This is a genomic window from Bacillus sp. SJZ110 (assembly GCF_006715455.1).
GTDB lineage: Bacteria > Bacillota > Bacilli > Bacillales > Bacillaceae > Bacillus > Bacillus subtilis.
Genome location: NZ_VFNF01000001.1, coordinates 403482 through 461152 on the forward strand (window position 1 = coordinate 403482; position 57671 = coordinate 461152).

The window sequence follows — 57671 nt, forward strand, 5'->3', positions numbered from 1 at the left end:
TATTTTAAGGCGTTGAAAAGGATTTGCTCAACAACAAAGGAAAGCCACTTTTGATCACTGGAAATCTGAACGGCATTTGGCGGCACATGTAATGTTGGAAAAAGGCGCCGCTTGATAAACTGACGTTTTTCCTGATTGATCAGTGAACGAACCATTTCTGCCAAATCAAAGGTTTGCGGTTTTACATCAAATGCAAATTCCTCCAGCCGAGCCGTTTGCAGCATCATATCAAGACCGTGGCGAAATCTCTCATTCTCATCCTCTAGCTCCTCTAAAAACGTCGGAAAAGAGGATGAGGTTCCGTTTTTTCCTTCCTGAATCATTAAGGATATGACGGATACCGGTGTTTTCATATGGTGGACCCATTGGTTGGTGAAGGTATAATGCTGTTTTTGCTGATTGATATATTGTGAGAGCCTGCTTTCGTATTGCTGCCCGAGTGCGTTGATCATTTTCGTCCAAAGCGCTTGCTCTCCTGTTCTTGGCTTTCGGGCTTTCAAAGACTGTCCGATGTCATTCGAAGAAGAGGCTTGTTCTGCAAGCTTTTTAACATATGTAAGAAAGGAAAATTGCCGAACATAATCAATAGCAAAACCTGCGGCTAAAAGAGTACCGGGCAAAATCCAGATGTACATCATATTTTCTTTGGAAGGTTCTGCGCCGCTCTCTACAATGCTTAAATACGCAATCAGCATGGCGGACCCTATCCCTAATAATGAAAATAGAATAATGGCTAAGCGGTCGGTGAGATAAGTCTTTAACACTCCGCTTCATCCTTCCGATTGACTTGAAATTGATAGCCTTGTCCTCTGATTGTGGAAATGCAATCTTTCAGTCCTGCATTCTCCAGTTTTCTCCGCAGCCGGTTGACATTGACCGTTAACGTATTGTCATCGACAAAATCAACGTCATCCCATAACGCCTCCAATAGTTCATCACGAGAGACAATTTTTTTATGCTCCCTCACAAAAATCGAGAGAAGCTGGAATTCTTTTTGGGAAAACAAAATCCGGACGCTGTTCCACTCCGCTTCATGTTGATCAGGATAAATCGATAGCCCGCCAAGCTCCACTATTCTTGATTCCTGCGGCAAAGAGGGCGAGTATTCACCATATGTGCGGCGCAGGACGCTTTTGATTTTGGCCATCACTACCTCTAGATGGAATGGCTTTGTGATATAATCATCGCCGCCATTTTCAATCGCCATTACCTGATTCAGCTCATCGGTCCGTGCCGATATAAAGATAATCGGCGCATTGGAAATGGTACGGATTTGCCTGCACCAATAAAACCCGTCAAAAAAAGGCAGGTTGATATCAAGCAGCACAAGATCAGGCTTCATTTCTGCAAATTCCAATTTTATATCATTCAGCTGTACAGCAATTTTCACTTCATATCCGTATTTTTGAAGATGACCGCCTAGCAAAGAAGCAATCCGCTCATCATCTTCCACAAGCAAAATCCGATACACGTTGATCCCCCTTATATGTACATCACGATGATTTTTCTAGAAGATTCCAAAATTATTATAGCATGTGCGGAATAGTAAATCGGTCTTTTTCTTTTCGTTATGATAGAATGATAAAGGTAAAAATTTCATAATAGGCAGGTGTCGTGATGAAGAAAATCATGCTGTTTCTGGCAATTACGTCAATTCTTTCAGCATGTCAGCCCAACTATACCGGGAAATACATAGAAATTGGGGATACACTAACTGACTATACCAAAGAGTGCTTTAAAGAGAATGAAATTCCTTATAAATATGAAAAGGGAAAACTGTATATCCCAGAAGACGCATTTGATACAGCAATCTACACTTGTTCATAAGAAAAAGCTTGCAGATAACCTGCAAGCTTTTCACGTTACAAAAAATGAGTATTTAATTTCTCTTCAAATTCTGAAGGGCCAATGTCACTTTTTTGAATGTCACTGCCGTTTTCATGAATCGTAAAATGGCGCTCTGACATGACCATCCTTCCGCTCGGTGTCAGCTTTGAGGCAAGCGGGGATTTGTTAAAAGGAGATTTTTCATGAGAGTGAATGATGTCCTTCATGTTATCTAAATCACCGAGATCACTCTCTTCAAGAGTAAAGGCGTACCCGATTTGCCAGCCTTCTCCCTTGTCCATCAGAAGAACATGGCTGCCCTTTTCTGTCTCTTCTTTTTTGATTCGGAATGACCCGACTGGTGACTGTACCGTTTCTCCGGAAAGCGGTATCGGCTGGAGCGCCAGGTTGATGCCGAAGCCGATATCAACGAGGTAATCGCCATTTTCCGCAGACAGCCATACAGCAGCATGCGTCCCTTCTAGTGCCCATCCCTCTTGATCGCCTGCATAAACCGTTCCTCGAATGAGCTTCACATGAAACCCAGCCTCACGCAAGACAAAATAAAGAAAACCATTTAAATCGTAGCATAGGCCGCCGTGCTGATCTTTGAGCAGACGTCGCCATAGCTCTTCTTTTGTGATCTTATAATTCTCTTTTGCAAGTACGGCACGGTTTTCGAATGGAAAACGGTATGCCATTGCTTTGAGAAAAAGGGGAAGATCGCCGAAGCTGACATGATCTTTCTCCCAGCCAATTTTCTGAAAGCAGTCTTTTAGAAAGTCACTCATTTTTATCACCTAAACTTCTTCTTGAACGTAAGCAGCCAGCTTCTCCAGCGCCTCTTGTTCATCTTCTCCCTGGGCAATCAAGGTAACCTCAGTGCCTGTGCTTACCGCAAGGCTCATCAGCCCCATGATGCTTTTGGCGTTTACTTTTTTCCCATCCTTCTCAAGAAACACATCTGACGTAAACCGGTTTGCTTCTTGTACAAACAAAGCAGCAGGACGTGCTTGCAGTCCTGTCTTTAATCGAACTTCCACTTTCTGTTGAACCATAAAATCTCCCCTTTTCTTTACGGTTATTTTAAAGTGACGGTTTGCCCTGTCCGCAGCTGTTCTGCGATTTCGTCAAGTTTTCTCAGCCTGTGATTGATCCCTGATTTGCTGATTTTCCCGCTTGCTACCATTTCCCCCAGCTCTTTCAGCGTCACTTCCTGATAATCAATCCGCAGCTGCGCAATTTCCCGAAGTTTTTCAGGCAGCGCCTCCAGGCCGATTCTTTCATCGATGTATTTAATATTTTCCACCTGTCTCAGCGATGCGCCGATTGTTTTGTTTAAGTTGGCTGTTTCACAATTGACGAGGCGGTTGACCGAATTTCTCATGTCCCGGACGATTCTGACATCCTCAAATCGCAGAAGCGAATTGTGAGCGCCAATTACGTTCAGAAACTCTGTAATCTTTTCAGCCTCTTTTAAATAGGTAATGTAGCCTTTTTTCCGTTCAAGCGTTTTGCTGTTTAACTGAAACTCATTTAACAGGTCACATAATGAATCGTTATGCTCCTTATAAAGAGAGAAGATTTCTAAATGATACGAGGAGGTTTCCGGGTTATTGACCGAACCTCCTGCCAAAAATGCTCCTCTCATATAAGAACGCTTGCAGCATCTCTTTTTGACCAGCTCTTTCGAAATACTTCGTTCAAACACAAAATTCTCCCCGAGTATTTTTAAATCCTCTAAGATCGCTTTTGCATTTTCTGAAAAACGCACAATATAGACGTTATTCTTTTTCAGCCGCATTTTCTTTCTGACCAGCAGCTCGACCGACACATCATATTGTTTTTTCAGCAATGTATAGATGCGGCGGGCAATCGCCGCGTTTTCGGTTTGAACATCGAGTACGAGATGGCGGTTTGTAAATGATAAAGCTCCATTCATCCGAATGAGTGCAGACAGCTCGGCATTAATGCAGCAGTCCTTCACTTCCAGATTCGTTAATTCTTTTTTTGTTTCTGATGCAAATGACATATAGCCACCTCATTTCAAGGCTTCATTCTTTCAGTAAATCAACAAGAAGAGAGGCCACTTTATGTGTATCGTGACGTATTACGTCATTTTTATACGTTACAATTTGATCTCTGATGACTTCAAGCCCCATCGCTTTCAGCTCTTCGATATCAAAATCAACAGGACGCGCCGATTCCATTTCGTACTTACGTTTTATTTCGTCGGGAATGTCTTCACTGTTCACTAATATCGTATCAATAAAACCGCAGCCCATATGCTGATTGAGGGCTTTCACATGATCAGCAGCGGTGTAATGGAGCGTTTCGCCGGGCTGAGTCATCACGTTGCAAATGTATACTTTTTTCGCCGGCGCCTTTATCACTTCTTCCCCGATTTTTGGGACGAGCAAATTGGGAAGAATGCTTGTATAGAGGCTTCCCGGGCCGATAATAATCAAATCCGCTTCCCTGATCACGTCTATTGTTTCCGGCAGCGGATCAATCTGTTCAGGCGTGAGAAAAACACGCTTAATGCGCTGTCCGTATTCTGGGATCGTTGACTCGCCTGAGACCACGCGGCCGTCTTCCATCTCAGCATGCAAAACAACACTGGCATTGGCAGCCGGCAAAACCTTTCCTCTTACATTCAGCACCTTGCTCATTTCAGTGACAGCGTGAAAAAAATCACCGGTTATATTTGTCATCGCTGCCAAAATCAAATTCCCGAGAGAATGGCCTGTTAAGTCATTCCCTTTATTGAAGCGGTGCTGAAAAAGATCTTCAACAAGCGGCTCCACATCGGATAAAGCGGCAAGCACATTTCTGATGTCTCCGGGAGGCGGAATTTTCAGTTCATTCCGCAGACGGCCAGAGCTTCCCCCATCATCGGCAACTGTTACAATGGCCGTGATGTCAACAGGTTTATGCTTTAAGCCCCGAAGCAATACAGAAAGACCTGTACCGCCGCCAAAGATTGCAATTTTCGGCTTATGTCCCATCTTATTTCCGGCTTCTCTTTTCAATGTCCCGGTGAGTAACATGAGTATAGTAATCCTTTTTGAAATAATCAGCTAAATTCTCGGCTAATGTCACAGAGCGGTGCTGGCCCCCTGTGCAGCCGATCGCAATGACAACCTGGCTTTTTCCTTCTCTTTTATAAGATGGAAGCATAAAGCTCAGCAGATCAATTAATTTCTCATTGAACTTTTGTGTTTCATTCCACTTCATGACGTAAGAGGAAACCTCTTTATCCTTGCCAGTCAGCGGCCGCATACTTTCGATATAGTACGGATTCGGCAAAAATCTGACATCAAAGACGAGATCTGCATCAATTGGAATACCGTATTTAAAACCAAATGACATGACATTCACGGTAAATGTCTCTCCTTGGTTTGTCGCAAAGTGCTTCACGATTTTTTCACGCAAATCACGCGGCTTCATGTCAGACGTATCGTAAATGATTTGAGAGCGGCCTTTTAATTCCTCAAGCAGCTCTCGTTCCAGCGCGATGCCTTCAAGCGGCAGGCCAGTCGCTGCCAGCGGATGCGAGCGTCTCGTCTCTTTATATCTTGTGACGAGAATGGAATCCTTCGCGTCCAGGAATAAAATTCGCGGTGTGATCCACGGATTTTCGGCCATTTCATCCAGCGCTTCAATCAGCCGGTCAAAAAATTCGCGACCGCGCAAATCCATCACGAGCGCAACTTTGCTCATTTTCGAATTTGATTCCTTCATCAGCTCTAAAAACTTCGGAAGCAATGAAGGCGGAAGATTATCGACGCAGAAATAGCCGAGATCTTCAAAGCTTTGGATCGCGACAGTTTTCCCCGCTCCCGACATTCCGGTTATAATGACAAGCTGAATATCATGTGATTCACTAACACTCATCTTTCTCCCCCCTGACTTGTCTTTCTATTTGATGTGCTGCGGGTCTAAACGATAACTGAGCAGCTCAAATTCCGGTGTATACGTAAATGTGCCGTGCAGCAGCCCTTGTCCCTTCATCATAAAATCAAGGATATGGCCGTCTCCAGGGGCCATAGGCAGGTTCTGAATGTCATTGACATCGTGCCACTGCAGTTTGCCTTCCTCTGATTCTGATACATTTTGTCCTGTATATGAATCAGCGACAAACGTAAACATCATCCACTCGGAGACAATGTGGTCACCGTCTTTAATAATAAAGGTAAAAACGCCTTTTAATTGAGGATTTATGATATAGATACCAGTCTCTTCTCTGTACTCTCTGATGACGGAGTCTCTGACTGATTCTCCGCTCTCCATCTTGCCTCCCGGCGCGACCCACCATCCGCGTCTCGGCTTTTGAAGCAGAAGAACTTTGTCATCCGTCTGAAGCACACAATTTGTCACTCTTTGCAAGTACGTCACCTAACCTTCGTCCTGTCATCGTCTCTTTATTATACCGCTTCAAGATGCCTCCCACAATGAAGAGACATTGACAATCTTTTCTTCTATTTTACAGCATATTCATTCCTTAATTCAGATGATTTTGCTGTAACTGGCATTCATCTTTTATTTATGGACAAAAAAAGGACACGGATAACTGGAGAATCCGTGCCAAAAAAGTGTATTCATTATAAAAAGGGGGTCAATTACTTTATTAATCATAACCGAAAAGCATTACACATGTGTTACAGCGGAATTAAAACCCAGTAACGTAATGTGAAACTCGTATGACAGCCCTTTTTATTTTAAAGTTTTCAGCGTTTCTTGGAGCTCTTCGACATAATGCTGTACGCTTTGTGCCGCAATACTTCCGTCTCCTGTAGCCGTTACGATTTGGCGCAGTGATTTTTCGCGGATGTCTCCGGCAGCGAAAATCCCTTCAACCTTCGTCTCCATGCGGTCGTTTGTTTCGATATAGCCTTCTTCATTCGTAATGCCCAGATTTTCAAACGGTTTAGACAGAGGAAGCATGCCAATGTAAATGAATACGCCGTCTGTTTTGAATTCACTTTCTTCACCGGTTACCGTATCGACAAGCGTTACGTTACCGACTTTGCCGTTTTCCTCATGAATTTCCTTCACGGTTTTGTTCCACAGGAAGTCAACTTTTTCATTATCAAATGCTCTCGCTTGAAGAATACTTTGAGCACGGAGTTTATCACGTCTGTGAACAATCGTTACTTTTGAAGCGAAACGAGTCAGATATACGCCTTCTTCAACCGCGGAATCTCCGCCGCCAACAACGACTAGTTCTTTGCCTTTAAAGAAAGCGCCGTCACATACTGCACAATAAGATACACCGCGTCCGCCCAATTCTTTTTCGCCAGGCACACCGATTTTTTTATATTCCGCACCAGCAGCAATGATGACAGCACGGGCTTTATATTCTTTTGAACCAGCTTTGACTACTTTGTACTCTTTGCCGTCAACGACTTCTTTAATATCGCCATAAGCGTATTCAGCGCCGAATTTTTTCGCGTGTTCAAACATTTTGTTAGAAAGCTCAGGCCCAAGGATACTTTCGAATCCAGGATAGTTTTCTACATCTTCCGTATTGGCCATTTGTCCGCCAGGAATTCCTCTTTCAATCATTAATGTCGATAAATTCGCTCTTGATGTGTATACAGCGGCCGTCATCCCAGCAGGGCCCGCGCCGATTATAATCACGTCATAAATTTTTTCTTCTGACACACTATTCACTCCTTAAACCATCTTTTCAAGTTTGGGCTCTTTCTTATAAGATAAGAATCCCCATCAAACGTATTCCTTACCCATATCCTATAAAATCTCATGGTGATACGCTATTTTTTTGCTCAACACGATTAAATGTATTCGAAAAGGGTATATGTTAATAAAGAAAGAGCCTTCTGTTTATAGAAGGCCCTTGTCATATTTATTATTGAACAACACGTCTTACAACGCCTTTAAATGCTTTTTTCCAGTAAGGATTGCTCATAGAGTCAACAGATACACCATGAGATGTATTGTCGTTTAGGAATGTACCGTTACCTAAGTAGATTCCTACGTGTCCATTCGTTTTATAAGTGTCAAAGAACACAAGGTCTCCGCGTTTCATTTCGGACGCGCTGACAGCTTGTCCTCTGCCAACTAACGTATCAGTTGTTGTTCCGCCGACAGGTCCAAGGTTAACACCTGCAGAAGCGTATGCCCAGCGTACGAATGATGAGCAGTCAAAAATACGGTTGTTGATATCAGACTGAGTGCGTCCGCCGCCAAACTTGTATGGAGATTGTCCTACAATGCTTGAACCAACGCTGATCGCGCCTTCAATTCCGCCGGAGTTGCTGATAACAGTGCCGCCTGAATTGCTGTTTGAGCCGCTGCTCTTCTTAGAAGATGAGCCGTTAGACGAGCTGTTTGATGAACCGTTAGAAGAATTGTCTGAAGAATCATCAGATGAGCTTGCTTTTGCTGATTCAGTTGTAGCCGTTTGGCTGTCATCTGTTTGTGTTTCATCAGATGCTTTTTGTGCTTCTTCCTGCTTTTTGATCAAAGCAGCCGCTGCTTCTTGTTCTTTTTTGATGCGTGCTTGTTCAGCTTCAGTATTTGCTTTTTGATTTGCAAGTTCAGACGCCTCTGATTTTAATTCAGAAATCGCTTTAGCCGTTTTCTTTTGGCTTGCTTTTGCTTCGTCGAAAAGCTTGTCTTTTTCATTAAGCTGTTTATCAAGGTCTTTTTGCATTGTTTCTAATTTAGCCAATGCAGCTTGAACTTCTTTCAGCTTGTCATTCAAATCCGCTTCAGAATCTTCGAGCTTCGCTTTATCCTGCTCTTGCTGTTTGATTAAATCTTTGTCTGCATCCACAATAGATGAAACCGCAGTCGCACGAGAGATAAAGTCACCAAAGCTTGTTGATCCTAGAAGAACATCTATGTATCCTTGAGATCCGCCGCTTTCCTGTAAAGAACGAACGCGTTTTTTCAGGATTTCATTGCGTTTTTCGATACGTGCTTCTGTTTCTTTAATCTCTTTTTTCAGTTTTTTGATTTCTTCTTTTGTTTTATCATTTTCTTCTTTTTTATCTTCGATCTTGTTACTTGTATCAAGCGCCTTAGCGTTAATGTCTTTCAGTTCTTTTTCAATCTTTGATTGATTTTCCTGAAGCTCAGTTAATTCTTTTTCCTTCGCTTCAATGCTGGAAGCAACCTCAGATTGCTTGCTTTCGATTTTTTGTTTCTTTTCATCTAATGTTTCCGCCGATGCAGTTTTACTTGTAAATGGGATCAAAAAACTGCTTGTCCCGATGACGGAAGCCAAACCAAGTGTAATTAAACTCTTTCTCACTTTTTATATCCTCCCTTTTACTGTGAACCTGTCCTCATTTGGAATCGTATTTTGAACATCAAGTTTCGTTCCTCATACTCTACGAGGAATGATGGTTGTTTATGGTTAATTATTCTGTGCATCTCTTATTCTGGTTGTATAGCGTTTATTTCACATCATATGTAAAAAACACTAATTCCTTATGTACGAGAATCATTATACCATCAAGTTTCGACAAATTAGCGATAAATTTTATTACATTTATGTTTCAAACAGATGTCAAGTCACACATCATTTGTCATTTTTCTTAAGCGTGTAAAAAAACTGTCGATATTATTTTCTTAATATAATCTATCAAACAAAAAAAGAGTCGATTAAATAAATCGACTCTTTAAAATTTACTATTCTAAAATATCATCAATATATTTCATATATTTCGTCAAAGTTGCCGGAGAGATGCCGAATCGGGCCGCTGTGTCTTTTTTCGTGTCTTGCTTGCCATGGGCTTCTTTCCAAATATAACAGATGGCTGCTGCCCAGCCTTTCTCATTTTTCAACGGAGCAGCTGCACGAATTTGCTGGATGACATGGAAAACCCAGCAGCTCATGACTTCTGTTTTCATCTCTTCTTTTTCAACTTGCTCTAATAGTTTGACCGTTTGATAGGCGAAAAGTGCATCCTCTGAAACGTCAGCAGCCGCAGAATTTCCATTCAGAAGCAGCTTTACAAAATGATTTTCAAAAGGAGCGGTGATTCTCTTTGAGCGTATCACCGCTTCAAGATGCTCTGTTTCTCCCTTTGTGCTGCTGATATAATAGGCTGCGAGACGCTGTTCCACAGATGAAGGAAGAGCTTCCCTCCGCTCAATCCAAGGCGCCGGGCGGTCTTCGCCGGGATATTGCGACTCGACTTTTCTCCAGATCGTCTCGGCAAAGTCGGTATGTCCCGTAAAATAAGCAGAGCATGAAAGCCAGTAAAAGAAGGTGTCGTCACCTTCAAAGCCGGTTTTATATAATGATTTGAGCCATTTATATCCGATCTCGTAGCGGCCGACAAGCGCCAAAGTAGCACCCAATTTATAACGCTGCTCCATTAGCATCGGATAGACATTGGAGAGCTGATCACTCAATTCCGCCACTTTTTCGTCTTCTCTTTCATAATAGTAGAAAACGAGAAGATTGCATAAGGCGTGAAGATTTCCTTCATTATGAGAAAGCACTTCATAAGCGGTTTGCTTCGCTTTTACCACGTTTCCTGAATAGAAATAGGCAAGCGCGAGATTGTTGTATGCTGACCAAAGCTCCGGATATTCAGCTGTGATTTCCTCAAGCGCCGCAACCGCTTCAGCAAGCTGGCCGCTTTCCAGCAATGACTTTGCCCGATCCTGTTTCACCAGCAGTTCATCCTGATCATACAACGAATCCTCAATGCCGTCGTCTCCTAAATCGAGCAAATCAAGCAGACTATCGTTTTCTTCGGCGAATTCACCATCCGGGTCCGCATCAGAATAAGCGGCCGCTTCTTTATAAGCTTCCTGGAAGAGCCCCAGATGGGCAAAGTTATTCGCTTTAAAGTAATGGCACTCCGGCATTTCGGCCTCCAGATTTGCCATGATATAGTCAAGAAGATCGTTCGACTCTTGATACTGGCCCATTTCCGAATAAATGACCGCAAGCTGTGAAAGCATCTCTGAATCCTCCGGCTCCAAATGAACCGCGCGCTGAATCAGTTTGCTTGCCCGTTTTAGATTGCGCTCTTTATACGCTTTCAAGCCTTTATGAAAAAAATATTGTCCATCTTGAAGCAGCTGGACAATTTGTGCGTGATTTTTATGTTCAGAAGTGTGTTTTCCCACAACTACCCTCCGTTTTATACAATATTACCGTCAGTAGTATACCATAAATCGTAAGCCCCTCAATAGTTCAAAAGGAAGGATTGGGAAAATCCCTCCTCTTTTTTATTGGCTGATTCGACCAAAATTTACCCAGCTTTGTTTTCTAAGTCCGCATTCATTTTCAGCTGCTGTTCAGCAAAATCCCGATAAAGACCATGGGAAGCCATTAACTCATGGTGTGTTCCACGACCGGTAATTTCCCCTTTTTCAACAAACAAAAGCTGGTCCGCATCTACAACGGTAGATAGGCGGTGAGCGATCACAATCGTTGTGCGGCCCTCCATCAGCACCTCAAGCGCCTGCTGAACTGATTTTTCAGATTGGCTGTCGAGACTTGAGGTCGCTTCATCGAGCATAAGAATGCTTGGGTTACGGAGAAGCGCTCTCGCAATTGCGATTCTCTGCCTTTGTCCGCCTGACAGCATAATGCCGCGTTCGCCTACTTCTGTATCAAACTGATTCGGCAGCTCCTTTATAAAATTGAGCGCATATGCCATCTCCGCGGCTTTTTCGATCTCAGCATCCGTCACATCTCGTTCTAACCCGTAGCAAATATTTTCTCTGATTGTCCCGGACATTAACGGGCTTTCCTGCGATACATACCCGATGTGCTCCCGCCACGATTCAAGCGAATAAGTATCAATCGGCTCGTCCCCCAGCCGAATGGCCCCTGCAGTCGGAGTATAAAAACGTTCAAGCAGCTTAAACAGCGTCGTTTTCCCCCCGCCGCTCGGACCGACAATCGCTGTGACTTTACCTGCTTCAATGACGGCGCTGACCTCTTTTAAGATCAGCTGATCAGGCTTATATCCAAAAGACACGCAATCAAGCTGGATAGGCAGATGTGCATTTTCAATTTGTTTTCCTGTCACTGTATCTTCCTCTTCCTCTGCTAAAATCTCAATCATTCGTTCTGTTGCACCGATTGATTTTTGCAGCTGTGTGAAAAACGTTGTAATCTGGCCCATCGGCATAATAATTTGAAATAAATATAAAATAAAAGCCACGAGCGCTCCGGCTGTGAGCTCGCCTGATGAGACCTGCATGCCGCCATATCCGATCACTGCGACAAGCGCTGCCATTAACACGAGTGAAATAAGCGGGCCGACAAGCGATTGAACCTTGGCTTCACGAACGCCAAGCTTAAATAATGAGGAAATCCCCATCTTCCCGCGCCCATATTCGACATCCTCCGCATTTGAAGCCTTAACAAGTCTAATTTCCGGGAGAATTTGATTCAGCAGTCCTGTAAAACGAGCCGTTTCATCTTGTGTTTCCCGTGAAATGGAGAACATTTTCCGTCCAATCGGCACCAAAATAAGAGCGGCCAGCGGAACAACCACTAACACAAGCAGTGTCAACTTCCAGTTCATAATAAACAAGATTGTCAATGATCCAATGACAGAAATGATGCCTGTAATAAATCCGCTGATATGGGTTGTAATCAATTCTTTGACCACCATCGTATCGTTCGTTACACGGCTGACTGTTTCTCCGGAAGCATTTGTATCAAAATAAGAGACAGGAAGCTTAATTAATTTCTTCCATAATAAATCCCGCAGCCCAGAGATGATTTTTTGTCCATTATAGTTAAGGGCATAGGTGGCATAAGCGCTTAAACCCGCCTGAACGAAAAACACCAGCGCGATCAACCCGATTTGCGTGCCTGACAGATTTGACATAGAAAAACCATCGACAAGCTGCTTTGTTAATAATGGAATGAGCAGGCTGACCAGTGTGGTTACAACACTGAGGGCAAGCGCAAAGGCGAGCTTTCCATAAGAAGGATTGGTCCGTCTTACTAAGGCAAAAAAGGGTTTCAATTTACTTTTAGATTTTTGTTTCTTGGTTGGCATATATTTTCCTCCTGTTTCAGCGTTCAGAAAGGTGAAAAGTCATAGCAAAAGGATGATTTTTACTCTTTCTCAATCATATCAATGGCGAGAGACTTTTTCAGTATATTTTTGCCGTGATGAAAATAAAAGATCTCCCACTCATTGTTTGAATAGGAGATTTTTTATGTTAGACATCTTTTACAGGCTTCTTTTTTCTATAAGTCAATGTTACATCCTGCTGTCGCAGGTCTTCAATTATCATTTTGTACCGATCAACTTTTGCGGTATGTTCCTCTTTTATCATCTGAAGGGCAGCTTTTCGTTTTTCGCTTTTCGACTTAAGTTCTTCTTTTATTTTTTTTACAATCAATCCTTTTTGTCCTTTGATTTCCTCTTTTAATGAAGACTCAAATTTCTTTGTCAGGCTGAGAAAGTCGTTGATCGGTTGATTGAGGGTGCCCGCTTTCCCCTTCATTTCATCTTGGGTAAGAAACATATAGGTTGTTGATACAATTTCTGTTTCACTTTCTGAAAATAAGGAAGTCACTCTTCATATTCCTCCTAAGGCTGAAAATCAAATAACTGAGAAATCATTTCTTCTTTTTCAAACAGCTTTTCAATACTCTCGCGGATATTTTTGATAAAATCTCTTTTTTCTGTTGTCTGTTTTTTTAATTCAGCAACAATTCCATCATTTGCAGGAAGCGCACCTGTGTGGAATGATTCATGAACAGAGATTTTCTCCAATTTATCGAATGTGTGGCTGAAACCAGCTGCAAGCCGGAATTGAAGATCGAAGGCATAATGCGAAGGGTTTTCTTCCATATGATGAATCGCCGTGGTGATCGCCTGTTTTTTATCTATGAAGTCTTCATCGATTTCCTGACTGTAAACCTTCTGGTACTTAGAAATCGCATCTTCCATATCTTCAACGATTTTCATACCGTTTTGATAGATTCTGACAGCGGATGAGAGATTGACTTGAATCGTTTCTCCCGAGCCGCTCTTCCCTGTAAAATAAATATCGGAGCCTTTATAGCTGAAGCCTTTTTCCTTTGACAAGGCGTTGAGCATTTGAACGATACTGTGGCCGTCGACGATAAGTTTTAGTGCGTCTTTTGTTTCTGTGTCGAGTGTTTCAAATGCATCTTTTAATTCATTAACACTGCCTATTAACTCACAGACATAATAAACAATTGCAACTACATTATTAGTAGAAAGTGCGTATTTTAACTGTTGATATTGAATTTCTATATCGCCTATCTTACTATTAACAATTTTTAACTGTTTTTTGATACTCTTCCTTTGCGCCTCATCAATATACCCATTCTCTTCAAGCTGATCCACAACTGTTCCGCTATTATTCAAGATAGTATGAAAGAATTTGATAAAAGCCGGCATTTTTTCCCCGATATTTTTAACCATTACCTGTATATCACCAAACCGGTCTTTCACTATTTTCCCTTTCGCCACATTTCCATCAGCACTAAATATACTGCCGACAAGCTCTGCATCTATCCCGGTCGAAGCCATGATAAATCCGTTTAGCCCGCCTTTTTTATATTCATCCGAATACTTTCGTAAAAAAGTTTGGATAGAACGGACTTCCTCATCAGGAATCTTATCTATAATACTTCTGATTCCTTTGACATCTGTATTTGTATCTTTCATCTTTACATTGCCAAATGTAATAAAATCGGCCTTTCCGCTGACACCATAGAGCGGGTCATCTTTAGAAATACGCTGGGTGATCTTTGCTGTGACGCCTTTGTCATTGTAGTATTGGGTGATTGCTTTTTTTAGCTGTTCTCGTGGAAGCTCTTTAAGCTCTTGACGACTAAGGTCATATTTATTTAATAAAAAATCTACCAAATTTCTATCAGCTAATAAAAGTTGGTCGATACTTATTTGTGCCCCATTCACTCCATATACTTCATCAAATTCTCCATCAATTAATTGAGCTAATACTTGGTTATTATTAGCAAGAGAATGTCCTAGCGCAAATGTTCTTAATTCCTCGGAATTACCTGCTTTTTTCTTTGAATTCTTTACAAATTCTCTCGTAGCTCTGTATTGGTTATCATCAATACCTAAAAACAAACCAAAGAAATTATAAGACCAATCTGCGTTATCAGCACTCCCCTCAGAAATAATATGAAGCTGCTCTATATCATTTTTCTTTTCCTTTATATAAATCGCTGTACCATCATAACCAGAATCTCTAATCCGTTTATCTATGTTCTTATTTTCTTGAATAAGTTCGTGTGAAGTATATATCTCTACTTCTTTAGGAAGCTCCGAGTTAGTTTCTTCTTTATAGATCCTCCGTATTTCAGTTTCAAACTCTTCCTTGGCTTTTTTTACTTTTTCCGGATTGTTAGATGCAAACTTTTCTTTATAGGCATACTCTAAGTTAATTAAACGGAGCTTTACATTTTCATTTGCGAAAACATTCTTATTTTCCATCTCTAACCTCCTTGTTATTTCTTAAAAAGGTTATAGAATTAATTAGTTTATCAGTTTTTTCTTTTGCTCGAGCTTCATCCAAAATACAAGGTTTATCATCTTTTTTACAGCGGACTATAAAAGAATATACTATCCCCAGATACTCTTCTTCATTGGATTTTATATATCCAAAATAACGATAGGAAAAATTGTATTTACGATCACTGTTTTTAAAATTGCTTTTTTTTGTTGCTGCGTAAACTACTTTTCCGTCAGTTTGTTGCTTCTTAAAATTTCCTTTGTAACCATTCTCATTACTAATTTGGTCCAGCATTGTCTCTGGCTCATTAATAAATGAAGATTTGTTATAGTAGCTTATTTGCGCATCTAAGAGAATATTTGATTTTTCATTATAGCTTTGAAACCCAATCGATTCACTATTTTCTCCATTTGACGCAGAATAATCAGGGAGATACTCCCCATCCTCCGGAAACAACATCCTAAACCCTTTCAGCTTAGATTCCAGCAAATAATATCCTGGTTCCTCTTCTTTTGTTGACACCATATACTCTCTCGTTTTCTCGTCCTGAAACGCAGGTACTTGGGGCAGATCCTTGGGATCCATGTCTTTTGGTTTTACCGCTTCTGTTTTATTGTCATTTGTGCTGTTTTTATCATTTTCATTCATACTGCATCCTCCTGTTAGGGCAAGTAATAAGCTGAAGCAAATATAGATGATCTTTTTCATTACGAACCTCCACGGGTTTTGTGAGAATAGTATTCTATTTTTATATCAAAAATAATTCTATTGACCTGGTTAAGAGATGATTATTTCATCCTTTTTCATGTTACATCATGGTGGAATTTGGATAAATAGGAAATGAGACTCGGTTTTGGTCTCCTTTTATTAACTATTCATATATAACACCTAATATAAATCTAAATACCTATTGCTTTTTTCATAAAACAAAAAGAGCCGTATCAAACGGCTCTTTACTCTTCTTTCTCAGTATGGCGTTTTTTCAATACGTCAAGCACATCATCCAGCGGCAGGGATTGTTCTCTGAGCAGGACAAGCAGGTGATATAGCAGGTCTGCCGCTTCCCATTTGAGTTCCTCATGGTCCCGGTTTTTCGCGGCGATGATGACTTCGGATGCTTCTTCTCCGACTTTTTTCAAAATCTTATCGACGCCTTCGCGGAAAAGATAAGTAGTATAAGCTCCCTCAGGCATCTCCGCTTGGCGTTCCGCGATCACGCGCTCCAGTTCGTTCATGATGCCGAATCGGCCTGCGGCCTGTTCTTCTGTTTGTTCCTTCGTAAAACAGCTGTAGCTGCCAGTGTGGCATGCCGGGCCGGACGGCTCTACAAGTACGATCAATGCGTCCTGGTCGCAGTCATACCGGATACCTTTGACGGCTTGCGTGTTCCCTGAGGTTTCTCCTTTATGCCATAACGCTTGGCGTGAGCGGCTGTAAAACCATGTTTCCTTCGTTTCCAGCGTTTTTTCGTACGATTCCTTGTTCATATACGCAAGTGTCAGCACTTCTTTGCTTGCCGCATCCTGCACGATGGCAGGAATTAATCCGTCCTCGTTAAAACGCAGTTCATCTGCCTGTTTCATCTCACATTCACCCCGTACTCTTTCAAGTATGATTTCACTTCTTTAATCGATGTTTCTTTATAATGAAAAATTGAGGCGGCCAGCGCAGCATCGGCTTCTCCTTTTGTAAAAGCCTCAAGCATATGCTGCGCGTTTCCCGCGCCTCCCGAAGCGATAACAGGGACGGGGACAGCTTCGGAAACAAGCTTTGTCAGCGTGTGGTCGAAGCCTTTTTTCTCACCGTCAGAGTCCATGCTTGTCAGCAATATTTCTCCCGCCCCGCGTTTGACGCCTTCTTTTGCCCACGCGGTGACCTCCCAATCTGTTTTCTTTCTGCCGCCGTGCGTATAGACCTTATATGTGTCAGATTCTTTGTCATACTTGGCATCAATGGCAAGAACGATGCATTGCGAACCGAAAAACTCGGCTCCTTCTGCAATCAGCTCAGGGCGGAGAACAGCTGCCGTGTTCACCGACACTTTGTCCGCTCCGGCACGCAGTATCGTTTTCATATCACTGAGCTGATTGATGCCGCCGCCGACTGTAAACGGAATGGCAAGCTTCGCGGCAACCTGCTCCACAACGTCAACCATCGTTTTGCGTCCTTCATGCGAGGCAGAAATATCAAGAAAAACGAGTTCATCCGCGCCTTCCCGGTCGTACACTTCCGCCAGTTCAACTGGGTCACCGGCATCCTTCAATTCGAGAAATTGAATTCCTTTGACAACGCGTCCTTCTTTGACATCAAGGCATGGAATAATCCGTTTTGTGATCATTTGCGCTTCACCCTTTCAAGTGCCTCACCCAGCGTAAACTGATTGGTATACAACGCTTTTCCGATGATCGCTCCAGAGACGCCGTCCGCCTCATAGCGAGCGAGAGCTTCGAGATCCGCGACGGAGCTGACTCCGCCGGAAGCGATCACCGATTTCCCCGTTTCCTTAGCAAGCTCGACTGTGCTTTTAACATTGGGGCCTGACAGCATTCCATCTGTCGCGATGTCAGTAAAAATAAAGACTTCCGCACCTTCATTGGCTAGCTCTTTGCCCAGTTCAGTTGCCTTAAGGGTTGATGTTTCCAGCCATCCCTCTGTTGAAACAAAACCGTTTCTTGCATCCAGTCCGATTGCAATTTTCTCGCCATATTGTTTCAGCATTTTTTTGACAAACGGAGGGTTAGAAACTGCTGAGCTTCCGAGAATTACCCGATCGACTCCTGCTGATAAATATTCATAGACGTCATTTTCAGAACGGATTCCGCCGCCTATTTCGACTTTCAGGTTCAGCTTTTGCGCAATCTCAATCACATGGCGGTCATTCACTCTTTTCCCTTCTTTGGCCCCGTCGAGATCAACGAGATGGATCCATTCGGCACCCTCTTTCGCAAATAACGCAGCCATGTCGTACGGTGAATCGCCATATATCGTTTCCTTATTGTAATCCCCTTGAACAAGGCGGACACATTTGCCGTTTCTCATATCAATTGCCGGATATAATGTAAAAGCACTCATTTTTTCACCTTCTGTTCTGCTGCCATTTTCGTAAATTGGGTTAAAATAGACATTCCGACCGTGCTGCTTTTTTCCGGGTGAAATTGGGCGCCGAAGACGTTTCTTTTTCCGACTACAGCAGGCACTCGCACACCATAATCGGCGCTTGCCAGAAGCGCGTTCTCCTCCATCCCGTCAATGTAATAAGAATGAACGAAGTAAGCGTAGCCTTGTTCTGTTTCAGTCAGCAGCGGAGATTCATTATGAAAGGAAAGACGATTCCAGCCCATATGCGGAACCTTCAGCTTGTTTCCTTTTTCATCTTCTGCTTTCAGCCTGACTGCTTTTCCTTTTAGCAGCCCGAGTCCTGAAGCGGTGCCGTTTTCTTCGCTTTCTTCAAATAAAAGCTGCATGCCGAGGCAGATCCCGAGAAGCAGCCTTCCCTCTGAGACCATATCGTGAATCAATTGATCAAGCTTCATGTAGCGCAAATTGTCCATCGCGTCTCCAAATGAACCGACTCCCGGCAAAATGAAGGCATCAGCTTCTTTCAGCTCCTCCGGCTTTTCAGAAACAAAATACGGCACGCCGACACGTTCAAGCGCCTTTGAGACACTGTATAAATTCCCCATTCCGTAATCTATCACGCCGATCATTTACAGCATCCCTTTCGTTGACGGTATTCCTTTAACTCGCGGATCGATCGTTGTCGCTTCATCAAGCGCACGTCCCAGCGCTTTAAAAACGGCTTCAATCATGTGGTGGGTATTTGTGCCATAATGAACGATGACGTGCAGGTTCATTCGAGCTTCGAGCGCAAGCTTCCACAAAAATTCATGTACAAGCTCCGTATCGAAAGTTCCGACTTTAGCAGCCGGGAAATCAGCGCGCATTTCTAAGTGCGGCCGGTTGCTTAAATCAATCACAACTTGAGCAAGTGCCTCATCCATCGGCACAAACGCCGATCCGTAGCGTTTGATTCCTTTTTTATCGCCCAACGCTTCGAGCAGCGCCTGCCCTAAGCAGATGCCGATATCTTCAGTCGTGTGGTGATCATCTATATCAACATCGCCTTTTGCGTTAATGGAAAGATCGAATTGGCCGTGTTTCGTGAATAAATCCAACATATGTGTCATAAACGGCACATCTGTTTTGATATCCGCTTGTCCCCCGCCGTCTATTGTAAATGCCAGCTCAATATCTGTTTCGTTTGTTTTCCTGACGCGTTCCGCTTTTCTCATTTAGAAATCCTCCGTTCTCTCGCTTCAATTGATCTGGCATGGGCTTCTAACCCTTCCAGTCTGGCAAAAGCCGCGATGCTTTCGGCATGTTCTTCAAAGGCTGATTGACTGTAAGAAATAATGCTCGATTTCTTTTGAAAATCAGTTACGTTTAATGGACTTGAAAATCTGGCTGTTCCGTTTGTCGGAAGCACATGGTTCGGTCCGGCAAAATAATCACCGACAGGCTCAGGACTGTATCTGCCTAAGAAAATTGCACCCGCATGTTTGATACTGCCAAGCAAAGCTTCCGGAGACTGTGTTATGATTTCTAAATGCTCTGGCGCGAGTGTATTGACAGTATCAATCGCTTCCATCATTGTTTCCGCCACATATATACAACCATAATCTCTCACTGAAGCTTCCGCTATTTCTCTACGCGGCAAGGTTTTCAGCTGCTTACTCACCTCGGCTGAAACCGCCTCGGCCAGCGCCATGGAATCTGTGACAAACACACATGAGCTGAGCTTATCGTGTTCCGCCTGTGACAGCAGATCGGCTGCAATTTCGCTCGGAATCGCTGTTTCATCAGCCAGCACGACGATTTCACTAGGTCCGGCAATCATATCGATATCGACATCGCCGAACACTTCCCGTTTGGCAAGCGCGACATAAATGTTGCCCGGACCCGTGATTTTATCCACTGGCTCAATGGTTTCTGTTCCGTATGCTAACGCCGCAATCGCCTGAGCGCCGCCCATTTTGTAAATGTCTTTTATGCCCAGCTCGGCTGCAGCAACCAAAACTCCAGGAGACAGCAGACCGTCTTTTCCCGGAGGCGTGACGAGAACGATTCTTTCAACGCCCGCTACAAGCGCCGGAATCACATTCATCAAAACAGATGAAGGATATGCGGCCGTTCCCCCCGGCACATATACACCGGCGGAATCCAGCGCCGTCACTTTCTGCCCCAGCATTGTGCCGTCCTTTCTGTGATAAAACCAGGAGGATTCAAGCTGTCTTTCGTGATATTCCCTAATATTTTCGATTGCCTGCCTAATCACCTGAAGAAGACGTGGATCCAGTGAGGTGTATGCCTCCTCAAATTCTTCTTTTGTGACCAGCGGGCTGTCTATTTCGATGCCGTCAAATTTCGCCGTGTAGCTGCGAACCGCCTGATCACCGTTTGCTTTAACATCTTCAATAATGGACCGGACCGTCTTTCTTTGCTCTTCCGTTCCGGCATCGATGGAACGCTTGAGAGAAAGCCGTTCCGCTCCGCTGATGGTTTTGATCTTCATTTTGCCGTCTCTCCTTCCACAACGAGAGATAGGCGGGATGCCATTTCGTCAATCACATCGTCTTTCATGCGATAGCTTACCGGGTTAACAATAAAGCGAGAGGTAATGTCACAAATGTGCTCCGTTTCAATAAGCCCATTTTCCTTCAGCGTCTGTCCTGTGGAAACAATGTCCACTATCCGATCTGCAAGCCCAATGAGCGGAGCCAGTTCAATTGAACCGTTGAGCTTAATAATCTCGACTTGTTCTCCCTGCTCTCTGAAATAACTGGAAGCCACATTCGGATACTTTGTCGCGATTCTTGGCGCTACGCCGCTCCAGTCTGTATTCGGAAGTCCGGCGACAGCTAAGTGGCATTTGCTGATTTTTAAATCCAGTACCTCATACACATCGCGTTCCTCCTCCAGCATGACATCCTTGCCCGCAATTCCGACGTCTGCCACGCCATGCTCCACATACGTGGTTACGTCCATCGGCTTCGCTAATATGAAACGAAGATTTTCCTCCGGCACATCGATGATCAGTTTTCTCGAATCTTCAAACTCCTCAGGGAGCCTGTAGCCTGCCTGCCTCAGCAACCCTGCCGCTTCTTCAAATATCCGGCCCTTTGGCATCGCCATTGTGAGTAACTTACCCATTTTGCTCTTCCTTTCTGGCACCGATAAAATAAGTGACGTTTGCAAAAGATTTTGTCATCTGGTCGATATTTTCTATTCCCGATAAATCTTGAAGAACCACTTTGTTCCCTTTCATGCGTTCTTCATTCGCATAAGCGATGGCTTGCGCCCGCTGCTCTTTGCTGAAAATAACAGCGTCTATATCACAAGGTTCTTCTTTCAAATGAAGGGCTTCAATCAGCCGGTCGATCCGAAGCCCGAAGCCTGTTGCCGGTGCAGGTGAATCAAAATGGCCCAGCAGCTTGTTGTAACGGCCGCCGCTTCCAATGACAAAACCGACATTCTCGGCGTACACTTCAAATAAAATCCCTGTGTAATAGCTCATGTGGCTGACCATATTCAGATCCAGGCGGACATTTTCCGTACATCCGTAATCCTCAAGAATGTCCCACAGCGCCTTCAGCTCATCAACCACGCTTTTTCCTTGCGCAGAATCGACGATTTCCTCGGCACGTCCGCATACTTCTATACCGCCCCGCAGTTCAAGGAGCTCAAGCAGCCTGCTTTTATCAATGGAGGAAAGCGGGAGAGACTTGACATGCTCTCTGTAGCCGACGTAGTTCTTTTCATATAAGAACCTCCGCAGCACATCAGCTCGTTCAACGTTCCCGAGCACCTCAACAAACAAAGCATCCGCAATGCCGGCATGGCCGATGGCAATTTTAAAGGATGCCAGCCCAGCGTTTTTCAATGCCCCGACGACTAAAGCAATGACCTCCGCATCCGCGCTCGTCGTGCCGTCACCGATTAACTCCACTCCGACCTGCTCAAACTCAGCCGGACGTCCGCCTTCACGCTCCTGAGCCCTGAATACATTTGCCGCATAGCCGACTCTTAGCGGATGACCGTGTTTCAGAAGCTTCGATGCCGCCACCCTTGCAATCGGCCCCGTCATATCCGGGCGAAGCACCAATGTCTTGCCGTCCTGATCAAGTAGCTTAAACAGCTGTTGCTCTTCAATTGCTGACTGGACGCCAACGGTATCGTAAAACTCCAGTGTCGGCGTTTCCATAAATTGATATCCCCATTTATCAATCAAATCGGTTAACGATCGTCTCACCTTTTTTTTCGTTTCGTATAAACCGGGCAGTGTATCTCTCATGCCGTGCGGTTTTTCAAACATAAACATCAACCCGAGCACCTCCGCTGTTATCTTATGAAGGAAAATTCCGAATCCTTTAGTTCGCTAATATGATAATATGTTAGCAGATGAAAGAATGAAAATCAACGCTTAACTTCAGTAAGGACTTTTTTAGTTCAAATATCCTTCTCCTCATTATGAAAAAATCATGAACAATGTATTAAAGGTACGTAATATCTCAAATTCTTTATGTTTGGCATGCTATAATACAAATCAAATAGAGAACAAGGAGATAAAGATGAAAACACTGCGAACTCTATGTGTCCTGATGATTCTTTCAGGCGTTATTTTTTTCGGACTTAAAATAGATGCAAAAGATATAGATATTCCTTTTTTGAACAGCCTTAAAAAAGTGGTTTCTGATAGCGATACAGACTCAGCTGCGAATAGCAAAAAGGAGCTGAAGGGAAGCGCAAAACCGCTGGATGTCATCCTTTACAATCAAATGGACGCACCCCGGCTCTATAACGGCTGTGAAGTAACAAGCCTTGCGATGGTGCTGAATTACGCAGGATACGACGTGACAAAAAACACCCTGGCAAATCAGGTTGCCACAGTGCCTTTGACATACAGCAGCGGATTAAAGGGTGATCCGAATGACGGATTTGTCGGGGATATGGCGAATGGCCCTGGTCTCGGTGTCTACCATCGACCGATCTATCAGCTGGCGAAAACCTATGCGGGAGACAAAGTGTCCGATCTGACTGGAAAAAGCATTTCTGCTGTTTATGAACAGCTTGAAAAAGGCAATCCAGTTTGGGTTATTACGACAGCCAACTTTACGCCAGTTGACAACATGCAGACATGGAAAACGCCAAACGGAACGATAGAGATTACGTACAGCGAACACAGCGTCGCCGTTACGGGATATGATGATAAATATGTGTATCTCAATGATCCGTATGGCTATAAAAACAGAAAAACCGATAGAACAAGCTTTGAAAAAGCGTGGAAACAAATGGGCAGCCAGGCCGTAGTTATTCAAAAGTAAACACACTATGCTCTATCCTGAGCAAATACGACAATATTCATGCTTTTTGTTTCAATCGGTAAGATCGATTCATTTTCCATTTATCATCCAGAATTGTCTTTACTTTCAGGCTATCTGTTTTTATGATTAAAGCAGATTCAGCCTTGCCCCGATCTATGTGAGAGAAGCCGGTGCAAGTCGCTGACGCTTCTCTTGCAAAAAATGAAAGATATCCGGGGAGGATTTATCATTGAAAAAATTCGTGTCTATCCTATTTATGTTCGGTTTGGTTATGGTGTTCAGCCAGTTTCAGTCATCAACCGCTTTTGCAGCAGACAAAGTGGTGCACGAAACAATTATCGTACCAAAAAATACAACATATGACGGGAAAGGACAGCGGTTTGTGGCAGGGAAAGAATTAGGCGACGGAAGCCAGTCAGAAAACCAAGACCCTGTTTTTCGTGTGGAAGATGGAGCAACCCTGAAAAATGTGGTGCTTGGCGCCCCTGCTGCTGATGGCGTGCACACTTATGGAAACGTTAACATTCAGAATGTGAAATGGGAAGATGTTGGTGAGGATGCGTTAACGGTGAAGAAGGAAGGAAAAGTGACGATCGACGGCGGTTCTGCTCAAAAAGCGTCAGATAAGATATTCCAAATCAATAAAGCCAGTACATTCACAGTGAAAAACTTCACGGCAGACAATGGCGGAAAGTTCATAAGACAGCTTGGCGGTTCAACCTTCCACGTTGATGTGATCATCGATAAGTGCACCATCACAAACATGAAGGAAGCGATATTCCGGACGGACAGCAAAACAAGCACGGTCAGAATGACAAATACACGCTACTCTAATGTCGGTCAAAAATGGATTGGTGTTCAGCATATTTACGAAAACAACAACACTCAATTTTAACCAAAAAAGTCCGCTGATGTTATTCAGCGGACTTTTTCAATCTTTCTTGCATTTCTTCCTTCGTATAGATGATCCTCATCGGATTTCCGCCGGCAAATGCGCCGGCAGGCACGTCTTTATGGACAAGTGTTCCGGCGGACACAACTGCGCCATCTCCTATTTTCACCCCGGGCAGAATGGTCGTGTTGGCACCAATCATCACTTCGTCTCCGATCAGAACTTGGCCGATCCGGTATTCGTGAATCAAATACTCATGGGCCAGAATGGTCGTATTGTACCCGATGATTGTATTTGTTCCGACTGAGATCTTTTCCGGAAACATGATATCTGGCATCACCATGAGGGCAAAGGATGTCTGATTTCCAACCTTCATCCGCAGAAATGTACGGTACAGCCAGTTTTTCATCCCTATAAACGGCGTATATCTCGCAATTTGAATGACAATAAAATTTTTGACGACCTTTAGAAAAGGTACCGTTTGATAGACATGCCACAGTGAGTTGGCCCCCGAGACCGGATGACGATCTGTTTTTCTCACAGATTACTTCACTCCAACGATTTGTAATAGATCACTCATTTTCTCAAGCATAAAATCCGGCTCATGCTTCGCCAGCATTTCCGGCCCTTTAATCGTCCATGCGACTCCCGCCGTTTTTGTACCGGCGTTTTTGCCTGCCAGCACATCGTGGTAATTATCTCCGACCATAATGGCTTCCTCGGGCTTGCTTCCTAACTGTTTCAGCGCTAACAGCACAGGCTCGGGATCAGGCTTTGCATTCGTCACATCATCAAGGGTGACAACCGTTTCAAAGAATTCGCCGATTCCCGTGAGCTTGAGGCCCATATTGACAGTATCTCTTAATTTTGTTGTCACAATTCCTAATGTAAAGCCGGCTTTTTTTAATGCATCCAGGGTCTCATATACCGTTTCATATTCAGTCACGAGTGAATCATGCATGTCATGATTGTACGCTCTGTACATAGCGATCATATCCTCGCATTTATCAGGGTCCATCGAAGAGAACGTTTCAAAAAGAGACGGCCCGATAAATGCAAGGACATCTTCTCGTTTATACTTGCTCGGATAATAATGCTCCAGTGTATGCAAAAAGGACGCGATAATTAATTCATTCGTATTAATAAGCGTTCCGTCTAAATCAAACAGAATCGTCGTTACTTGTTTGTCACTCATATTGCTTCCTTTCCAACCGCTGAGGGTTTCCATTTTTTCCACGTGTGCGCAATAGCCATTGTCAGCAGAACTGCTGTGGTGACACGAATCAAAAGAAGCGGCCAGACCGGTATGCCGAGCGGAATAAAGACAAGTGTATCTTCCACGACCGCGTGGCAGGCAACGAGAAATATAAATGCCAATGTCATATCCCGCCTGCTCACGCCGTCATCCTCGACAGCTTTGATCATGACACCCGCTCCGTAGGCCAGACCAATCGTCAGTCCCGCCACCATTGTCATAGACGTATTTTTATTCATGCCAAGCAGCTGCGTAAACGGAGACAGCCACCTGGAGAACCGATGCAGCCAGCCTAAATCTCTTAAAAACTGGATGATGATCATCAGAGGTATGACAATTGCCGCCAGCTGCAAAACACCAAGTCCGGCTTTCGTTAAGGCTTCTGCCAGCATTCCTAGCCAGCTGTCTGGCGCCGCGCTCTTCGCAGCAATAAAACCATACTGCGCCGTTTCCTGTCCGCCATGCCAAATGAGGTTGATGACGATGGCTGACACAGCGGCTAAACCGATGCGCACGGCCAATATGACGCCAATTCTGATGCCAACCTTTGCGGCAACTGTCGATTCGATAATCAAGTTATGACAGAATGAAAGCATAACAGCTAAAATAAAGACTTCTTTCACAGATAAATCCAATGTTAAAATCCCGGCAATTCCCGCATACAGATTCAGCATATTTCCCAGTACAAGCGGAATGGCCGCTTCACCAGAAAGCCCGAAGAGACCCATTACCGGTGTGATCAGCCGTACAAGCCAATCCATGACAGGGGTATGCTGAAGCAAAGTGACCAATAGCGTTACCGGGAAAATCACTTTACCCAGCGTCCATGTTGTTTGAAAACCTGCTGCAAGACCGGCCAGAAAGATTTTCTTCATGCCTCATCCCCCTTTGTTGACGTCTACTCCGCGTACCGCTCCTTCGAGTATCCCTTGACGCGTCTGAAGATGATGGCTGCCACAGCCAAAACAATCAATACGATTGAAATCACCTGAGCGATGCGAAGTGAATCTGTCAGCATTAAGCTGTCAGTCCGCATTCCTTCAATAAAGTATCTTCCGATTGAATACCAAATGATATAGATCAAGAACATCTCGCCTCTACGCAAATTCGCTCTGCGAAGCAGCAGTAAAACAATGACGCCGACAAAACTCCATAGTGATTCATATAAAAAAGTAGGATGATAATATTGCCCATTGATATACATTTGATTGATGATAAATTCAGGCAGGTGCAGGTTTTCTAAAAAGGCTCTGCTGACAGCCTCGCCGTGCGCTTCCTGATTCATGAAGTTCCCCCAGCGGCCGATCGCCTGGCCAAGCAAAATGCTGGGCGCGGCAATGTCCGCAAGCTTCCAGAACGAAAGTTTTTTCACTCTCGAAAACACATAACCCGTTAAAATGGCGCCGATTAATCCGCCATGAATGGCAATGCCGCCCTTCCAAATCTTAATGATTTCTCCCGGATGTGCCGCATAATAGTCCCATTCAAAGGCAACGTAATAAATTCGCGCGCAAATAATCGCAATCGGAATGGCAAACAGGACAAGATCAATAAACGTATCTTTCTGCAGCCCCCGTTTTTCACTTTCCCTCATCGCAATCCACAGCCCGAGCAAAGCGCCGAGACCGATAATGATTCCGTACCAATGGACGGCTAACGGTCCCAGCTGAAATGCTATCGGATTGAGTGGTTCTATCGCTTCATTCATTTAACGCCAACTCCTATTCTTCTTGTTCACCGTCTTCAATGACGTCCGCCAGCTTGTTGGTAAATTGTTCAGCGGCATTCAGCCCCATCCGCTTCAATCTGAAGTTCATTGCTGCCACTTCGATGATGACTGCAAGATTTCGGCCTGGGCGGACGGGAATCGTCAGTTTTGTAATTTCTGTATCAATGATTTTCATGGTCTCTTCCTCAAGTCCGAGCCGGTCGTATTGCTTGCCCTGCTCCCAGAGTTCAAGATTCATGACAATCGTGATTCGTTTATTGCTTCTGACCGCGCCAGCGCCAAATAGCGTCATCACGTTGATAATGCCAAGGCCCCTGATCTCAAGAAGGTGCTCAATTAATTCCGGAGCGTTTCCCACAAGAGTATCCTGATCCTCCTGCCGTATTTCAACGCAATCATCGGCAACAAGGCGATGCCCTCTTTTCACAAGCTCCAGCGCTGTTTCGCTTTTTCCGACGCCGCTCTTTCCTGTGATCAGCACGCCGACACCATATATATCGACAAGAACACCATGAATTGCTGTGGTAGGCGCCAGCCTGCTCTCAAGGAAGTTGGTTAAACGGCTTGACAGTCTTGTCGTTTTCAGCGGCGATCTGAGGACAGGCACCCCATTTTTCTCGGAGGCGTCAATCAGCTCCTGCGGGATGGGCATATCTCTAGAAAGAATAATAGCTGGTGTTACATCAGTGCACAGAGAATCCATTCGCTGTTTTTTCTCCTCTTCAGGAAGCTGTTCAAAGAAAGAAAGCTCTGTTTTTCCGAGAAGCTGCACGCGCTCTCTCGGGTAATATGTAAAATATCCGGCAATTTCAATGCCTGGTCTTGATAGGTCACTCATTGTAATCGGGCGGTTAATTCCTTCTTCTCCGCTGATTAATTCCAAATTGAACTGTTCCATTACGTCTTTTGTGCGAACCTTTGCCACGATATGTTCCTCCTGTTCCGGGCTGCCCCGAGCTTGCTCACAATACTTTCATTTTATCACTTTCAGGCTTGAACCTAAAACAGATTTTATAAAAGGCGGGAAAACACCTCAGCTGGTCTAGATCACTAGTCTGAAAAAGAGTAAAATAAAGGTATTCAAATTCCAGAAAGGCGGATCATCTATGGCAGAGAGTCTTCTTATCAAAGACATTGCGATCGTGACAGAAAATGAAGTAATCAAAAACGGCTATGTCGGAATCAATGACGGAAAAATCAGCACAGTCTCAACAGAACGGCCCAAGGAGTCATATTCAAAAGAAATTCAAGCACCTGCGAATTCCGTTTTGCTTCCCGGCATGATTGACATTCATATCCACGGCGGCTATGGCTCAGATACGATGGATGCAAGCTTTTCTGCGCTCGACATCATGTCGTCAAGACTTCCCGAAGAAGGCACGACGAGCTTTTTAGCCACAACGATTACCCAGGAACATGGGAACATTTCTCAAGCTTTGGTGAACGCAAGAGAGTGGAAAGCGGCTGAAGAGTCCTCTTTATTAGGTGCAGAACTGCTCGGCATTCATTTAGAGGGCCCCTTTGTTTCACCTAAAAGAGCCGGAGCGCAACCAAAAGAGTGGATTAGGCCTTCGGATGTTGCGCTTTTCAAAAAGTGGCAGCAGGAGGCGGGCGGACTGATCAAAATTGTTACACTTGCGCCGGAGGAGGATCAGCATTTTGAACTGATCCGCCATTTGAAAGAAGAATCGATTATCGCGTCCATGGGGCACACGGATGCCGATTCCGCAATGCTGTCGGATGCCGCAAAAGCAGGGGCGAGCCATATGACCCATCTGTACAACGCGATGAGCCCGTTTCATCACCGAGAACCCGGAGTGATCGGAACGGCGCTGGCCCATGATGGGTTTGTGACAGAGCTAATAGCCGATGGCATCCACTCCCATCCTTTAGCGGCTAAGCTTGCTTTTTTGGCGAAAGGCAGCAGCAAGCTCATTTTAATTACCGATTCCATGAGGGCAAAAGGACTGAAAGACGGCGTATATGAGTTCGGCGGCCAAAGTGTGACGGTAAGAGGACGAACAGCTCTTCTTTCAGACGGAACCCTTGCCGGTTCGATCCTCAAAATGAACGAGGGCGCACGGCATATGCGTGAGTTTACAAATTGCTCTTGGACGGATATAGCTAATATAACTTCTGCAAACGCGGCCAAACAGTTGGGCATCTTTGACCGAAAAGGCAGTGTGACTGTGGGAAAAGATGCAGATTTGGTGATTGTCAGCAGTGATTGCGAGGTGATTCTCACCATTTGCCGCGGAAACATTGCATTTATATCCAAGGAGGCTGACCAGATATGAAAGTAATGGAATGTCAAACGTATGAAGAGCTAAGCCAAAAAGCAGCCAGAATAACGGCAGATACAATCAAAGAAAAACCTGATGCCGTTCTCGGGTTAGCGACGGGCGGCACACCGGAAGGCACTTATCGCGAGCTGATCCGCCTGCACCAAACTGAGAATCTCTCATTTCAAAACGTCACTACAGTTAATTTGGATGAGTACGCCAGACTTTCAAGCAATGACCCGAACAGCTATCACTTCTATATGAATGACCGTTTATTTCAGCATATCGACAGCAAGCCTAGCCGGCATTTTATTCCGAATGGAAATGCAGACGATTTGGAAGCCGAATGCAGACGGTATGAACAGCTAGTCGAGTCCCTCGGCGGCACTGACATTCAGCTTCTCGGCATCGGCCGAAACGGACACATCGGCTTTAACGAACCGGGAACGTCTTTCAAGTCGCGAACTCATGTTGTGACATTAAATGAGCAAACCCGTCAAGCGAATGCCAGATATTTTCCTTCCATAGACAGCGTGCCGAAAAAAGCACTGACAATGGGAATTCGAACGATACTCTCAAGCAAGCGCATTCTGCTGCTTATTTCTGGAAAAAGCAAAGCAGAAGCTGTTCGTAAACTGTTAGAAGGAAACATCAGCGAAGATTTTCCCGCATCTGCTTTGCACCTGCATTCCGATGTCACGGTTTTGATTGATCGTGAAGCCGCGTCATTAAGACCTTGAAAGGAACATGCTGACTTATGAATATCAATAAACAATCGCCTATTCCGATTTATTATCAGATTATGGAGCAATTAAAAACCCAAATTAAGAGCGGAGAACTGCAGCCGGATATGCCTCTTCCTTCTGAGCGCGAATATGCCGAACAATTCGGGATCAGCCGGATGACAGTTCGCCAGGCGCTTTCTAATTTAGTTAATGAAGGCTTGCTCTATCGCCTGAAGGGGCGGGGCACCTTTGTCAGCAAGCCAAAAATGGAACAAGCACTTCAAGGGCTGACAAGCTTTACCGAGGATATGAAAAGCCGCGGGATGACACCGGGCAGCAGGCTCATTGATTATCAGCTTATTGATTCAACTGAGGAGCTCGCGGCTATATTAGGCTGCGGGCACCCCTCCTCTATCCATAAAATCACTCGGGTGCGGCTGGCAAATGATATTCCGATGGCGATTGAGTCCTCACATATTCCGTTTGAGCTTGCGGGTGAATTGAACGAATCGCATTTTCAGTCGTCGATCTATGATCATATTGAAAGGTATAACAGCATACCGATTTCCCGTGCAAAACAGGAGCTTGAGCCAAGCGCTGCCACCACGGAAGAAGCGAACATTCTTGGTATTCAAAAGGGAGCGCCAGTCCTATTAATTAAACGAACAACATATCTGCAGAACGGAACTGCTTTTGAGCATGCAAAATCCGTATACAGAGGCGACCGTTATACATTTGTCCACTATATGGATCGTCTTTCATAAAAAAAGCCTCCAACCCTTTTTAAGGATTGGAGACATGGCGAAAATCAAACTGGTCTGGTGCCGGACGATATGTTTCTTTTTTCGTCTTGAACTTCCAGATCGGTGATTTCGTTTTGCCGTTAAAACTGTCTTCCACTATAATGTACCAATAATAAACAGACTGCGGTTCAAGATGATCCCAGCGGAATTCAGCTGTATCCCCGCTCTTCACTTGCTCCCGTTTTCCAAGCTCTTCATTGGTATATACGTTACATTCAAAATAATCGGTTCCCACCTTTTTGATTCTTGGCTTCAAATCAAGCGAAAGGGAAAATTCATCCTTGTTGCCATAGGTATCCGTATCATAGTAATTCTTATCCTTTACATACGGAGAGTATGTCGATACGTGTACCATGTCATTGGCCTGGTCAAATTGAAGCAAACGCAAATATCCTTGCCCGCCTTCTGGCCCGCCCTGATAATCGGCCAGCATTTGATGCACAAGACGATCCGGTTTCCCATCACCATCATCATCCAGCTCATCTGTTTTTCTCATCGCACTATGATAATGCCCGCTCAACACCATGACGACATTCGGGTTCGGCTTTACGATTTCTTTGAATATTTTCTCTCCGATCGGGCTTCTGTTTCCGCTGACCAGCAAATACTCATGAAAAGCTAAAATTGCCATCCGGTCAGGGTGTTTCTTCAGCACCTGATTCATCCACGCGATGTCTTCATCCGTAATGCCCCATCCCATGTACAGCATGATATAATCATTGCCGTTGCTCGAAATCAGGTCATAATGTCCGCGGTTGTTTTTATAGGAACCGCCATAATGCAATTTTTTATTAAAACGAGCGCTGCCAAAATATTTGCCAAACACCCTGTAGGAGCCGTCCTTATGCCCGACATCGTGGTTGCCGGCCAGCACGCCGTAAGGAATTCCGCTCTTATCCAGAACGGACATTGACCGATCAGCGTTTTTCCACTGTCTGATATCGGCGGAATCATCTACAATATCACCCGTGTGGAACACATATTTGATATTGAGCTGCTTTTGATTATCTTTTATCCATTCGGTCTGTTTATCAAAAATATGCGGATAGCTTTCGGCGTAATACTGTGTATCAGACATCCAGACAAATGTGTACATATCCTTCGCAGGGGGAATTTCATCCTGTACAATCACATTCATTTCCGACTCCCGTACAAAATCGGCGGCAATCACAGACGCTTTCAGCGTAAACGGTTTGTCATCCTTCGCGACGAAGCTGTCAACAGGCTGCCATTCGTTTGTCCGATAATTCCAAGCATACATCGTCACCTTTCTCCCCGGCAAAGAACTGCCCTTCCAGACCGCTTCTGCCAGATCATTCTCATCAATTGATGGATCAACCGTCACTTCAAAGCGATGATAAGGGAAAAGCTCTTTGTTTTCTGTCGATACTGTTTTTCCATCAGCAGCTGATACCCGCTCCAATTCTTGATTCGTAAATGGGGTCTCCCTTTCCGGCACAAAGCTTTTCGGCGGTTCAGTCAGTGACGCGTGCTTAAATATTTTCACATGATTGCGCGCTGTATATTGAAATCCCCTATAAAAACCAACATCCATGGCATCATTCGTCGGATCTTTCACCCGTACAGAAAGCTTGGCCTTATGCGTGTCGGCTTCGCTGTCTATAACCTCCGGCTGGTCCGGATGCTCTCGTTCGGTTTTAAATATCCTCTCAATCACTGTTTTATTGCCCGCGAGATCCGTTGCTGTCACTTTTAGAGAATGTTTTCCCGGCAAAAGGTCAGAAGATGACGTATGATATGGGAGTGTAATGCTTTCTCCATCTAACGACGCCTCCGCTTCCTCAATTTTGCTCCATTTATCATACATATCCGCCTGCAGGATAAGGTTTCCTTTATACGTTTGCCCCTCGGTGATATTCGGCTCAATGTGAGGTCCTGAATTATCTACCCGTACAACCAGGCTGACATTTTCCTTCCCGTCGCTTGCTTGAATATGGTGAGCGCCTTCAGAAAGCTTTGATGTATCCCACTCCAGCAGCTGTGATGTAAATAGTCCGTCAGGCAGATTGAACTGAAATTGCCAGCTTTTATTTGAGCGCTGATTATCGCCAATAAAGAGTTCCTTCTCAGGGGACACCCTCTGATCCCTGATCACCGTTCCATCTGATAACACCAATCGGGCGTTTTTGACTAAGAAGTCATCACGGTTTTCAGCCGTATCAAACGGAGACACCTTCGAACCCGATCGTATTGTAATACGCTGCAGCTGCTTCCCTTTCCGAAGCAGTGTCTCTGGCAATGGAACAGAATAGGTGCGGTATTTATTTGTTGTATCATCGAACACCTTCAGCACTTTGCCTTCCATCGTTACCGCGTTTTTAAAATAAAGGTTCGTTTTCCTCGTATCGAACGCAAAATATACTTCTTTTTCCATCGCGGGCTCTGTCACTTGTTTTTTCCCGTCAATCCATAGCTTAATGCGGTCAGCTCGCCCTTCTGTCGTGGCTTTGAGAAATTGAGTTCCCGACAGCGTGTCTCTGTTTTCAATATTCATCCGCAGACCGTGCGACTTGCTTGTTTGTTTAATATCAATCATTTTGACCGGCGTTCTCGCTTCATTGATCCCGTCCCCGGCCGCCACATAATACTCTAGCTGATCCTTCCCGATCAATTCAGGCGAATACACAATATAATGGTAGAGATTATCGTTGCGGTCTTTTTCAGCAAGAATTCGCTTAAACGGTTTGTTCTCATCCGTCCGGTAGTAAAAGGCCGCTGTTTTCACTAGACTTCGGTCCCGTATGTCAGCCCGCAGCTCAATGCTTTCAGCAGGGCGGACAGGCTTGCGGTCAGTCAAATCCTCAATGACCGGCTTTTCTTTATCGAGCTTGATTTTCCGTTTCTGCTCGGGCACCTGTGCCTGTAATACGGTTCCGGGAGACGGATTCTTTTCCCCGATTGAAATGTTCAGAAGTTCTGCGGTTCCGTTCAACGGATACTTATAAAGCACTGATGACAGCCGGCGCAGCGCATGTTTCCGATAATGCGCAACCGAAATGTCCTTTCCTGTATTCGTTGATATCACAACGGCCCGCGGCCTCGTATTGGCCATACCCTCTGTCTCGTCTATCACCGCGAGATTTTTTCCTTCTTTAAGTTGTGTCTGATAATAACGATTGAAATCCTCTGACGTCAATTCTGGATGCCCGGCAGGCTTCAGCCAGACGACAAACGTTTCGCCGGATGGTATCAAGATCCTTTCATCAGGTCTCCAAATCAGATCGGAGTCAGGCCCTTCTTTTGGGTAGCGGTAACGGATATGGTAGTCTTTAAAATCAATCGTTCTGTCAGTCGTATTAAAAATCTCAATAAATTCATAACCGTCTGCACGTCCTATATTCTTCGTATCAACCGCCAGCTCTGTGATCAGAAGCTCCGGAATATGGGCAAGGTCAGCCTGGTATCCTTCAAGCTTCAGTTTCTTCGTCTCCGACTCCACCCGCTGCTTCCCATTCGACATCACAATGTAATACTCAAGCTCGCTGTTCCAAATCAAACGTTTCGGAATTTGTGCCAAAAACTTGCGGACCGCTCCGGGGGTCGGGTCCATCGGCACCATTTTGTAGCCCAGCTCATTACTTTGTTTATAAAAAAGAAAGGCGGAAAATGCTTGATACGAATTATCGCGAACTTGAGCCTCAATCATTAGATTGTTTCTCATTTCAGCTTTCACATCAATTTGAGGAGGATTTTCAAGCAAGGGTATGTAATGAGGCGTTTGAAATAGTTCCTGCTGTACAACAGGAAAAGCTTTCGATTCATGATGGCCGCCAGACAAAACGGAAAGAAAAGACAGTAATATAGAAGCAATAACCGTGTATTTCCTCATCAAAGCACCTCCCTTTTCATGTATTTTGCGTCTGAACAGGGAAGCTTATGAGTTCATTTTTAAACAAGATCCAATCTGACAAAGCAGGTATACGACATATACGCGGGACTGCTGAACAAAAAGCGAACACTTCACTTCACAATTTTTCAAGGAGGCTGCAGAACATGTAAAAAAGCTGCCTTTGCGGGCAGCTTTTTTTATTTTTTTCTAAGCGGCTCTAAAATGCCTTTTTGAATCAGCAAATGGAAGACCGACAGGATAACGGATGCCCATATCGCTGTGCCGAAGCCGTCGATTTGAAAGCTGTCACCCATTATGGACGCGGTCATCATAAGCGTGATGGCGTTAATCACAAACAAGAAGAGTCCAAGCGTCACCATGGTGACCGGCAGTGTAAAGATAATTAAAAGCGGTTTAATCAGCACGTTTAAGATCGATAAAATGAGGCTGGCGATAATCGCTGCCCCAATGCTGCTGATATGGATGGAGTCAATATATCCATCAATGACGATTAATAACAATGCATTGACTAAAATGCTGACTGCCCATTTTACCATGTCATTTCATATCCCTTTCTGACGGGACGATAAAAATCCAAATGATATAAATGAGCAAAACCGGCAAGACACTTGTCATAATGGCTAAGATGACAGTTATGACTCTGAGGAGTGATGCGTCCCAATTGAAATATTCCGCGAGACCTCCGATAACACCGGCGATTTTCTTATTTTTTTCTGAGCGATAAAGCTTATTCATTCGATCACCTCTGTGAGTACTTAAGTTTGATGGCGCCTGTTAGTGATTCTGAGAAGACGGTGATGTTTTGATCATGTGCTTGATTTGAAGTGAACATCATTTCTTTTTGAATGGTATCATTTTTTTCCTTCAGCATCTCAACATCCATTAATTCATGGGACAGCGAACCAAGATTGCTTTTCAGCTCTGCCTTCACTGCGAGATCGTCCGGAATCGCAAGCTCCACACTTCCAGTCGTTGTTTTTGCATAAATGGAGCGGCAGTCTGATTCTGTTACGTTAATCGCAATATTTCCGTTAAAGCTTTGAACGTCAATGGATTCGCTTTTCCCTCTGAGATCGATCAATCCGTTAATGGTTTCCGCTTCTATCGTTCCGCAGCTGTGGCTGGCGAGCTTAATTTGCCCGTTGGCCGTTTCAGCTATGGCTTTTTCGGCTGTTAAGTGCGAGAACGACAGCACGCCGTTTGTCGTTTTCGCTGAGAACTCTTTTACATGTAAATGTTCCCCTCTGACCGGACCGTTAAACAGCTTCACTCGAATCTTATCATACTCCTTCTGAGGAATATACAAAGTGACATTCGTTTTCATCGTCTTTTTCTCAGTACGGATAAAAAACTTATTTCCTTTGATTTCACATTCAATATGCTGAAGAAATGCGTGTCTCGCCGCATCCTGGCTATCAGCGCGATATACCTTCGCCTGGCATTCCGCTCTGATATCGTCATCTTCCCAAGGGACGATATTCACGCTGCCATTGGCAATTTGCAGCTCAACACTGGAAAAGTCAGTATCTTTAAATTGAAAAATGTGCTGAACATCATACGCATGGCCAAAGTTTAAATCAAGGTCAACTTCCTTGACCTTTTTCACAGCAGAATCAATCCAGTCAAACAGCTTGGCTCCTAAAGACGGCTTGCCGCTTTCTTTTTTTGCCGTTGTAAATGGCTCTTCCTCGTCATGAACGTGAACTGAGAGCGCTGTGATTTTCTCTTCTTTTTCCTTGTAGTCGCTGTCAAGCTTTTCAATCAGTGTCAAAGCTTCTTGTGCTGTAAGCTTCCCTTCCTCAACAAGCTTAAGGATTCGTTCCTTTTCTTGCTTCATTACGATCTCCTCCCCATTGTCTACTTATGCTGCACGCAGGACCTTAATGCCCTGAATCACATTCCAAATAATAATGCCAATGACAACTAAGAAATAAATAACCGCTCCCCCGATGATTACAAATACAGGAAGCAAGCTGTCTCCATCAATCGCAACGGCTCCGCCAAGTAAAGCAATAAAAAGGAACAGCCAGCCGACAAACGGAACTATGTGAGAAATAAGAGAGCGTATCGCATGGCGTTTTGTTTCTTTCTCATTTACAACAAAATATGCGACAATCGGCACAATGATTGGCGCAATGAACACACTGAAATAACAAAGTGATGCAATAATAGCTTGATTACGGTTCAATTCATTCCACACTCCTATTGTGAATTGTCCATGACAAAAGATCAGGGACGTTTTACTTATTTATACGTTTAAAATCTCTTCAGGTTTCAAATTCATTCTTTAGACATGCTCCGATTTACGGAAATTGGATTTTAAAAAGTTTTAGAAGTAGAATCTTCCGGCTATACCGATTACAATATGTAAAAAGCTTACGGCAACCAAGGAGGCTGGACAAGCAATGGAGAAAGATCCCAGTGACTATACAGTAACACAAGAATCAGTGTTAAAGCTGATTCATGAACAAAAAAGAATGAATCGTGAAATGATCGCCGAGCTTGAGCAGATTCACGGACCCTTCCCGATCTCTCACGATATCCAATATATAAAAGTGCTGCTCGACAGCAGCAACACGCATATTGTTCAAGATTTAATGAGTGTAAGTAAGCAGCTGTATAAGAAGACTTTGTAATTGCGGAAAACATATCATTCATTATAACTGAAACAAAGCTAAAGGTTAGATGACAATATCTTGCCTTTTTTGTTTTGAAAAAACAAGTGATTCCCTGGCTGTCACAAAATGATTGTAACAAAAAAAGCCTGCCGGCACATCCAGTTAATGGACTCTGTCGGCAAGCTGTAACTATCAGAAAGAGATAGCCGTTCAAAATTAACGTAACAATTGAAGCACGTTTTGCGGCTGTTGGTTTGCTTGAGCAAGCATCGCTTGAGAAGCTTGAGAAAGAATGTTGTTCTTTGTGAATCGCTCATTTCTTTCGCCATGTCAACGTCACGGATGCGAGACTCAGCAGCTGTTAAGTTTTCAGAAGAAGCACCAAGGTTGTTGATTGTGTGCTCTAGACGGTTTTGTACCGCACCAAGTTTAGCACGTTGGTTTGAGACATTGTTGATTGCAGTATCAATACTTTCAAGTTGAGTATCAAAAGGAGTATTAGCAAAATCTGTTACATTAAGTGCGTTTACTCCTAAAGCAGTTGATGACATGCTGTCAATGTTAACTGTAAGCTGCTGGCCAGCATTTGCTCCAATTTGGAAAGTGAAACCATCAGTTTCAGTACCATCTAATAACTTTTTGCCGTTGAATTCAGTACGATTTGAAATGCCATCAACTTCCTCAATAAGCGCATCCATTTCATCTTTAATTGCACCAAGATCTTCTGCTTGTTGTGTACCTGTGTTTCCTGCTTGAACAGTAAGTTCACTTCTAAACCTATTATGCCGTAAAGAAAAAGCTTGCCTGCTAAGCCCAAGGATGGACTTGCTGACAAGCTGTTCTCTCGTAATAAAGTTTTTAAGATGTAGCTGTTTCTTTCGCTTTCAAGAGCGATTTCATGCGTGTTTTGTCACGTTCGATAACAGGCTGCAAATAACGGCCTGTATACGATTCTTCCACTTCAGTGATTTCCTCAGGCGTTCCTGACGCGACAATGGTTCCGCCTCCGGCTCCGCCTTCCGGGCCCAAATCCACAATGTAATCGGCCGTCTTAATGATATCAAGGTTGTGCTCAATAACCAGTACAGTGTCTCCGTTGTCTACCAACCGTTGCAGCACGACAAGAAGCCTGGCGATATCGTCGACATGCAAACCTGTCGTCGGCTCATCTAAAATGTAGAGCGTGCGTCCGGTCGAGCGTTTGTGCAGCTCAGATGCGAGCTTCACGCGCTGCGCTTCTCCGCCTGACAAGGTCGTCGCCGGCTGGCCAAGCGTAATATAACCTAAACCAACATCATAAAGGGTTTGGAGCTTGCGTTTGATTTTCGGGATATTTTCAAAGAAAGAAAGAGCATCTTCAACTGTCATATCAAGCACATCAGAGATGCTTTTTCCTTTGTACGTCACTTCAAGCGTTTCACGGTTATAGCGTTTGCCGTGACACACCTCGCATGGAACGTATACGTCAGGAAGGAAGTGCATTTCAATTTTAATAATCCCGTCTCCGCGGCAGGCTTCACATCGTCCGCCCTTCACGTTGAAGCTGAAACGGCCTTTTTTATAGCCGCGGACCTTCGCTTCATTTGTCTGCGCGAATACATCACGAATGTCATCAAATACACCGGTGTATGTCGCAGGGTTGGACCTCGGCGTTCTTCCGATTGGCGCCTGGTCAATGTCAATGACTTTGTCTAAATGATCCAAACCTTTAATCTCTTTATGGCTGCCGGGCTTCGCTTTCGCTTTATGAAGCTTTTGCGCCAGCGCCTTATGCAAAATTTCATTAATGAGTGTACTCTTTCCTGAACCGGAAACACCTGTAACTGCTGTAAACGTCCCAAGCGGGAACTTGGCATTCACTTTTTTCAGGTTGTTTTCTGAAGCACCTTTAATTTCAATGTAACGTCCGTCCGGCTTTCTTCTTTCAGGAGGCAATGGGATAAACTTTTTCCCTGATAAATAGCTGCCCGTTAATGAGTTTGGATCTTCCATCACTTCTTCCGGCGTACCCGCAGATATCACCTGTCCGCCGTGAATGCCGGCTCCCGGTCCAATGTCTATTAAATAATCTGCTGCCATCATCGTGTCCTCATCATGTTCGACAACAATCAGCGTGTTCCCGAGGTCTCTCATATTTTTCAGTGCGCTGATCAAGCGGTCGTTATCACGCTGATGCAGACCGATAGACGGCTCATCTAAAATATAAAGCACACCGGATAAACGCGAGCCAATTTGAGTCGCCAGCCTGATGCGCTGCGCCTCTCCTCCGGACAATGTACCCGCTGCCCTGCTCAATGTCAGGTAATCGAGACCGACTTTGTCCAGAAAGCTTAAGCGCTCCACAATTTCGCGCAAAATCAAATTGGCGATCTGCATATCCTTCTCAGAAAGGGTAAGGTCTTTAAAGAAGGCAAGTGCGTCGGCGACAGACAGCTCGGTAATTTTTCCAATGTGGCGGCCGTCAATCAGTACGGCAAGCGCCTCTTTCTTTAACCGATAGCCTTTGCACGTCGGACAAGACTTCTGAGACATATACTGCTCCATTTGCTCACGTATGAAATCGGAGCCTGTCTCCTTATAGCGTCTTTCAATGTTGCGCAATACGCCTTCAAATTGAATTTCACCTTCGCGGATTTGTCCAAAATCATTTTCATATCGGAAATAAATCAGGTCATCTCCGCTGCCGTACAGCACTTTATCCAGTTGATGCTTCGGCAAATCTTTGACCGGCACATCCATATCAATCCCGTAGTGGGTGCAGACTGCCTCAAGCAGCTGAGGATAATATTGTGAGCTGATCGGTGTCCAAGGGGCGACCGCATTCTCCTTCAATGACAAATCTTGATTGGGGATGACAAGATCGGCATCCACTTCAAGCTTCATTCCGAGACCGTCACACGTCGGACACGCCCCGAACGGACTGTTAAACGAAAACAGACGCGGCTCAAGCTCACCAATTGAAAATCCGCAGTGCGGACAGGCATGATGCTCGCTGAACATCAGCTCTTCCTCACCGATGACATCGATCATAACCCGTCCTTCACCTAAACGGAGCGCCGTTTCCAATGAATCAGACAGCCGGGCTGCCACGCCTTCTTTCACGACAATCCGGTCAATGACAACCTCAATGGAATGCTTCTTGTTCTTTTCTAATTCGATATCGTCGGAAAGCTCAGCCATCTCGCCGTCAATTCTGACTCTGACATAGCCTTGTTTTCTAATCTGTTCAAGCACTTTGACATGAGCGCCTTTTCGGCCCGAGACAATCGGCGCCAGCACCTGAAGCTTCGTCCGTTCCGGGTATTCCAGAATTCTGTCCACCATTTGCTCGATGGTCTGGGATGTAATCTCAATTCCGTGCTCCGGACAATGAGGCTTCCCTACTCTCGCATATAAAAGACGCAGATAATCATAAATCTCAGTTACCGTACCGACAGTAGACCTCGGATTACGGCTTGTTGTTTTCTGATCAATGCTGATGGCGGGAGAGAGCCCCTCAATTGCATCCACATCAGGCTTATCCATTTGCCCTAAAAACTGGCGGGCATAAGCAGACAGCGACTCGACATACCGTCTCTGTCCTTCAGCATATATCGTGTCAAAGGCAAGGGAGGATTTACCTGATCCGGACAAACCCGTGACAACGACAAGCTGATCTCTCGGAATCGTTACATCTATATTTTTCAGGTTATGCGCCCTGGCTCCCTTCACCTCTATCCGATCCATAGCCATTTGTTCATCATCCTTCCGCTTTTAGCTCTAAAAGTAAATCGCGAAGCTCCGCGGCTCTCTCAAAGTCAAGCGCCTTGGCGGCTTCCTTCATTTCATGCTCCATCTGTTCAACGACTTTCTGGCGTTCTTTCTTCGTCATTTTCGACAGCTTCGGCGCAGCTTTTGTTTTGTATTCCGCTTTATCCTCAGCTGCTACTGTGGCACGAATGACATCGCGAATTTCTTTATTTATCGTTTTCGGCGTAATGCCGTGCTCTTCATTAAACCGCTCCTGCTGCTCGCGTCGGCGTTTTGTTTCATTAATCGCAATTTCCATAGACTTCGTTATTTTATCGGCGTACATAATGACGCGGCCTTCCGCATTTCTCGCTGCCCGTCCGATGGTCTGGATCAGCGACCGCTCCGAACGAAGGAAACCTTCCTTATCCGCATCCAAAATCGCAACAAGGGATACTTCGGGAATGTCCAAACCTTCCCTCAGCAGGTTGATGCCGACAAGCACATCGTACTTGCCAAGGCGCAGGTCGCGGATAATTTCAATCCGTTCAAGCGTCTTGATTTCAGAATGCAGATAGTTTACTTTAATGCCGATTTCCTTTAAATAATCGGTCAGATCCTCTGACATCTTCTTCGTCAAAGTTGTCACAAGCACCCGTTCATTCCGCTCTATTCTAGCTTGAATTTCGCCGATCAAGTCGTCAATCTGACCTTCGATTGGACGGACGTCAATAAGCGGGTCAAGAAGCCCCGTCGGACGAATGATCTGTTCGACCATTTCATCTGTATGTTCAATCTCGTACGGCCCTGGTGTTGCGGATACATACACGATATTGTGCATATGCTTTTCAAATTCCTCAAAACGAAGCGGACGGTTATCAAGCGCTGATGGAAGCCGGAAGCCGTGATCCACGAGCACCTGTTTCCGCGCCTGGTCTCCGTTAAACATGCCGCGCACCTGGGGAATTGTCACATGCGACTCATCCACCACGATCATAAAATCGTCTGGGAAATAATCAAGAAGCGTATACGGCGTTGAACCTGGAGGCCGCAGAGTCAAATGTCTTGAATAGTTCTCGATGCCGGAGCAGAAACCCATTTCACGCATCATTTCAAGATCATATCTTGTCCGCTGCTCTAAACGCTGCGCTTCAAGGAGCTTTCCGTTTTCGTGCATGACCTTCAGCTGCTCCTCAAGCTCCTTCTCGATATTTTGAATCGCCTTCTCCATTTTCTCGGCCCGCGTTACGAAGTGGGATGCCGGGAAAATCGCAACATGATCTCGGTCGCCGAGAATTTCTCCTGTCAGCGCATCCACTTCCCGAATCCGTTCGATTTCGTCACCGAAAAATTCAACTCTGATACAATGCTCATCACGGGATGCCGGAAAGATTTCCACTACATCCCCGCGCACACGAAATGTACCGCGCTGAAAGTCGATATCGTTGCGGGCATATTGGATGTCTACAAGTTTTCTGAGCAGCTCATTGCGCTCAATTTCCATTTCAGTCCGCAGTGACACGACCATTTCCCGGTATTCCTCAGGCGAACCGAGGCCGTATATACAAGACACACTCGCAATAATAATGACATCTCTGCGCTCAAACAAAGCTGATGTGGCGGAGTGTCTCAGTTTATCAATTTCATCATTAATACTAGCGTCTTTCTCTATAAATGTATCCGTTTGAGGCACATACGCCTCCGGCTGATAATAATCATAGTAGCTGACAAAATACTCGACAGCATTGTTCGGAAAAAATTCCTTGAACTCACTGTAAAGCTGTCCAGCAAGGGTTTTGTTATGGGCAATCACGAGAGTCGGCTTATTGACTTCTTTAATCAAATTAGACACCGTAAATGTTTTCCCAGTTCCTGTCGCACCCAGCAGAGTCTGATGCTTCTTGCCCTCCTGAATTCCTTTCACAAGCTTTTCAATGGCTTTCGGCTGATCTCCCTGGGGCTGATATTTCGAGACTAACTCAAAGCGATCTTTCACAAAAATAAGCCTCCGTTTCTTTAACGAAATCTTCCTATAGATATAGTAACACAATGGAAAGCAAAATCACTAAAAATACGAACTAAAGTTCGGTGGTTTTTTATTTCCAGCTGTTTTTGTGTATAAAAAACCTGCTTTTAAATCGTAAAAGCAGGTATTCAGTCTTTATATTCATTATGTCCGATTTATTCTTCTTTTTTCTCTGCAGCTTTTTTGGCCATGTACAGTCCGCCAGCCACAAGAGACACAACATCCAATCCTACAATAAAATACGTTTCTGTATAGCCTTTTAAATAAGAGGCAAACAGCAATGCAGCTGTTAAAGCGATCGCCACATAATGATTAAAGGTGACTCTAGTAAATAGAACAACAAGCATAAAAGGGAAAAACAATGCAAAAACGGCTTTTGTAATCAACAAAAACCCTCCTCAGGGATTCTTCATCTGATCTGATTATAGTAAAAAATGAAGAATCGGACAATCGTGCATTCGCTCCCTCTCCTACACCATACCCCTTTTCAGCCAAAATCAATCACCATATTTGCATTTTGGTGCCGGTCAAAACTTATTCCATGGTGCCGCTGTTCTAATCAGCGGCACTTTTTTTATTACATCATCAAGTCCGCCGCCAGATTCCGAGAATAAAAGAAAATAGGCATACAGTACCAGTACGGCCGCATTTTCCAGGATAATATAACCAACTTAACTATTCATTTTATTTAGGACTTTCTGCGTTTGACAGCATTTTCCTGAAAACCTACAATTGAATGATAGTGTTTACTATCATTTTTTAAACACAGGCTCCGCAATAAAAAGACTAGAGAGAAAAACAAAATGAATGAAGAAAAGAGGGGTTTCAAATATGTATTCTGTTTTATTTCGCCAGGCAGAAGAGTCCAGCCAGCTGGCTGGAGCAAAAGGAATGAATTTGATTAAATTGACCAAACACGGTCTTCCTGTTCCGGACGGGTTTATTATTCAAACGAATGCGCTCGCACGTTTTATGGAGGACAACCAGCTTCAAGAGACTAGTGAAAACGTCGAAAGCGGGATCATTTCTGGAACATTTTCGGATGAGCTGAAAGATGAGCTGACTAGTTCCTTTTATAAGCTTAGAGAATCATATCGATCCGTAGCCGTGCGTTCTTCGTCTGCTTCGGAAGATTTAGAAGGCGCCTCATTCGCGGGTCAATATGAAACCTACTTAAATATCAAAACAGAGGAAGAGTTTCTGGCTAAAGTGAAAGAATGCTGGGCCTCATTTTTTTCTGGGCGGGTCAGCAGCTATAAGAAAAAAATGAACAATCAAATCGCAGAGCCGTTAATGGGAATAGTCGTTCAGGGGCTGATCGATTCAGAAATGTCAGGTGTTATCTTCAGCCGCAACCCTGTTACCCATGATGATAGAGAGCTTTTAATCAGCGCCAGCTACGGGTTGGGTGAAGCTGTTGTTTCAGGAAGTGTTACCCCAGACACGTTCATTGTTAATAAATCTTCGTTTGAGATTCAGAAAGAAATAGGTGCAAAGGAAATCTACATGGAGTCTGCGGCAGAAGGAATTGCTGAAAAAGAAACGAGTGAAGACATGCGCAGCCGTTTTTGCCTTACAGATGAACAAGTGATTGAATTGGCTGAAATCACAAAAAAAACCGAAGACCTGTACGGATATCCTGTCGATATAGAATTTGGAATTGCTGATCATCAAATATACCTTCTGCAAGCTCGCCCGATTACAACCATTGATCAGGACAAAAAGGCGGCAGAAGAAAAACGCAGCTTCATGATTACCGACACTGATATGAATGATTTCTGGCTTAACATGGAGTCTAATATTGAAGGTCCGGTGAGTCCGTTATTTTCATCCTTCATCGTGCCGGCATTGGAATATGGCTTGAAGAAGAGCATGCAAAAGTTTCCGATTGGTGTAGTTGTTGATGAAGTAAAACTTTATCGCGGACATATTTATTCCAAAAACCAAGGTGGACAGCAGCCTCCTTCTGAAGACTGCGGCAAAGAGCTTTTCCCGATTTTATCGGAGCATATGTATGACATCATCAATCACACATACCTCCCTTTTTACCGGACACTGGACCAGCTCGCACAAACTGAGCATACCGCAGAAAGCGCACTGGATGCTTTTCAAAAACTAAAGGCCTTTTATCTCACGGCTTATGAAGAGCACTTCAATATCGTTTTCCCGCAAATCCTTTTAACAAACAAACTGCAAGCGATGTATCAGGACATTCAAGGAGAGTCCGAAAACGCTCATTTTTATGAGATGCTGACAGGAAAAATGAACAAATCACTGGAAACGGACCGTTGCTTATGGCTATTTTCTATGGAAGTTCAGGAGAACCCGAACCTTCTGACCATTTTTGAAAACAACAAGCCTGAACAGCTCCAGGAGAAATTAGAACAAACAGATGAGGGGAGACACTTCCTGAAGAACGTCCATGAATTCTTGCAAGAATACGGATGGAGATCTGTTAAAAGTCATGATCTGATTGAACAAATCTGGGTGGAAAATCCGTATTTCGCTCTGGCTAATATTCAAAATTATGTCCGTAATGGCTATCATTTTGACAATGAATTTCAGAAAACGAAAGAAAAACGAGAGAAATTATACAATGAATTCTTGGAAAACATAGAAGATCCCGGTTTGCGCACCGAATTTGACCGCTATTATCAATGGACACTGAACTCTGCAAATATAAAAGATGATCACCACTTTTATATTGACGCCATGCTGGATGCCAAGGCGAGAATCTTTCTGCTGAAGATAGGTGAATTGCTGGCGGAAAACGGTGTCATTCAAGATCGTGAGGACCTTTGGTTTTTATATGACGACGAAGTGGAACAAGCGCTTCTTCACCCTGTATCCCTGCAAGAAAAGGCTGAAAAACGCAGACAGATTTTTCATGAGTATGAGCTGGCCCAAGCCCCTGCCTACCTCGGCACCCCGACAAAAGAACAGCTCAAAGCAGCTGAAGAAATTGTCGGCGCTGTGATAGAGGATGAAAAAAACACAGAGAATCATATTTTTGGCATAGCGGCATCAAGCGGCATTGCGACAGGTCCGGTGAAAATCATTCGGGACGCCAATGAATTTTCTCAATTCGCGCCTGGGGACGTACTCGTTTGCAAGATGACCACACCGCTATGGACCAGCCTGTTTCAAGACGCCAAAGCGATTATTACAGACACAGGCGGCATTTTGTCTCACGCTGCGATTATTGCCCGTGAATACGGCATTCCAGCCGTTCTCGGCACACGCACGGCAACCGAAAGACTGCGAGACGGTGACATCATCACTGTTGACGGAAGCAGCGGCAAAATCACAGTTGTCAGCCGGTCCTGATGCGTCCCCCTCTTTCTTATACAAGCGGGGCGGGTGTATACTTGTCCTGCCAGTATACTCGTGAGGTGAAACGTATTGAGACCGACAAACAAGAGAATCCTTGACGCTGCCATGCAGCTGCTCGTCAAAAAAGGATATCGCGCAACAACTACAAAAGAAATTGCAGAAAAAGCAAATGTAAGTGAAGCGACGATTTTCAGGAACTTTAAAAACAAACAAGGACTAGTTGAGGCTTTGCTTTCTCAGCATTCTTCAAACAGAGGCAGCATTTTGGAACAAACAGAAGGGGATTTGTACAAAGACCTGCTTCATATCGGAACCTGTCTCTTGGAGGAGCTCGAACATAGAAAAGATATCATTAAAATCAGCTTTCGTGAACCGGCCATGTTTCAGGATGTCATTAACCACGTCACTGAATATCCCCAATCTATGAAACAGCTATTGGTTGATTATCTCAAAACAATGGGTGAGAAAGGGGTTATTCAGACAGGAAATGAAGCGGAGCATGCCGACGTGTTCATGTCGATTATCTTCGGTTATTTCATTCACCGTCTCCACTTAGGAGACCGGGTCATATCAATGCCCCAGGAAAAAATGCTGGAGCACAGCACAGCTCTATTTGTCAAAGGAATTTCTGCTGATTAACTCCTTGGCATAATAAAAAGGAGGATCCCAATGAGCTCAAGAAAAGAATGGGCGCTGATCGTCTCGCTATTATTGGGGGCCATTCTGGCTCCCATTAATTCAACGATGATCGCGGTCGCGCTCTCATCTATTTCCCATACGTATAACGAGTCCATCGCAAGCATCACTTGGGTGGTTACCGTTTATTTAATCGTGATGGCAGTCACACAGCCGATTGCAGGAAAGCTCGGTGACATGTACGGCAATAAAACAATGTACTTATGGGGAGTCGGCCTTTTTCTAATCGCATCTCTAGGCTGCGCCCTTTCACCGAGTCTGCTCCTGTTAATTGTTTTTCGGGCATTGCAGGCTGTCGGCGGGGCATTGCTTACGCCAAACAGCATTGCCATTATCCGGCATGTTGTTTCTGAAAAACGCCTACCGAAAGTGTTTGGATTTTTCGGACTGGGCGCGGGACTTGGTGCAGCACTCGGGCCTTTTATCGGCTCTATACTGATTGACAGCTTCAGCTGGCATTCGATTTTTTGGGTCAACATCCCGTTCCTCGCTATTGCTTTATTTACGGCATTAACGATGTTTCCTCAATATAAAGAAAATAAATCTGACGCGCCGCTGGATATCATCGGCTCTCTCTTGCTTGCAGGCAGCATCGTTTCAATTATCCTGCTGACGAAAAATGAGGCTCCATGGGGATATGCGGTATACAGTGTATTGATACTTCTTTTTGTTCCGCTTTTTTTCAGAAGAGAAAAACGTACCAAGCACCCTATCATTGACTTTGCACTGTTTAAAAGCTCAACCTTTACAAATGCGAATCTATCAGTCTTGTTAAGCAATTTGATGATGTATGCCGTCTTATTGATTATGCCGTTATTTATGACGAACCAATTTGGGCTTAATACGTCTAACAGCGGGATGGCGCTTTCTGTATTTTCGATCTTCATGTCAGCCAGCAACTGGGTGGGCGCGCAGCTCCATCACAAATGGGGAGCAAAAAAAATCATTTTGCTTTCATTTGCCATGATGGCTGGTGCGAATCTATTATTTCTGCTGTTAAGCAGCTCGCATTCTGTCTTGTTCCTTATGCTCTCTCTTATCCTTGGCGGGCTCGCTTCCGGAGTCGGTCTGACCAGCATGCAGGTTTCATCCCTTGCCACAGTAGACCCCGGTATGTCAGGAGTGGCATCCGGGATTTTCTCGACCTTCCGTTATTTCGGAAGCATCATTTCATCAGCCTTAATTGGCCTGATTTCGGGATATCACACCCTATTTATGATTCTCTTTGCTGTAGCCATCATCGGCGTTTTTGTTTCATTGGGCATCAAATCTGATGAAACGGCACGGATAGAAAAAAACTCAGCGTAACACAAAACAGCCCGGCATCGCATCTTCCTGCGGTGCCGGGCTGCCTTTTATGATCCAGAAGCGGCTGCTTCGTCTTCACGGTCATCCTTTACGAAGAGGATGCCCAATTCATGATGTTCTCCTTCATAAGAAGCTCGCTGGTCAAAACGAATTTCTCCATTCAAACCGATAATTTCAAGCTTTACATATGCACGGTTATGCTGAAGCGCTTCATAGAAATCAGAAACGTTCTTAACCGGTATGCCATTGACTTTCGTTATGATTTCCCCGATTTTCAATTCCAGATCCTCAGCCGGCGTATTGGGGATAATCCCAAGCACCATTAAGCCCTGATCCCTTTTCGAGAAATAAAACGGAGCCGCGTTATCATTCACTCTTTGCTTTATGGACAGAAAAATGCGCCCTAACAAAGCAGTACAGACCGCTGCACCCGCAAGCGGCGTCCACAGTAAGCTCGCTGCACCGAGAACTGCGACGGCAAGACCGAGAATACAAACGCGTTTCGCTGTGATCCTTATACTCGTTTCAGGCAGCGATCCCTGTACCCTTTGTCCAAATCCGACAAAGTAAGGAATCCATAGAAAATGGAATGAGCCGCCGGGAACAGTAAACACGGGCCACCAGCTAAGGTGCGATTCTAAACCATTACCGGGCACGAGAAGGAACAGCGGCAAAAGCCAAACCCGGTTTGCCAGCTGCTGTCCGATCGGCAAACCGCGGCTGCTTACGACAAGTGCCGGTGATGTTCTCACATGCGCAGAACGATAAGCAACCGCTCCTTCAGTGATAATCAGCAAACCTAGAAACACAGCTACAGCCGGCCAAACAACTGCAAATCCTTGCGGAAATCTCTCCAGAAAGGGCTCCGCCTGATATATTTGCAGTCCAAAACCTATCAGCATACTCACACTGACGATATATGCAGCAGACATCCAGTTTGCGCGAAGAGTGAACGCTGCCGCTGCAGTGATAACGGCAATAATCGCAAGTAAACCGAGAGGAATCGATATTCCGAGTCCACCTAAAATAACTGACAAAAGAAGACCTGGAATCAGTCCCTTTGTATATGTAAATTTCAGATCATCATAAATATCTGCTATTCTTGTATGAAAGGTTTTTCGTTCCCGTTTGATTCTTACATAGCCGAAAGCCAGGGTTATGATGATAAAAAACCAGAAAAGCGGGTGTAAGAAGAACAGGCCCGCGCTTTTTAACAGTTCAATTCCCCATTGAACAGACACTATCTCTCACCGCCTCAAGCCAAACATGTTACTTATATTCTATCAAATATTAAATGGCTTGGATATCCTCAGGAGAGTTTATCTCTCTTGCGTCATCCACAGCGTGACATTCGATAGTGAAAAATCCTTTAAATAGTGGTTTACATCCACATCCAATAACCCGCTGATTAGATGCATCGACCTTTTTATATCTGTCAGATTAATTCCTAATCGCTTATGATTTTTCATTAAGTAGTTAAAATAATGTTTGGCGCATTCCTCATTAATGTCATTTACTGATTCGACATTGGTGTAATTGACCAAATATCTGCTGAACAGCATAAGAAGACTTAGTGCTTTTGTAGCTGAAAATGTTACGTCTTGTGTTCTGTCTTTTAATTGTTCCACTAATTCATAATATTTTTTTTCACGCACAATACTTGCCCTCTTCAATTGTGAACCCCCATTTTCTTTATACAGATAAGCACGGGCCAGTATAAGCAGCAGTACTGGAGTGCTAACAAGCATTCTCGCTAACGTTACTCTTTAAATACCTGTCGTTCAGCTGCCATTAACCTGATTACTGTTCTTTTTAGAACCTTCTTATATTGTATGAAGTAAACAAAGACTAGGCAACTTGCAAAAGTTTCATTTTAAATGCATATTAACTCGTTAGAAAGTCTCTCTCATATATTGATATCGGGTAATAACAGTCCTTTATAAATGTTTATTTGTGAAAATTTTTTTAATTTCTTGTCAAAAACTCATTTTTTATGTGACTTATGATCCATAATCTCTTTAAGCACAAAGAAACAGGAGATGGAATACCATCTCCTTTAATTGACAAATAATGATTTCAATGCTGTTTGAAGCTGCAAATCATTTTTTTCATCTGATTTTTTCTTTTCTATCTGCCGGTTTAATGTCTCTGCAGTGCGAGTGTCGATCACACCGGTTTTATTCAGCTTGTTTTGATCCTGAAAAGCCATAACCGCTTTTTTCATGTCTTTGCTGAAATAGCCATCCTCACGTCCCGGATCAAAGCTGAGACCTTTTAACAATACCTGCGCATGCTTGACGTCTTCATTGTTCATGTCCACTTTAAGCGGCTCTTTCAGCTGTAAAGGCCCGGCGGAAAAATAATCGGGCTGCTTAATCGCAATGGTCGGTTCAATTCCTTTCTTATGAATCCAGTTTCCATTTGGCGTCAGCCACTTGTAAAGCGTTAATTTGATGTTGCTGCCGTCCCCCATTGGCACAGCCTGTTGAACCGTTCCCTTTCCAAAAGACGTATCGCCTACAACATCATAATGGCCAGCTTCCTTTAATGCACCGGCAAGAATTTCTGATGCAGAGGCACTTCCTTTATCCGTAATCACATTGACAGGGTACGCTTTTTTATGGGTCAATGTTGAAAAATAACGTTTTTTATCCCCATTGCGTTCAGCAATCTGAATATACGGCTGATCCTTTGTAACGAAATGCTTAAGAATTTCTTCCACACTTTGAAGATACCCGCCCGGGTTGCCGCGTACATCAATGACAAGTCCTTCTATTTCTTTTTTCTCAAGCTCCCTCAGCGCTTTTGCAAAATCCTCTGCGGTGTGCTCAGAAAAAGTAGAGATGGCAATATATCCGACAGAATGCCCCTGTACTTTTTTCTCTGATGCAAAAACCGTTTCGAGCGGAATCTCAGCTCTCTTGATCCGGAATGACAGCTGCTTCTTCGTTCCAGGCCGCTGAATCTTCATTGAAACGCTGGACCCTTTTTTTCCTCTTATTTTTAACACAGCGTGGTTTAAATCCTTGCCGGCCATCGATTCTCCATTGATGCTGATAATTTCATCATTAGGCTTCAACCCGGCTTTTTCCGCTGGCGATTTCTTGAATGGGGAAACAATAATAATTTTGCCGTCTTCCATGCCAACCTCAGCCCCGATGCCTTCAAATGAGGAATCAAGAGAATCAGAAAATTGCTTAGCTGTCTGCTTATCCATGTAAACAGAATAAGGATCATTTAGCGTAGACAGCATTCCCTGGATGGCTCCCTCGAGCAGCTTTTCTCTATCTACTTTTTCTACGTACTCATTCGAAATTAACTCATACGCTTTTTCGATTTTGTCCATAGCTTTATCCCGTTCAGAGTCAGCTTGTGCCGTCGCGGGAACTGCTGCAGTCTGGGGCTTATCCATCTCAAGCAGGTTGATTCCCGCATATACACCGGCGCCTCCGAACAGCATGCTCCCTGCTGCTATCACAGCCATTATTTTTTGATTCATCCTTTACTCCTCCTGTATGCCAGACTGTCTTTACCAAAACCTAGAGATAGTATATGTAAAGGATGGAGATTTCATGTAATCATAGAAGAAAAAGAAGGCAAATGAAAAGCCGTCCCGAAAGCGGAACGGCTTTTTCACTTTATACTCGCAAAAACTTGCGGATGGAAGTCAGACTTCCCCATACTCCAATTACTGCGCCGATTGCAATCAGCACTAGCGAAACTTGGAATACAAATGGATTATAAGGAAGAAGAGAGACAAATGATCCTTGAACCTTTGGAACGACCCATCCGATGACGTATTGGTAAGTGCTCAGCACCAGTGCAATCGGAATCACAGAACCGAATACGCCTAGCAGCAATCCTTCAAGGAAAAACGGCCAGCGGATAAACCAGTTTGTCGCGCCGACAAGCTTCATGATTTCAATTTCTTTTCTTCTTGCGAAAATTGTAATTTTAATGGTGTTGGAAATTAAGAACATCGCCGTAAATACCAGGCCGATAATTAACGCGATTCCAATGTTGCGGGAAACGCCGACCACTTTAAACAAACGGCTGACCTCTTCTTTTCCATAAGTGACTTTATAAACATGATCCATTTTTTCGATCTTTTTCGCCACGTTCGGCGTATCATGCGGATCTGTCGTTTTGACGACAAACGCATCATTAAGCGGGTTTTCCTGATCCTTCATTGTCAGGGATTTTCCGCTGTCACCAAAACTGTCAACCAGCTGGTCAAGCTCTTTTTCTTTAGATGAAAAAGTAACACTCTGAATGCCCTTCAGTTCCTTAATATCGTTCTGAAGCTTGTCCTGTGCCTTCTGATCTGCAGTCAGATCAATCAGCACTTTGATTTCAACTTGTTTTTCAGCATTCGTGGCCATGTTATTCAAATTCAGCATAATCACTAAAAACACGCCGACTAAAATCAGCGTAACGGTTACAGCACTAATGGATGCAAATGTCATCCATGTGTTTCTCCCGAGAGATTTAAAACTCTCACGCAAGTGGCGCCCGAGAATTTTAATCATATGAACCATACTCCCCTCTTGACTCATCACGCACAATGATACCATCTTCGATTGCAATGACACGTTTCTTCATGGTGTTTACGATTTCTTTATTATGTGTCGCCATCACGACTGTTGTCCCGCGGTTGTTAATTTCCTCCAGCGTCTTCATGACTTCCCAAGACGTATCCGGATCAAGGTTTCCTGTCGGTTCATCAGCAATGACAACATCAGGGTTATTCACAATTGATCTTGCAATAGATACACGCTGCTGCTCCCCGCCTGAAAGCTGGTCAGGAAATTGTCGCGCTTTATGCTTCAGCTGCACGAGATCAAGCACTTCAAGCACTCGTTTCTTAATGACAGACGGCTGTTCTCCAATCACTTCAAGGGCAAATGCCACATTTTCAAAAACAGTAAGTTTCGGAAGAAGCTTGAAATCCTGAAAGACAACGCCTATTTTGCGGCGCACGAAAGGAATCTCTTTTTCTTTAATTGTCGCGAGATCTTTATGATTGATTAAAATTTGTCCTTTTGTCGGTTTTTCTTCTCTGTAAATCATTTTAATAAAAGTAGATTTACCTGCTCCGCTCGGACCAACAACATACACAAACTCGCCGGGATGAATGGTAACAGAAATCCCATTGAGCGCTTTTACGCCGTTCGGATAGGCTTTATATACTTCCTTCATCTCTATCATGAAATCACCTAATCTTTTATATCATTTTATCTATCACACGGTCATACTCTTCGAATGCATTCGACAATTTATGACCCATTCATTTGTAAAAAGATGAAAAATCTGAAAGTTCCCTTTTTCAATACACTTCATTATACGTCAAATTTAGACATAATACTATTACAGTTTCTTTTCATTCATATTGTCAAGGCATAAAAACATCCTTGCCGGCACTCGGCAAGGATGTTTTTATCTTACTTTTTTTCTGACAGCCATTTGGCAATAACAGCGGCTTCGTTATCCTCTACAAGCCCCTTTGGCATATTGCCGCGGCCGTTTTTAATAATGCTTTCAATTTTGTGTTCATCGTATTTGCCTCCGACCTCTTGGAGATTAGGCCCTGACACACCTTCTAAATCCTTGCCGTGGCAGCCTACGCAGCTTTGCTGATATAACTCTTCCCCTTCAGATGCAGTGGCTTCCGTCTTGCTGCCGGTGTCTGCCTTCTCTTCTTTTGCATCGTTTGATCCGCAGGCAGCCAACAGAACAGAAAGCGCAAATCCAATCATTAGTATCGATAACTTTGATTTCATGTTGAGAAGCACAACTCCTTTACGATCTCTTCCATATTATAACCTCGTTTAAGCGCGTTTGAAACCCTCGCCCAGCACCTCGCTCGCGTCTGCTACAATCACAAAAGCTGACTCATCAATCTGTTTGACGATTTGTTTCAATTTGGTGAATTCAGTTTGCCCAACCACGCACATTAAAATCGGACGGTCATCGTCAGTATATCCGCCGACTGCAGAAATTTTTGTCACGCCTCTGTCAATCTTCTGTAAGACAGCCTCCTTGACAGCCTGCTCCTGCTTTGTAATGATGAGTGCCATTTTTGAACGATTAAAGCCGACTTGCACAACATCAATGGTTTTGCTGGACACATAGACGCCAAGCATGGCATATAAGCCTTGCTCAATATTAAATACGATCATAGCCGTAACAACAATCATTCCGTCAATGATGGCGAGGCACTTCCCCAATGACAGACCGGAGTACTTATGAATGATCTGTGCAGCCAAGGCTGTACCTCCCGTCGAACCTTTCCCTAAGTACACAATACCAATTCCGATACCTATCCCGACACCGCCAAAAATCGCCGCCAAGAGTTCATGATGAGTGGCGGGCTGAATATCCCTTGTCAGAAACACTACTAGCGGCAAAAACACAGAACCTGCAAGCGTCTTTAGTCCAAATTTCCCGCCGAGCAAAATGACGCCAGCAATAAATAAAGGGATATTAATAATCCACTGTACATACGCTGCTTCAAAACCATATGATTGTAAAATCGTACTGATCCCACTGACACCGCCGGCGGCAATCTTATTCGGAAGCAAAAATACATTAAAGGACACGGCCGTAATCGCTGCTCCTATCAATATGTATACATAATCCCGCAAAATCCACAATGTTTTATTCCGTACGTCCATCATATATCCTCCGTTTCTTCCAATGCTCTCCGATAGCATTTTAATCCTTCCCTGATTAGATGTAAATAACACCCAAATACAGTGGTAATATGCTAAAGCAGCAGTGAAATCAAGGATATAAGGAATAAAAAAACACACCCGTATGCATCAGGTGTGTTTTTCAGCTTATGAAAGCTTAGAACGCAGGTAGGCATCAATAAACGTATCAATGTCACCATCCATTACAGCTTGAACGTTCCCCATTTCTGTATTGGTCCGATGGTCTTTTACCATGGAATACGGATGGAATACATAAGAACGGATTTGGCTGCCCCAGCCGATTTCTTTTTGTTCACCGCGAATTTCATCCAGCTCTGCCTGCTGCTCTTCAATTCTGCGCTGATACAGCTTGGCCTTCAGCATTTTCATGGCTCTTTCACGGTTTTTAATTTGTGAGCGCTCCGTTTGGCATGTCACAACTACGTTCGTCGGCAAGTGAGTAATCCGAACGGCTGAATCCGTCGTATTGACGTGCTGTCCGCCCGCGCCGCTTGCACGGTACGTGTCAACTTTAATATCCTCCGTACGAATATCAATATCAATTTCATCGTTAAATTCAGGCATGACTTCACATGAAACGAAAGATGTGTGGCGGCGGCCTGATGAATCAAATGGTGAGATCCGCACAAGACGATGGACACCTTTTTCTGCTTTGAGATACCCGTAAGCGTTGTGTCCTTTGATGAGCAATGTCACTGACTTGATTCCAGCCTCGTCACCTGGAAGGTAATCGAGTGTTTCTACTTTAAAGCCGCGGCGCTCTCCCCATCTTGTATACATTCTAAGAAGCATAGAGCCCCAGTCCTGTGACTCTGTACCGCCAGCACCAGGGTGCAGTTCTAAAATCGCGTTATTTTTATCATACGGCTCGCTGAGAAGAAGCTGAAGCTCAAACTCATTGAACTCTTTTGTTAATGATTTTAGTTCTTTTTCAAGCTCAAGCTGGAGATCAGTGTCCGGCTCTTCTTTCAAAAGATCATGAGTCATTTGTAATTCTTCGTGGGATTCATTCAATTTTTTATACGAATTGACATAATCCTTTAAACCGTTTGCTTCATTTATAACCGTTTGAGCTTTTTGCTGATCATTCCAGAATTCCGGATCAGCCATTTGTTCATCTAGCTCAGCAATGCGGGCCTCCTTTGATTCGAGGTCAAAGAGACCCCCTAAAGTCCGCTAAACGAGAAGCCATATTTTCGAGCTCTGCTCTGATTTCTGATAATTCCATTTCATTCACCTCATTAAAAGATCCGCAGGCGCCTGCAGGCGCCGCGGTCAGTAAACTTGCCGGGGCGAACTATTCAGTACGGCCGCAGCAATTTTTATATTTTTTCCCGCTTCCGCAGTGGCATGGGGCATTTCGTCCGATATCAACCACTTTGCGAACCGGTGCTTTCTTTGCTTTTTTGTTATCGTCGCCTTCTTGCGGCTGATGAGCTGTTGTTTGGCCTTGTACAACCTCTTCACGCTCCAGATTGTTTTCAATCTCAGCTTTCATCACAAATTTTGCGACTTCGTCCTCAATTGATTCAATCATATGCTCAAACATCGCAAAGCCTTCCATTTGATACTCACGAAGCGGGTTCGTCTGCGCATAAGCACGAAGGTGAATCCCTTGGCGGAGCTGATCCATCGCATCAATATGATCCATCCATTTAGAATCAACGGCACGAAGAACGATAACTTTTTCGAATTCGCGCATTTGCTCTTTGCCGAATTGCTCTTCCTTCTCATTATATTTTGTGATGATGCGATCCATAATGAGCTCAAGCATTTCATCCGGTTCTTTCCCGAAGATATCGCTCTTCTCAAGCGCACCTTCATCAAGATAAGTTGTGTTGATAAGATCAACTAGACCGTCAAGCTTCCACTCCTCAGGAAGCTCTTCTCTTGGCGTATAGGCTGCAATTGCGCGTTCGAGAGAAGACTTGATCATATTTTCAACGATTTCACGCAGGTTTTCAGAGTCAATGACTTCAAAGCGCTGCTTATAAATGACCTCACGCT

At 44.2% G+C, this 57671-nt stretch carries 55 protein-coding genes and 1 pseudogene (2 of these 56 cut by a window edge); 10 read left to right on the forward strand and 46 right to left on the reverse strand.

What is annotated here, in order from left to right; translation table 11 throughout:
- Positions 1 to 764 carry the 5' portion of a two-component sensor histidine kinase PsdS gene (gene psdS, locus FB592_RS02035; RefSeq protein ID WP_049140409.1) on the reverse strand. The gene continues 307 nt to the left of window position 1, outside the view, so the window shows 764 of its 1071 coding nt (coding positions 1-764); the start codon lies at positions 762 to 764; its stop codon lies off the left edge, out of view.
- Positions 758 to 1471, reverse strand: a complete 714-nt coding sequence (gene psdR, locus FB592_RS02040; RefSeq protein ID WP_128740758.1) for a two-component system response regulator PsdR — start codon at positions 1469 to 1471, stop codon at positions 758 to 760. Before psdR ends, psdS begins: the two co-directional genes overlap by 7 nt.
- Before the next feature lie 146 nt (positions 1472 to 1617).
- Here psdR and FB592_RS02045 point away from each other — a divergent pair, with 146 nt between their 5' ends.
- Positions 1618 to 1827 (forward strand): hypothetical protein, encoded by a 210-nt coding sequence (locus tag FB592_RS02045; RefSeq protein WP_014665489.1) that lies wholly within the window; start codon positions 1618 to 1620, stop codon positions 1825 to 1827.
- Positions 1828 to 1862: 35 nt separating this feature from the next.
- Here FB592_RS02045 and FB592_RS02050 read toward each other — a convergent pair whose 3' ends face one another.
- From FB592_RS02050 to FB592_RS02150, 21 genes are all read right to left on the reverse strand, one after another.
- Entirely contained in the window at positions 1863 to 2627 is a 765-nt protein-coding gene (locus FB592_RS02050; RefSeq protein WP_072557266.1) for an arylamine N-acetyltransferase family protein, read from the reverse strand.
- Entirely contained in the window at positions 2628 to 2885 is a 258-nt protein-coding gene (locus FB592_RS02055; RefSeq protein WP_003219835.1) for an HPr family phosphocarrier protein, read from the reverse strand. It lies immediately after the preceding gene.
- Positions 2886 to 2908: 23 nt separating this feature from the next.
- Positions 2909 to 3859, reverse strand: coding sequence for a DNA-binding protein WhiA (whiA, locus tag FB592_RS02060; RefSeq protein WP_003243775.1), 951 nt, complete (start codon positions 3857 to 3859; stop codon positions 2909 to 2911).
- Positions 3860 to 3881: 22 nt separating this feature from the next.
- Positions 3882 to 4835 (reverse strand): gluconeogenesis morphogenetic factor, encoded by a 954-nt coding sequence (gene mgfK / locus FB592_RS02065; protein WP_049140423.1) that lies wholly within the window; start codon positions 4833 to 4835, stop codon positions 3882 to 3884.
- Between the two features lies 1 nt (position 4836).
- Entirely contained in the window at positions 4837 to 5724 is an 888-nt protein-coding gene (gene rapZ, locus FB592_RS02070; protein WP_003243903.1) for an RNase adapter RapZ, read from the reverse strand.
- A gap of 24 nt (positions 5725 to 5748) precedes the next feature.
- Positions 5749 to 6225: an 8-oxo-dGTP diphosphatase gene (locus FB592_RS02075; protein WP_010886622.1), complete on the reverse strand. Its 477-nt coding sequence runs from the start codon at positions 6223 to 6225 to the stop codon at positions 5749 to 5751.
- A gap of 318 nt (positions 6226 to 6543) precedes the next feature.
- Positions 6544 to 7494, reverse strand: coding sequence for a thioredoxin-disulfide reductase (gene trxB / locus FB592_RS02080; protein ID WP_003228139.1), 951 nt, complete (start codon positions 7492 to 7494; stop codon positions 6544 to 6546).
- A 205-nt stretch (positions 7495 to 7699) separates the two neighbouring features.
- Entirely contained in the window at positions 7700 to 9109 is a 1410-nt protein-coding gene (gene cwlO, locus FB592_RS02085) for a peptidoglycan DL-endopeptidase CwlO (RefSeq protein WP_124072687.1), read from the reverse strand.
- Positions 9110 to 9489: 380 nt separating this feature from the next.
- Positions 9490 to 10944 carry a tetratricopeptide repeat protein gene (locus FB592_RS02090; protein ID WP_141949221.1) on the reverse strand — a complete coding sequence of 485 codons (1455 nt, stop codon included), beginning with the start codon at positions 10942 to 10944 and terminating at the stop codon, positions 9490 to 9492.
- A gap of 125 nt (positions 10945 to 11069) precedes the next feature.
- Entirely contained in the window at positions 11070 to 12839 is a 1770-nt protein-coding gene (bmrA, locus tag FB592_RS02095) for a multidrug resistance ABC transporter ATP-binding protein/permease BmrA (RefSeq protein ID WP_141949222.1), read from the reverse strand.
- Between the two features lie 166 nt (positions 12840 to 13005).
- Positions 13006 to 13365 (reverse strand): hypothetical protein, encoded by a 360-nt coding sequence (locus FB592_RS02100; protein WP_141949223.1) that lies wholly within the window; start codon positions 13363 to 13365, stop codon positions 13006 to 13008.
- Between the two features lie 14 nt (positions 13366 to 13379).
- Positions 13380 to 15284 (reverse strand): DUF6792 domain-containing protein, encoded by a 1905-nt coding sequence (locus FB592_RS02105; protein ID WP_128740761.1) that lies wholly within the window; start codon positions 15282 to 15284, stop codon positions 13380 to 13382.
- Positions 15274 to 16011: a lipoprotein YvcA gene (locus FB592_RS02110; protein ID WP_141949224.1), complete on the reverse strand. Its 738-nt coding sequence runs from the start codon at positions 16009 to 16011 to the stop codon at positions 15274 to 15276. The genes FB592_RS02105 and FB592_RS02110 overlap by 11 nt, the downstream gene beginning before the upstream one ends.
- A 245-nt stretch (positions 16012 to 16256) precedes the next feature.
- Positions 16257 to 16886 carry a bifunctional phosphoribosyl-AMP cyclohydrolase/phosphoribosyl-ATP diphosphatase HisIE gene (gene hisIE, locus FB592_RS02115; protein ID WP_141949225.1) on the reverse strand — a complete coding sequence of 210 codons (630 nt, stop codon included), beginning with the start codon at positions 16884 to 16886 and terminating at the stop codon, positions 16257 to 16259.
- Complete coding sequence (gene hisF, locus FB592_RS02120; RefSeq protein WP_015384749.1) at positions 16883 to 17641, reverse strand: imidazole glycerol phosphate synthase subunit HisF; 759 nt, start codon at positions 17639 to 17641, stop codon at positions 16883 to 16885. Before hisF ends, hisIE begins: the two co-directional genes overlap by 4 nt.
- On the reverse strand, positions 17638 to 18375 hold the full coding sequence (gene hisA, locus FB592_RS02125; protein WP_141949226.1) for a 1-(5-phosphoribosyl)-5-[(5-phosphoribosylamino)methylideneamino]imidazole-4-carboxamide isomerase: 738 nt from the start codon (positions 18373 to 18375) through the stop codon (positions 17638 to 17640). Before hisA ends, hisF begins: the two co-directional genes overlap by 4 nt.
- Positions 18372 to 19010, reverse strand: a complete 639-nt coding sequence (hisH, locus tag FB592_RS02130) for an imidazole glycerol phosphate synthase subunit HisH (RefSeq protein ID WP_046160891.1) — start codon at positions 19008 to 19010, stop codon at positions 18372 to 18374. Before hisH ends, hisA begins: the two co-directional genes overlap by 4 nt.
- Positions 19011 to 19595, reverse strand: coding sequence for an imidazoleglycerol-phosphate dehydratase HisB (gene hisB / locus FB592_RS02135; protein ID WP_003243389.1), 585 nt, complete (start codon positions 19593 to 19595; stop codon positions 19011 to 19013).
- On the reverse strand, positions 19592 to 20875 hold the full coding sequence (gene hisD, locus FB592_RS02140) for a histidinol dehydrogenase (protein WP_120027533.1): 1284 nt from the start codon (positions 20873 to 20875) through the stop codon (positions 19592 to 19594). The genes hisB and hisD overlap by 4 nt, the downstream gene beginning before the upstream one ends.
- Complete coding sequence (gene hisG / locus FB592_RS02145) at positions 20872 to 21513, reverse strand: ATP phosphoribosyltransferase (protein WP_021480688.1); 642 nt, start codon at positions 21511 to 21513, stop codon at positions 20872 to 20874. The genes hisD and hisG overlap by 4 nt, the downstream gene beginning before the upstream one ends.
- Positions 21506 to 22681 carry an ATP phosphoribosyltransferase regulatory subunit gene (locus FB592_RS02150; protein ID WP_141949227.1) on the reverse strand — a complete coding sequence of 392 codons (1176 nt, stop codon included), beginning with the start codon at positions 22679 to 22681 and terminating at the stop codon, positions 21506 to 21508. The genes hisG and FB592_RS02150 overlap by 8 nt, the downstream gene beginning before the upstream one ends.
- Positions 22682 to 22931: 250 nt before the next feature.
- Here FB592_RS02150 and FB592_RS02155 point away from each other — a divergent pair, with 250 nt between their 5' ends.
- On the forward strand, positions 22932 to 23684 hold the full coding sequence (locus FB592_RS02155; RefSeq protein ID WP_015483750.1) for a C39 family peptidase: 753 nt from the start codon (positions 22932 to 22934) through the stop codon (positions 23682 to 23684).
- Between the two features lie 229 nt (positions 23685 to 23913).
- Positions 23914 to 24579 (forward strand): pectate/pectin lyase PelC, encoded by a 666-nt coding sequence (gene pelC, locus FB592_RS02160; protein WP_021480690.1) that lies wholly within the window; start codon positions 23914 to 23916, stop codon positions 24577 to 24579.
- A 19-nt stretch (positions 24580 to 24598) separates the two neighbouring features.
- On the opposite strand, the gene hprF is transcribed toward pelC, so the two are convergent.
- The 5 genes from hprF to hprK are packed head-to-tail and all read right to left on the reverse strand — an operon-like array spanning position 24599 to position 28485.
- Positions 24599 to 25117, reverse strand: a complete 519-nt coding sequence (gene hprF, locus FB592_RS02165) for a heptaprenylglyceryl phosphate O-acetyltransferase (RefSeq protein WP_141949228.1) — start codon at positions 25115 to 25117, stop codon at positions 24599 to 24601.
- Between the two features lie 3 nt (positions 25118 to 25120).
- On the reverse strand, positions 25121 to 25771 hold the full coding sequence (ppaX, locus tag FB592_RS02170) for a pyrophosphatase PpaX (protein WP_014481021.1): 651 nt from the start codon (positions 25769 to 25771) through the stop codon (positions 25121 to 25123).
- Complete coding sequence (locus FB592_RS02175) at positions 25768 to 26706, reverse strand: nucleoside recognition domain-containing protein (RefSeq protein WP_032726935.1); 939 nt, start codon at positions 26704 to 26706, stop codon at positions 25768 to 25770. Before FB592_RS02175 ends, ppaX begins: the two co-directional genes overlap by 4 nt.
- A 23-nt stretch (positions 26707 to 26729) precedes the next feature.
- Positions 26730 to 27539 (reverse strand): prolipoprotein diacylglyceryl transferase, encoded by an 810-nt coding sequence (gene lgt / locus FB592_RS02180; protein ID WP_021480693.1) that lies wholly within the window; start codon positions 27537 to 27539, stop codon positions 26730 to 26732.
- Between the two features lie 13 nt (positions 27540 to 27552).
- Positions 27553 to 28485 carry an HPr(Ser) kinase/phosphatase gene (gene hprK, locus FB592_RS02185; protein WP_003228097.1) on the reverse strand — a complete coding sequence of 311 codons (933 nt, stop codon included), beginning with the start codon at positions 28483 to 28485 and terminating at the stop codon, positions 27553 to 27555.
- Between the two features lie 181 nt (positions 28486 to 28666).
- Between hprK and nagA the strand changes: the two genes are divergently transcribed.
- The 3 genes from nagA to nagR are packed head-to-tail and all read left to right on the forward strand — an operon-like array spanning position 28667 to position 31331.
- A complete protein-coding gene (nagA, locus tag FB592_RS02190; protein ID WP_141949229.1) occupies positions 28667 to 29857 on the forward strand; it encodes an N-acetylglucosamine-6-phosphate deacetylase in 1191 nt (396 codons plus the stop codon).
- On the forward strand, positions 29854 to 30582 hold the full coding sequence (nagB, locus tag FB592_RS02195; protein ID WP_014478107.1) for a glucosamine-6-phosphate deaminase: 729 nt from the start codon (positions 29854 to 29856) through the stop codon (positions 30580 to 30582). Before nagA ends, nagB begins: the two co-directional genes overlap by 4 nt.
- A gap of 17 nt (positions 30583 to 30599) precedes the next feature.
- The gene (nagR, locus tag FB592_RS02200; protein ID WP_014478108.1) at positions 30600 to 31331 is read left to right on the forward strand and encodes an N-acetylglucosamine utilization transcriptional regulator NagR; all 732 of its coding nucleotides are present in this window, start codon (positions 30600 to 30602) and stop codon (positions 31329 to 31331) included.
- Between the two features lie 19 nt (positions 31332 to 31350).
- Here nagR and FB592_RS02205 read toward each other — a convergent pair whose 3' ends face one another.
- The 5 genes from FB592_RS02205 to yvlA form a co-directional block, all read right to left on the reverse strand.
- Complete coding sequence (locus FB592_RS02205; RefSeq protein ID WP_141949230.1) at positions 31351 to 35220, reverse strand: lamin tail domain-containing metallophosphoesterase family protein; 3870 nt, start codon at positions 35218 to 35220, stop codon at positions 31351 to 31353.
- Between the two features lie 197 nt (positions 35221 to 35417).
- Positions 35418 to 35777: a phage holin family protein gene (locus tag FB592_RS02210; protein WP_003228066.1), complete on the reverse strand. Its 360-nt coding sequence runs from the start codon at positions 35775 to 35777 to the stop codon at positions 35418 to 35420.
- 1 nt (position 35778) lies between these two features.
- Entirely contained in the window at positions 35779 to 35976 is a 198-nt protein-coding gene (locus tag FB592_RS02215) for a PspC domain-containing protein (protein ID WP_003228065.1), read from the reverse strand.
- A gap of 4 nt (positions 35977 to 35980) precedes the next feature.
- Positions 35981 to 37078, reverse strand: a complete 1098-nt coding sequence (locus FB592_RS02220) for a DUF4097 family beta strand repeat-containing protein (RefSeq protein ID WP_014478112.1) — start codon at positions 37076 to 37078, stop codon at positions 35981 to 35983.
- A gap of 24 nt (positions 37079 to 37102) precedes the next feature.
- A complete protein-coding gene (gene yvlA / locus FB592_RS02225; protein WP_003244375.1) occupies positions 37103 to 37429 on the reverse strand; it encodes a protein YvlA in 327 nt (108 codons plus the stop codon).
- Positions 37430 to 37646: 217 nt separating this feature from the next.
- On the opposite strand from yvlA, the gene FB592_RS02230 reads away from it, so the two are divergent.
- The gene (locus FB592_RS02230) at positions 37647 to 37877 is read left to right on the forward strand and encodes a hypothetical protein (RefSeq protein WP_003235419.1); all 231 of its coding nucleotides are present in this window, start codon (positions 37647 to 37649) and stop codon (positions 37875 to 37877) included.
- Positions 37878 to 38075: 198 nt separating this feature from the next.
- On the opposite strand, the pseudogene FB592_RS02235 reads toward FB592_RS02230, so the two are convergent.
- The 4 genes and pseudogenes from FB592_RS02235 to FB592_RS02250 all read right to left on the reverse strand — a co-directional run.
- Positions 38076 to 38626 (reverse strand): annotated as a pseudogene (locus FB592_RS02235) (flagellin); the annotation flags it as partial.
- Between the two features lie 91 nt (positions 38627 to 38717).
- Positions 38718 to 41591, reverse strand: a complete 2874-nt coding sequence (uvrA, locus tag FB592_RS02240; RefSeq protein WP_141949231.1) for an excinuclease ABC subunit UvrA — start codon at positions 41589 to 41591, stop codon at positions 38718 to 38720.
- Positions 41592 to 41598: 7 nt separating this feature from the next.
- Positions 41599 to 43584 carry an excinuclease ABC subunit UvrB gene (uvrB, locus tag FB592_RS02245; RefSeq protein ID WP_003228054.1) on the reverse strand — a complete coding sequence of 662 codons (1986 nt, stop codon included), beginning with the start codon at positions 43582 to 43584 and terminating at the stop codon, positions 41599 to 41601.
- Positions 43585 to 43769: 185 nt separating this feature from the next.
- The gene (locus tag FB592_RS02250) at positions 43770 to 44000 is read right to left on the reverse strand and encodes a CsbA family protein (RefSeq protein ID WP_003228053.1); all 231 of its coding nucleotides are present in this window, start codon (positions 43998 to 44000) and stop codon (positions 43770 to 43772) included.
- Between the two features lie 445 nt (positions 44001 to 44445).
- Here FB592_RS02250 and FB592_RS02255 point away from each other — a divergent pair, with 445 nt between their 5' ends.
- From FB592_RS02255 to FB592_RS02265, 3 genes are all read left to right on the forward strand, one after another.
- Positions 44446 to 46941, forward strand: a complete 2496-nt coding sequence (locus FB592_RS02255) for a PEP/pyruvate-binding domain-containing protein (RefSeq protein ID WP_014481032.1) — start codon at positions 44446 to 44448, stop codon at positions 46939 to 46941.
- 75 nt (positions 46942 to 47016) lie between these two features.
- Positions 47017 to 47586 (forward strand): TetR/AcrR family transcriptional regulator, encoded by a 570-nt coding sequence (locus tag FB592_RS02260; RefSeq protein ID WP_003244088.1) that lies wholly within the window; start codon positions 47017 to 47019, stop codon positions 47584 to 47586.
- A 30-nt stretch (positions 47587 to 47616) separates the two neighbouring features.
- Positions 47617 to 48951 (forward strand): MFS transporter, encoded by a 1335-nt coding sequence (locus tag FB592_RS02265; protein ID WP_141949232.1) that lies wholly within the window; start codon positions 47617 to 47619, stop codon positions 48949 to 48951.
- Between the two features lie 47 nt (positions 48952 to 48998).
- Here FB592_RS02265 and minJ read toward each other — a convergent pair whose 3' ends face one another.
- The 9 genes from minJ to secA form a co-directional block, all read right to left on the reverse strand.
- Entirely contained in the window at positions 48999 to 50192 is a 1194-nt protein-coding gene (minJ, locus tag FB592_RS02270) for a cell division topological determinant MinJ (protein ID WP_003228042.1), read from the reverse strand.
- 78 nt (positions 50193 to 50270) lie between these two features.
- The gene (gene swrA / locus FB592_RS02275; RefSeq protein WP_015251121.1) at positions 50271 to 50624 is read right to left on the reverse strand and encodes a swarming motility protein SwrAA; all 354 of its coding nucleotides are present in this window, start codon (positions 50622 to 50624) and stop codon (positions 50271 to 50273) included.
- Between the two features lie 383 nt (positions 50625 to 51007).
- Positions 51008 to 52450, reverse strand: a complete 1443-nt coding sequence (gene ctpB, locus FB592_RS02280; RefSeq protein WP_014481034.1) for a carboxy-terminal processing protease CtpB — start codon at positions 52448 to 52450, stop codon at positions 51008 to 51010.
- A 139-nt stretch (positions 52451 to 52589) separates the two neighbouring features.
- A complete protein-coding gene (ftsX, locus tag FB592_RS02285; protein WP_009968247.1) occupies positions 52590 to 53480 on the reverse strand; it encodes a permease-like cell division protein FtsX in 891 nt (296 codons plus the stop codon).
- Positions 53473 to 54159 carry a cell division ATP-binding protein FtsE gene (gene ftsE, locus FB592_RS02290; RefSeq protein ID WP_003228039.1) on the reverse strand — a complete coding sequence of 229 codons (687 nt, stop codon included), beginning with the start codon at positions 54157 to 54159 and terminating at the stop codon, positions 53473 to 53475. Before ftsE ends, ftsX begins: the two co-directional genes overlap by 8 nt.
- Positions 54160 to 54392: 233 nt before the next feature.
- Complete coding sequence (gene cccB / locus FB592_RS02295) at positions 54393 to 54731, reverse strand: cytochrome c551 (RefSeq protein ID WP_021480707.1); 339 nt, start codon at positions 54729 to 54731, stop codon at positions 54393 to 54395.
- Between the two features lie 48 nt (positions 54732 to 54779).
- Positions 54780 to 55625, reverse strand: a complete 846-nt coding sequence (locus FB592_RS02300; RefSeq protein ID WP_003242677.1) for a YitT family protein — start codon at positions 55623 to 55625, stop codon at positions 54780 to 54782.
- 165 nt (positions 55626 to 55790) lie between these two features.
- Positions 55791 to 56892 (reverse strand): peptide chain release factor 2 gene (gene prfB, locus FB592_RS02305; protein WP_010886623.1). Its coding sequence is split into 2 segments (ribosomal slippage): positions 55791 to 56819 and positions 56821 to 56892, totalling 1101 coding nucleotides; the frame shifts between segments, so codons are not numbered across the junction.
- A gap of 69 nt (positions 56893 to 56961) precedes the next feature.
- A protein-coding gene (secA, locus tag FB592_RS02310) for a preprotein translocase subunit SecA (RefSeq protein WP_003228033.1) crosses the window boundary here: on the reverse strand, positions 56962 to 57671 show its end. It continues 1816 nt past the right edge of the window; only the last 710 of its 2526 coding nucleotides appear in the window; its start codon lies off the right edge, out of view — the gene reads right to left on this strand; the stop codon is at positions 56962 to 56964.

Coding starts and splice junctions, on each gene's coding strand:
- FB592_RS02045 (WP_014665489.1), top strand. CDS start 1,618: ATGAAGAAAATCATGCTGTTTCTGGCAATTACGTCAATTCTTTCAGCA.
- FB592_RS02055 (WP_003219835.1), bottom strand. CDS start 2,885: ATGGTTCAACAGAAAGTGGAAGTTCGATTAAAGACAGGACTGCAAGCA.
- whiA (WP_003243775.1), bottom strand. CDS start 3,859: ATGTCATTTGCATCAGAAACAAAAAAAGAATTAACGAATCTGGAAGTG.
- mgfK (WP_049140423.1), bottom strand. CDS start 4,835: ATGGGACATAAGCCGAAAATTGCAATCTTTGGCGGCGGTACAGGTCTT.
- rapZ (WP_003243903.1), bottom strand. CDS start 5,724: ATGAGTGTTAGTGAATCACATGATATTCAGCTTGTCATTATAACCGGA.
- bmrA (WP_141949222.1), bottom strand. CDS start 12,839: ATGCCAACCAAGAAACAAAAATCTAAAAGTAAATTGAAACCCTTTTTT.
- FB592_RS02105 (WP_128740761.1), bottom strand. CDS start 15,284: ATGGAAAATAAGAATGTTTTCGCAAATGAAAATGTAAAGCTCCGTTTA.
- FB592_RS02110 (WP_141949224.1), bottom strand. CDS start 16,011: ATGAAAAAGATCATCTATATTTGCTTCAGCTTATTACTTGCCCTAACA.
- hisIE (WP_141949225.1), bottom strand. CDS start 16,886: ATGAAACAGGCAGATGAACTGCGTTTTAACGAGGACGGATTAATTCCT.
- hisF (WP_015384749.1), bottom strand. CDS start 17,641: ATGATCACAAAACGGATTATTCCATGCCTTGATGTCAAAGAAGGACGC.
- hisA (WP_141949226.1), bottom strand. CDS start 18,375: ATGAGTGCTTTTACATTATATCCGGCAATTGATATGAGAAACGGCAAA.
- hisH (WP_046160891.1), bottom strand. CDS start 19,010: ATGATCGGCGTGATAGATTACGGAATGGGGAATTTATACAGTGTCTCA.
- hisB (WP_003243389.1), bottom strand. CDS start 19,595: ATGAGAAAAGCGGAACGCGTCAGGAAAACAAACGAAACAGATATTGAG.
- hisD (WP_120027533.1), bottom strand. CDS start 20,875: ATGAAGATCAAAACCATCAGCGGAGCGGAACGGCTTTCTCTCAAGCGT.
- hisG (WP_021480688.1), bottom strand. CDS start 21,513: ATGGGTAAGTTACTCACAATGGCGATGCCAAAGGGCCGGATATTTGAA.
- FB592_RS02150 (WP_141949227.1), bottom strand. CDS start 22,681: ATGTTTATGTTTGAAAAACCGCACGGCATGAGAGATACACTGCCCGGT.
- FB592_RS02155 (WP_015483750.1), top strand. CDS start 22,932: ATGAAAACACTGCGAACTCTATGTGTCCTGATGATTCTTTCAGGCGTT.
- ppaX (WP_014481021.1), bottom strand. CDS start 25,771: ATGAGTGACAAACAAGTAACGACGATTCTGTTTGATTTAGACGGAACG.
- FB592_RS02175 (WP_032726935.1), bottom strand. CDS start 26,706: ATGAAGAAAATCTTTCTGGCCGGTCTTGCAGCAGGTTTTCAAACAACA.
- lgt (WP_021480693.1), bottom strand. CDS start 27,539: ATGAATGAAGCGATAGAACCACTCAATCCGATAGCATTTCAGCTGGGA.
- nagA (WP_141949229.1), top strand. CDS start 28,667: ATGGCAGAGAGTCTTCTTATCAAAGACATTGCGATCGTGACAGAAAAT.
- nagB (WP_014478107.1), top strand. CDS start 29,854: ATGAAAGTAATGGAATGTCAAACGTATGAAGAGCTAAGCCAAAAAGCA.
- nagR (WP_014478108.1), top strand. CDS start 30,600: ATGAATATCAATAAACAATCGCCTATTCCGATTTATTATCAGATTATG.
- FB592_RS02205 (WP_141949230.1), bottom strand. CDS start 35,220: ATGAGGAAATACACGGTTATTGCTTCTATATTACTGTCTTTTCTTTCC.
- FB592_RS02210 (WP_003228066.1), bottom strand. CDS start 35,777: ATGGTAAAATGGGCAGTCAGCATTTTAGTCAATGCATTGTTATTAATC.
- FB592_RS02215 (WP_003228065.1), bottom strand. CDS start 35,976: ATGAATAAGCTTTATCGCTCAGAAAAAAATAAGAAAATCGCCGGTGTT.
- FB592_RS02220 (WP_014478112.1), bottom strand. CDS start 37,078: ATGAAGCAAGAAAAGGAACGAATCCTTAAGCTTGTTGAGGAAGGGAAG.
- FB592_RS02230 (WP_003235419.1), top strand. CDS start 37,647: ATGGAGAAAGATCCCAGTGACTATACAGTAACACAAGAATCAGTGTTA.
- uvrA (WP_141949231.1), bottom strand. CDS start 41,591: ATGGCTATGGATCGGATAGAGGTGAAGGGAGCCAGGGCGCATAACCTG.
- FB592_RS02255 (WP_014481032.1), top strand. CDS start 44,446: ATGTATTCTGTTTTATTTCGCCAGGCAGAAGAGTCCAGCCAGCTGGCT.
- FB592_RS02265 (WP_141949232.1), top strand. CDS start 47,617: ATGAGCTCAAGAAAAGAATGGGCGCTGATCGTCTCGCTATTATTGGGG.
- ctpB (WP_014481034.1), bottom strand. CDS start 52,450: ATGAATCAAAAAATAATGGCTGTGATAGCAGCAGGGAGCATGCTGTTC.
- ftsX (WP_009968247.1), bottom strand. CDS start 53,480: ATGATTAAAATTCTCGGGCGCCACTTGCGTGAGAGTTTTAAATCTCTC.
- ftsE (WP_003228039.1), bottom strand. CDS start 54,159: ATGATAGAGATGAAGGAAGTATATAAAGCCTATCCGAACGGCGTAAAA.
- cccB (WP_021480707.1), bottom strand. CDS start 54,731: ATGAAATCAAAGTTATCGATACTAATGATTGGATTTGCGCTTTCTGTT.
- FB592_RS02300 (WP_003242677.1), bottom strand. CDS start 55,625: ATGGACGTACGGAATAAAACATTGTGGATTTTGCGGGATTATGTATAC.